A 55,643-nucleotide genomic window follows, 5' to 3' on the forward strand; every position below is an offset into this window, starting at 1 on the left:
ACTTCGAATGGCACGGAAAGTACCAGCACATTGCGCTCGACCCCGACGAGCCCTTCCGCGTCTGGCGCCTGACCAAGCCGGGAGAGGCCGCATGAACAAGCACACAGCCCCAAGCACCATGGCCGCCACCGTCACCGGGTCCGAAGATCCCTACTGGTACAAGGACGCGGTGATCTACCAGCTCCACGTGAAGAGCTTCTTCGATTCCAACAATGACGGGATCGGAGATTTTGCGGGGCTGATGGAGAAGCTTGATTACGTCGCCGATCTCGGCGTCACGGCGATCTGGCTCCTGCCCTTCTATCCCAGCCCGCGCCGCGACGACGGCTACGATATCGCCGAATATCGCGACGTTTCTCCCGACTACGGCACGATCGAGGAAGCAAGGGCATTCGTCGAGGCCGCCCATGAGCGCGGCATCCGGGTGATCACCGAACTGGTGATCAACCACACCAGCGATCAGCACCCGTGGTTCCAGGCGGCCCGCAAGGCCCCTCCCGGCAGCCCCGAGCGCGACTTCTACGTCTGGTCGGATGACGACAAGCTCTATTCGGGCACACGGATCATCTTCCTCGATACGGAGAAATCGAACTGGACCTGGGACGAGGAAGCGGGCGCCTATTTCTGGCACCGTTTCTATTCGCACCAGCCCGATCTGAATTTCGAGAATCCGAAGGTGCTCGAGGAAGTGCTCTCCGTCATGCATTTCTGGCTCGACGCCGGAATCGACGGGCTGCGCCTCGACGCCATTCCCTATCTGATCGAGCGCGACGGCACCTCGAACGAGAACCTGCCCGAAACGCACGACGTGCTGAAGAAAATCCGCCAGGACCTCGATGCGCACTACGAAGGCAAGATGCTGCTGGCAGAGGCCAACATGTGGCCCGAGGACACGCAGGCCTATTTCGGCGGCGAGCCCGATGGCATCAGCGAGGAATGCCACATGGCGTTCCACTTCCCGCTCATGCCGCGCATGTACATGGCCGTGGCGCAGGAAGACCGTTACCCGATCACCGACATCATGCGCCAGACGCCCGACATCCCGGAGGATGCGCAGTGGGCAATCTTCCTGCGCAACCATGACGAGCTGACGCTGGAAATGGTCACCGATGCCGAGCGCGATTACCTGTGGAACACCTATGCCGCGGATCGCCGCGCACGCATCAATCTCGGCATCCGACGCCGCCTTGCTCCGCTGATGGAGCGCGACCGGCGACGGATCGAACTGATGAACGCGCTGCTGCTGACCATGCCGGGCACGCCGGTGCTGTATTACGGCGACGAGATCGGCATGGGCGACAACATCTTCCTGGGCGACCGGGACGGCGTGCGCACGCCGATGCAGTGGTCGCCCGACCGCAACGGCGGCTTTTCCAAGGCCGATCCAGCGGCGCTCAGCCTGCCGGTCATCCAGGATCCGCTCTACGGTTACGAGGCGGTGAATGTGGAGGCTCAGGAGCGCGACCGGCATTCGCTGCTCAACTGGATCAAGCGGATGCTGGCGGTGCGCAAGGAACACCAGGCTTTCGGGCGCGGCACGCAGACCTTCCTGCGCCCGCGCAACCGCCGTATCCTGGCCTATCTGCGCCGGCACGATGACGAAACCATCCTGTGCGTCGCCAATCTCAGTCGCACGGCGCAGGCAGTGGAACTGGATCTGCACGAGATGGAAGGCCGCACGCCGGTGGAGCTTTCGGGCGGCACGGCCTTCCCCAAGGTCGGCCAGCTGCCCTACATGCTCACCCTTCCCCCATATGGCTTCCTGTGGTTCGAACTCACCGAAGAGACGGATGCGCCCGATTGGTCATCCGCCGCGCCGGGTGCCGAGGTCGAGAGGCACACCTTCGTATTGCGGCCTGACCTGGCCGATGTGACCAAAGGCGCCAACGGCAAGGTCCTGCGGCGCGACATCCTGCCCGATTACCTGCCCCATCGCCGCTGGTTCGGCGCCAAGGACGAGGCAATCAAGGCAGTCGAATTTCTCGCGGTGACGCCCATGCCCGGCAACGACGATCTGCTGCTTAGCGAGATCGCCGTCACCACTTCCGGCGGCACGGCGCGCTATTCCCTTCCGCTGGGTATTGCCTGGGAAGGCGAGCAGCACGGTCCCTTTGCCTCCAACCTCGCGATTGCCCGGGTCCGGCGCGAGCGAAGCGTCGGCCTTCTGACCGACGGTTTCTCGCTTGGCGAATTCGCGCAATCGGTGCTGACCGGCATGCGCGACGGGTCCGTCGTGCCGACTGAAGATGGCGAGTTGCGATTCGAGGCGACCGACCGGTTCGATATCGATCCGAAGGCCGAGCCCGAATGGATCGCGGCCGAACAATCCAACAGCACCATGATCGTGGGCAGCAAGGCGGTGCTCAAGCTGCTGCGCAAGCTCGCGCCGGGGATCCACCCCGATGCCGAAATGGTGCGCTATCTGGCCGATCACGGCTTCGAGGCCGTGCCGCCGATCCTGGGCACGGTGAAGCGTGTCGAGAATGGCGAAGAGACATTGGTGATGATGGCCCAGGCCTTCGTCTACAATCAGGGCGACGGCTGGCAGTGGACGCTGGGATCGCTCGAACGCCTCGCCACCGACACCGACTGGAGCTTTTCCAACTACCGCAACTTCGCCACCAATCTCGGTCGGCGCCTGGCGCAGATGCACGAGACGCTGGCGCGCAAGACGGACGATCCTGCCTTTGCGCCGGAGCCGCTCGACAAGTCCGGCGTGCAAGCCCTGGCCGAACGGATCGGCAGCGAACTCGATCGCGCAATCGCGCGGCTGGGCGATGGGCACGATCTGGCCGACAAGGCCTCGGCCCTAAAGTCGCGCATAGCGGAGGTGGCGAATTCCGCGATCGGCACGCCGCGCACGCGCATCCACGGCGATCTGCACCTGGGGCAGGTATTGGTCACCGGCAGCGACGTGATGATCATCGATTTCGAGGGGGAGCCGACCCGTCCGCTGGCCGATCGTCGTGGCAAGGATATCCCGCTGCGCGACGTGGCCGGGCTGGTCCGGTCCTTCGATTACGCCGCGGCCGTTGCCGAGCGCACTCGCCCAGCCGCAGCCGACACCTGGGAGGCCCGCGCCGAAGAAGGCAACGCGATGTTCCGCTCGCGCGCCATCGACGCCTTTCTCGAAGGGTATGGCTTTACCACCGAAGGCGCGCGCGATCCGCTGCTAGACCTCTTCATTCTCGAAAAGGCGGCGTACGAAGTATCGTATGAAGCCGCCAACCGGCCCGACTGGATCGAGGTGCCCGCCGCGGGCCTCACCCGGGCTGCTGACAGACTGCTTTCCGGAGATGCCAATTGACCGTTCATGACGATATTCTGAGTTCGGCCGCGGCAGCCCTGTTCGAAGGGCGCCTCGACGACCCGTTCGCCCTGCTCGGCCCACATGCATCGGAAGGGGGCACGCTAGTGCGCACCTTCCAGCCGGGAGCCGAGAAAGTGGAGCTCGTGACTCGCAAGAAGGCCGCATCGCGCGGCACGCTAGACGAGGTCGGCCCCGGACTGTTCGTCGGCAAGCTCGCCAAGAAAGGCGACTATGCGCTGCGCATCACTTGGCCGGGCGGGGTGCAGCAGATCACCGAGGATCCCTATTCCTTCGGCACGGTGCTTTCCGACTACGACCTGCACCTGTTTTCCGAAGGGCGCCATCTCGAACTGGCGCGCGTTTTCGGGGCTCAACCGACCGAGATCGACGGCGTTTCGGGCGTGGCCTTTTCGGTCTGGGCGCCCAATGCACGCCGCGTTTCGGTGGTCGGCGAATTCAACACCTGGGATGGCCGACGCCACCCGATGCGCCTGCGGCATTCGGCAGGCGTGTGGGAGCTGTTCGTGCCGAGGCTCGGCACCGGCGAACTCTACAAGTTCGAGATTGTCGGAGCGGACGGCAGCATGATCCAGAAAGCCGATCCGCTGGCCCGCGCGACCGAGGTTCCGCCCGGCACCGCGTCCATCGTCGCGCCCAGGCCCGAATTCGACTGGTCGGATGACGACTGGATGGCAAGACGCGCCGCCCGTCAGGCTCCCGACGCGCCGATTTCCATCTACGAAGTCCATGCCGGATCGTGGATGGCGGACGAGGACGGCGCGCCGCTCGACTGGCGCGGGATGGCGGACAAGCTGGTTTCCTATGTCGCTTCGATGGGGTTCACCCACGTCGAGCTGCTGCCGATCATGGAACATCCGTTCGGCGGTTCGTGGGGTTATCAGCCGCTCTCGCAATTCGCGCCTTCGGCTCGTTTCGGCGATCCTGCCGACTTCGTCCATTTCGTCGACAGCTGCCACCAGGCTGGCATCGGCGTGATCCTGGACTGGGTGCCTGCCCATTTCCCGACCGACGCGCACGGTCTCGCCCACTTCGACGGCACGCATCTCTACGAACACGCCGATCCCAAGGAAGGGTTTCATCAGGACTGGAACACGCTGATCTACAATCTGGGGAGGCAGGAGGTCTCGGGTTTCCTGCTCTCATCCGCGATCTGGTGGCTGGAGGCGTTCCATATCGACGGACTGCGCGTGGATGCGGTCGCGTCCATGCTGTATCGCGACTATTCGCGCGAAGCCGGAGAGTGGGTGCCCAACGTCCACGGCGGGCGCGAGAACCTGGAGAGCGTCGCGTTCCTCAAGGCGATGAACGAGGCCGTGGCCGAGAGATGCCCCGGCGCGATCACCGTGGCCGAGGAATCGACCGCATGGCCCGGCGTGAGCGCGCCGGTGGCTGACGGCGGGCTGGGTTTCAACTACAAGTGGAACATGGGCTGGATGCACGACACGCTGCAATACATCGAACATGATCCGGTCCACCGCAAATGGCACCACGGGGAACTGACCTTCCCGATGGTCTATGCCTTTTCCGAGAAATACGTCCTGCCGATCAGCCATGACGAGGTGGTGCACGGCAAGGGATCGCTGTGGGCCAAGATGCCCGGCGATCGTTGGCGCAAGTTCGCCAATCTGCGCGCCTACCTCGCCTTCATGTGGATGCATCCCGGCAAGAAGCTGCTGTTCATGGGCTGCGAACTCGGCATGGAAAGCGAGTGGAACCACGACCAGCCGCTGCCCTGGCATCTGCTGGAGCAGGGCGAGCACGCCGCGGTCCAGCAACTGCTGCGCGATCTCAACCGGCTCTATACCGACGAGCCGCCCCTGCACGCGCGCGATTGCGATCCGGGCGGTTTCCAGTGGATCGTCGGCGACGATGCGGAAAACAGCGTTTTCTCCTTCGTTCGCTGGGGTGCAGGCGGGGAGCCGATCGTGGCCGCGTTCAACATGACGCCGAACCCGCTTCACGACTATCGCATGGGCCTGCCGCGCGCGGGCAAGTGGGGCGAGGTGCTGAATACCGACGCGCAGGATTACGGCGGCGGGAACATTGGCAACAGCGGCGTTGTCGAGGCGGATGAGGAAGGGCTGCACGGCCAGTCTGCCTCGGCCTCGCTTACCCTGCCACCGCTCGGCGCGATCGTCCTCAGCCCGGCAAGCAGCTAAGAGCCATGCAGATGCCCGACCGGCTGGAGGCCGGATCCCCCTATCCGCTGGGCGCCACCTTCGATGGGCTGGGCGTCAATTTCGCGGTCTTTTCCGCCAATGCCGACGCGATCGAACTCTGCGTGTTCGAGCCCGACGGACGGCGCCAGATCGCCTGCCTGCGGCTGCCCGAATGGACCGACGAGGTGTGGCACGGCTATCTGCCCGGTGCGCGGCCCGGCTTGATCTACGGCTTCCGCGCGCATGGCCGCTACGAGCCCGAGAACGGCCATCGGTTCAATCCCAACAAGCTGCTGCTCGATCCCTATGCGAGAAAGCTCGCGGGCAACCTGCGCTGGACGGATGCGCTGCATTCCTATCGCGTGCGCTCCCCCCGCAAGGACCTGAGCTTCGACCGGCGCGACAGCGCGGCGGCCATGCCCAAGGCCGTGGTTACCTCCGAAGCCTTCGACTGGTCCGGCGACAGGCGGCCCCACACCCCCTGGACCGACACGGTCATCTACGAAGCGCATGCCAAGGGGCTGACCAAGCTGCTGGAGGAAGTGCCGGCGCAGGAACGGGGCACCTTTGCCGCGCTCGCCCATCCCAAGGTGATCGAGCATCTGCAACGCATCGGCGCGACCGCGCTCGAACTGCTGCCGATCCATTCGATAGTGCAGGACCGGAGGCTGCAGGAGGCCGGGCTGGTGAATTACTGGGGCTACAACACCCTGTCCTTCTTCGCGCCCGAGCGGCGCTACATGGCGGGCGATGATTCCGACGAGCTGCGGATTGCCATCCGCCGCCTGCACGCCGCGGGAATCGAGGTCATCCTAGACGTGGTCTACAACCACACCGCCGAGGGCAGCGAGCTTGGCCCCACCTTCAACTTTCGCGGGCTGGACAACGCCACCTACTACCGTCTGAACGAGGAAGAGCCGCGCTACTGCGTGAACGACACCGGCACCGGCAACACCCTCGATCTCAGCCATCCGCGCGTATTGCAGATGGTGGCGGACAGCCTGCGTTACTGGGCAGAAAGCTACCGGATCGACGGGTTCCGCTTCGATCTCGGCGTCACGCTGGGGCGCGACGGCAACAATGGCTTCGATCCGCGCTCGGGCTTCTTCGACGTGCTGCGGCAGGATCCGGTACTGAACGGACTGAAGCTGATCTCGGAACCGTGGGATATCGGACCGGGCGGCTATCAGCTTGGCAACCACCCTCCAGGCTTCGCCGAGTGGAATGACAAGTTCCGCGATGCCACGCGCCGCTTCTGGCGCGGGGACTCCGACATGCGGCCCGAATTCGCCAATCGCATCGCCGGATCGGCCGACCTGTTCGACATGCGCGCGAGGCGCCCCTGGGCCAGCGTAAACTTCGTCACCGCGCACGACGGGCAGCCGCTGCGCGATGTGGTCTCCTACGAAGGCAAGCACAATCAGGCGAACAGGGAAGACAACGAGGACGGTCATTCGGAGAACTATTCCTGCAATTGGGGCGTGGAAGGGCCGAGCGACGATCCCGCGATCCGCGAGATCCGCCTGCGCGTCACCCGTTCCATGCTCACCACGCTGTTCGCTTCCCTCGGCACGCCGATGCTGCTGGGCGGGGACGAGTTCGGGCGCACCCAGAACGGCAACAACAACGCCTACTGCCAGGATAACGAGATCAGCTGGTTCGACTGGTCGCGCCTAGAAAGCGATGAGGGCAAGGCCCTTAGCGCCTATGTCGCTCGTCTCGCGGCGATCCGGCGCAACTACCTGCTGATGCGCACCAGTCGTTTTCTCCATGGCGAGGTGGAGGTGGCGCCCGGCATCCTGGACATCGAGTGGTTCGACGAGCGCGGCCTCCATCTCAGCCCGGAAGACTGGCACAATACCGAAGGGCGCGCGCTGGTGATGCGCCGGGCACGCAAGCGCAAGGACGGCAGCATCAAGGTGGTCAGCCTGATGATGAACGGCAGCGGCGAGGCCCTGACCTATCTCCTGCCGCCTCCCGGCGACCTGCGGTACAAGCTGTTGATCGACAGCGCCGATCCGGACGGACACGAACGCGAGCTGGACCATTCCCTCGTCATTCAGGATCGCGCCGCAGCAATCGTGGTGGGGACCCGTGCCGCACCCTGAAGCCGCGCCCTCAGCCGACAGCCGGCCCGGCATGAGGTGGGGTCCGAAGCTGCTGGACGATGGCCGCACGCGCTTCCGCCTGTGGGCACCTGACAGGAGCGAGATCACGCTCGAGCTGGAGGGAGCCTCGCCCGTCGCGATGGAGCCGGAGGATGATGGCTGGTTCTCCGCCGTCGCCGAGGCGGAACCGGGCGCACGGTACCGCTTCCGGGTGGAGAAAGACCTTGCCGTTGCCGACCCGGCATCCCGCGCGCAATCGGGCGGCGTCCATGGCTGGAGCGTCGTGACCGATTCCGCCGCCTATCGCTGGAGCAGCGCCAATTGGCGCGGACGGGCATGGGAAGAGACGGTGATAGAGGAAGTGCATGTCGGCGTACTGGGTGGCTTCTCCGGCCTTGCGGATCGGCTTCCCGAAATGGCCGAACGCGGTGTTACGGCAGTCGAGATCATGCCCGTCGCGGCTTTCGGCGGAAACCGCAACTGGGGCTACGATGGCGTTCTGCCTTACGCGGTAGCGGAGAGCTATGGCATGCCCGACGACTTCAAGGCGCTGATCGACCGCGCCCACGAACTGGGTCTGATGGTGTTCCTAGACGTGGTCTACAACCATTTCGGGCCGGACGGGAATTATCTGGGCGCCTATGCCAGCGATTTCTTCGATGCCCATGCGCATACGCCCTGGGGCGGCGCGGTCGCCGTCTCGCGCGATCCCGTGCGGCGCTTCTTCATCGACAACGCACTGATGTGGCTGGGCGAATACCGGATAGACGGGCTGCGCTTCGACGCCGTCCACGCCATTGCCGACAACACTTTCCTGGACGACATGGCGCAGGAAATCCGCGCGGCTTTTCCCGACAGGCACATTCACCTGGTGCTGGAAAACGAAGGCAACGATGCCGACAGGCTCGCTCCCGGCCTCTACGACGCACAGTGGAACGACGACTTCCACAATGTGCTGCACGTGCTGCTGACCGGCGAGAGCGAGGGCTATTACGCAGGCTTCGTGGAAGACCCCACGGCAAAGCTGGCGCGATGCCTGGCCGAAGGGTTCATCTATCAGGGAGAGACGCCGCCCGGGTCGCAAAATGCGCGCGGCACGCCGAGCGCCGCCCTGCCCGCCACCCGCTTCGTTGCCTTTCTCCAGAACCACGACCAGACGGGAAACCGCGCTCTGGGCGAACGGCTGACCGTGCTGGCGGATGCCGACAGGCTGCGCGCGGCCACGGCGCTGCTGCTGCTGATGCCGCAAATCCCGCTGCTGTTCATGGGCGACTACGAGGGCAGCCATTCGCCCTTCCTGTTCTTCACCGATTTCGAGGAGGACTTGGCCGACGCCGTGCGCGAAGGCCGACGGGGCGAATTCGCCAGCTTCGCGGCCTTTGCCGACCCGCAGGCGCGTGAGCGCATTCCCGACCCCAACGCCCATGCCACATTCGCGGCATCGAAGCCCGAGCCTGGCCCCGACGCGGAGGAATGGCGCCGCCTCTATCGCGAATTGATGGCGCTGCGCCATGCTCAGGTGGTGCCCCGCCTCGCTGGCGCGCAGGGGCTTGGTTCCGAAGTGCTGGGTCCGGGCGCCGTGGCGGCGCGCTGGCGCATGGCCGATAGCGCAGTTCTCTCCGTCGCGATCAATCTGGGCGATAGCGACGTGCGTTTCCCAGAGACCGGGGACGATGTCCTGTTCACGCTTGGGCAGGAGGGGGCGCCGGGCAGCTTTCGCGCCGCGCTGGCGACATGAGCCGGCTGCACGAACTTGCGCGTCTGGCCGGACTGCAGGTCGATTGGGAAGATGCGGCCGGCGAGGCCCAGCGCGTGAGCGACGACAACCTGCGCCGCATCCTTGCCGCTCTTGGCTATCCGGCGGAAAGCGATGCAGCCATTGCCGGGAGCATCGAGCGCTGCCGTGCCGACGCGGCGCGATGCGACTTCGTCTCCGCCCGGTGCGGAGAGATGCTGTCGCTGCCCGCGTCGCTGGGCAGTGCCGGTGCGGGCGAAATTCACCTGGAAAGCGGACAGCGAATTCCCCTGACCATCACGAAGACGCAGCAGGGATTGCGCGTCCCTCCCATCGCGGAGATCGGCTACCACCGCCTGCAAGGACCGGATTTCACCGTGCAGATCGCCATCGCGCCGGAGCGCTGCCTGGGTGTTGCGGACCTGGCCGGCAAACCCCGCGCCTGGGGAGCGGCGGTTCAGCTACCTTCCCTGCGCGATGGGCATGGGCGCGGGTTCGGCGATTTCGGCGCGCTGGCCGATGCGGCGCGCCACTTTGGCGAGGCGGGTGCAGAGGCGCTGGCGATCAGCCCGACCCATGCGCTGTTCCCGACCGATCCCGCGCGCTTCAGCCCCTATGCGCCTTCCAGCCGGTTGTTTTTGAACGTGCTGTTCGCCGATCCGACGCTGGTGGATATGGACCTGCCATCGGGAGACGATAGCGATCTGATCGACTGGCAAGCGGCGATCCCGCAGCGGATGGCGGCACTGCGCAATGCGTTCGCGGCGAGCTGGCCGGACGTCGAGCCACACGTGATGGCCTATCGCGACCGGATGGGGCAGGCGCTCGATAGCCATGCCATCTACGATGCCCTGCATGCGCATTTCTTCGCAGGTGGCGCGCGTGGATGGCAGGACTGGCCGGAGGAATTTCACAATCCTGGCAGCGCGGCGGTGACCCGCTTTGCCGAAGAGAACCGCGAGGAGGTGAACTTCTACCTGTTCGCGCAGTGGCTGGCGGCGAAAAGTCTCACCGCAGCGCAGAACGCCGCGCGCGAGGCAGGTATGGGTATCGGGTTGATCGCCGATCTCGCCGTTGGCATGGATGGCGGCGGCAGCCACGCCTGGAGCGCACCCGCCGATCTTCTGTCAGGCCTTTCCGTTGGCGCGCCGCCCGATCTGCTGGGGCCGGACGGCCAAGACTGGGGGCTCACGACCTTCTCCCCCGCCGCACTCAAGCGCAGCGGCTTCGCGCCATTCATCGCCACGCTGCGCGCCGCGCTCGACTACGCGGGCGGAATCCGGATCGACCACGTGCTCGGCCTCAACCGGCTGTGGGTCGTGCCGCATGGCGGAAGCGCGGCGGACGGCGCCTATCTCGCCTATCCGCTCGACAACATGCTGCGCATCCTTGCGATCGAATCCCACCGGGCAAACGCCGTGGTGATCGGCGAGGATCTGGGCACCGTGCCCGCAGGGCTGCGTCCGAAACTGGAGGCGAAGCACGTGCTGGGCATGCGGGTGCTGTGGTTCGAGCGGGATGAGGACGGCGCCTATATCCCGCCCGGCGAATGGCCCGAACAGGCGGTCGCCATGACAGGCACGCACGATGTCTTCACCATCGCCGGATGGTGGCAGGGACGCGACATCGACTGGACGTGGAAGCTGGGTCGCGCCTCCGGTCATGAAAGCGAAGCGGAAGCGCGCGCGGCGCGCGATGCGGATCGGTCGGAGTTCTGGGACGCACTGGTGGCAAGCGGGTCGGCCTCGGGTCAGATGCCTTCGCCGGGCGATCCGGGCCCGGTCGTCGACGCGGCTCTCGTCCATGTCGGGCGCAGTTCCTGTGAACTGGCGCTGGTGCCGCTGGAGGATATCTGCGGAGAGCTGGAACAACCAAACATTCCCGGCACCATCGACGAACACCCCAACTGGCGGCGGCGCATGCCCGCCCCGACAGCCGATCTGCTGGCGCGGCCCGATGTCGCGCGGCGGCTCAAGGCGCTGGACAAGAGCCGATGGTAACGCCACGCGCCACCTATCGGCTGCAGTTCCACAAGGACTTCCCTCTCGCGCAGGGAGAGAAGCTGGTGCCCTATCTAGACAGGCTCGGCATCAGCCATGTCTACGCTTCGCCGATCACCGTGGCGGTGCCCGGTTCCCGGCATGGCTACGATGTCGTCGATCCCACCCGGGTGAATCCGGAGCTGGGCGGGGAGGAGGCCCTGCGCAGCCTCGTGACCGCTCTGCGCGCCCGCGGGATGGGCCTGATCATCGACATCGTCCCCAATCACATGGGCGTGGCCGGCGGGCACAACGCGTGGTGGAACGACGTGCTGCGCCACGGCCAGGCCAGCGAGTTCGCGCGGTTCTTCGATATCGACTGGCGCCGCCCGGTCATGCTGCCGATCCTCGGCGCGCCATTGCCCGAAGTGCTCGCCGAGGGCCACGTGGCAATCGACAGATCGGGCGATGAGGCGGTGCTGACCGTCTATGGCGAACACCACATTCCCTTGCGGCCCGACGAAGGCGACCTGCCCGATCCGGCTGACCATGAGGCCATGCAGCGTCTGCTCGACAGGCAGCATTACCGCCTCGGCTGGTGGCGGCAGGCGAACGACGATCTGAACTGGCGGCGCTTCTTCACGATCAACGAACTCGCCGGGCTGAGGATCGAGGACGAGAGTGTGTTCGAGCGGACGCACGAACTCTACTTCCGCCTGTGGGAAGAAGGCCTGATCGACGGCGTGCGCATCGATCACGTGGACGGCCTGTCAGACCCTGCAGGCTATTGCCGCAAGCTGCGCGCGCGCTTCGATACCCTCTCGCGGGATCCCCAGGCCCCTCCCGGCCCCGCCTATATCGTGGTCGAGAAGATCCTAGGACCCGGCGAGAGCCTTCCCGAAGACTGGGGCGTGGACGGAACCAGCGGCTACGACTTCATGGAGGACGTCTCCGCCCTGCTGCACGATCCGGCGGGCGCGCAGCCGCTGGAAGAGCTTTGTCACCGCTTCAGCGGGCGCGAACTGTCGTTCCACGAGGAAGAGTTGCAGGCGCGGCAAGACATGCTGTCCTGGTCCTTCGAGGGTCAGCTGCAGGCCTGCGTGGAATCCTTTTCCGCCCTCGCCCGTTCGGCGCGGGAAACCACAGGGCTGACCGACGGCATGATCCGCCGGGCGATCGAGCGACTTCTATGGGTGTTTCCGGTCTATCGCACCTATGGCACCGGCTCACAGGCCCCCGCCAGCGACGCGCAGGTTCGCGAGCGGGCACGCCGCGATGCAGCGGCTTTTACCCCGCCGGGTGAGGCTGAAGTCGCCGACCGCGTTCTCGGCTGGCTGGCAGGAAATGGGCCGGGCGATGCGCGGCTTGCGCAAGAGGCGGTCCGCCGGTTCCAGCAACTCTCCGCTCCGATCGCCGCCAAGGCTGTCGAGGACACGGCTTTCTACCGCTACGCCACATTGCTCTCGCGGCTCGATGTCGGCTTCGACGCATCGCGCATGGCCTGCTCCATCGACGATTTTCACGCGGTATGCGAAGGTCGTGCGCGGTCCTTCCCGCATTCGATGCTGGCAACCGCAACCCACGATCACAAGCGCGGAGAGGACGTGCGGGCTCGACTGGCCGTGCTCTCGGCCGTGCCGGACGTCTGGGCGGAGCGGGTAGCGGCCTGGGACGGGATCGCCCGCGGCCCCGACAGCGGGCTTCATGCCGGCGACCGCTACGCGCTCTACCAGATGCTGTTCGGCGCCTGGCCGGAGCATTTGTCTCCCGACGATGCCACCGGCCTGACGAACTTCGCGCAGCGGCTATCGGCCTGGCAGGTCAAGGCCTTGCGCGAGGGGAAGCTGCGTTCTTCTTGGGAGCAGCCGGACACTGACTACGAACAGCGTGCGGACGAGTTCGTCAGCCAGCTGCTCGGTCGGGGGCAGCGGGGATGCGTAGCGCGCGAGATCGCCGCCTTCGTTCAGGAAACTTCGGGCGCTGCACTGGCGAACACGCTCGTGCAGGCTGCCTTGCGCAACGCCGTGCCGGGCGTACCCGATTGCTATCAGGGCTGTGAGCTACCCGATTACAGCATGGTCGATCCCGACAACCGCCGGCCGGTGAACTTCGCAGAGCGGGAGGCGATGCTCGACGTCGCTGGCACTGCACATCCGAAATTCGCGCTCTTGGCGGGCATGCTGGATATCCGGCGGCATCAAGCGACACTTCTTGCCAAGGGGGATTATCGCGCGGCGCAAGTCTCGGGTTCCCGCTCGGACCATGTAGTCGCCTTCACGCGCACGATGGAAGGCGCAGAACTGCAGTGCGCTTTCGCCGTCAAGTGCGCGCGGCCCTTGCTGAACGAATCCCGACCGGCCCCTCCGGCCGCGTGGTGGGGGGAGACGCAGGTCCGTTTTCCCGGAAGCGAAGGGCAGATGGCCAGCGACCTGTTCGCCAGCCTCCCGGTCGCGATCCGGCTCGTCGAGCGCGGGTCTGAGGGTAAGCGTCTGTTATAGAAGGTTCGGCGCGCTCTCGGATGCCATGAGGGCTTCCCGATAGGAGGCCGCCGACCTTCGTACCTGTTGGCTTGATCGCCCAAGTCCTGTAGACATTGTCAATCTGCGCAAGTCTGTGCACCACTCGGATGAACAAGCGGGAGCTTCTCTTCATGGCCTATCGTGTCACCATCAATGGCGAAACGCGCGAGATCGATGCGCCGGGAGACATGCCTCTGCTGTGGGCGCTGCGCAACGAGCTCGGCATGGTCGGCACGAAGTTCGGCTGCGGTATCGGAATGTGCGGTGCCTGCACCGTCCATGTCGACGGCCAGGCCACCCGTTCGTGCGCGCTGCCGCTTTCGGCGATTGGCGACAAGAAGGTTTCGACTATCGAGGCACTGGGCGAGACGCCCGTTGGCCAAGCGCTGCAGCAGGCGTGGCTGGACGACGACGTGATGCAGTGCGGCTATTGCCAGGCGGGGCAGCTGATGAACGCCACCGCGCTGCTCAACAACAATCCCAATCCCAGCGATGGCGAAATCGACGCGGCGATGCAGGGCAATATCTGCCGCTGTGCATGTTACAAGCGGATCCACGCCGCCATTGCCAAGGTCGCCCGTGACGAGGAGACGGCCAATGCCTGAGCAGATGCAACTTTCGCGTCGCCTGTTCCTGAAGTCCTCGGCGGTTGCCGGGGGCGGCTTTGCCCTCGCGGCGACTTTCCCGATGGCCGGGCGCGCCACGGCGGTTTCGGGTCCGGCAGATCTCAACGCCTTCATCACCATCCATGGTGACAACACCATCACCATCATCGGCAAGAACCCGGAGATCGGCCAGGGCATCAAGACGATGCTGCCCATGCTGATCGCAGAGGAACTGGATGCCGACTGGGATTCGGTGTCGATCGAGCAGGCGGATACCAATGCCGCCAAATACGGTCCGCAGCTGGCCGGCGGCTCATTCGCCACGCCGATGAACTGGATTCCCATGCGCCAGGCCGGCGCGGCAGCTCGGGCGATGCTGATTGCCGCCGCTGCGCAGCGCTGGGGCGTCGATGCCGCATCGCTGGCGACGGAGCCGGGCCGCGTCGTGCAGCCGGGCACCAGCCGCTCCGCCACCTATGGCGAACTGGCCGCCGATGCCGCCATGATGGAAGTGCCCGAACCTGCCGGACTGACACTGAAGGACCAGGCAGATTTCCGCATCATCGGCCGGGCGATCGGCGGGGTCGACAGCCCCAAGATCGTGCGCGGAGAACCGATTTTCGGTGTCGATACGCAGCTGGACGGAATGGTCTATGCCGCGTTCGAACGCTCTCCGGTATTCGGCGCGAAGCTGGTTTCGGCGAACCTCGAAGCCGCGAAATCCCAACCCGGCGTGATCGATGCCTTCACTATCGAGGGCAACGGCAATGCCGCCGAACTGGTCGACGGCATTGCCGTGATCGCCGACAACTGGTGGCTCGCCAACAAGGCGCGCGCCTCGCTGGCACCCCAGTGGGACAACGGCGAATGGGAAACGCATTCCTCGGCCGGATATGCCCAGGCCGCGCAGGAAGCGTGGGCCGCAGGCACTTCCGACGAAGTGTTCGCCGAGAAGGGCGATGTCGATGCGGCATTCGCCGACGCGGACCAGGTACTGGAAGCCGAATACAGCTATCCGTTCCTGGCGCACGTAGCGATGGAGCCGATGAACTGCACCGCGCTGATGCACGAGGACGGCACCATGGAGATGTGGGCCCCCTCGCAGACGCCGCAGGGTGGGCAGCAGGCGGTGGCCAATTACCTGGGCCTCGAACAGAACCAGGTCGTCGTGCACATCACGCGTATGGGCGGCGGCTTCGGTCGCCGGCTTAACAACGATTACATGGTTCAGGTCGCCGCCATCGCCAAGGAAATGCCCGGCACGCCGGTGCAGATGATCTGGAGCCGCGAGGATGACGTGCGCTCCGACTTCTATCGCCCCGCCGGCTGGCACAAGCTGCGCGCGGCGGTGAACGCCGAGGGCAGGATCACCGGCTGGGCCGATCACTTCGTCACCTTCGACCTGGGCGGCGGACAGTTCAATCCGGCAGCCATGTCGCCCGACGAATTCCCGGCCAAGTACGTCGAGAACCTCAAGTTCGAACAGACCAAGATGGCTTCCGCCGTGCCGATGGGCGCGCTGCGGGCACCGACCTCGAACGCCATGGCCTTCGTGATGCAGAGCTTCCTCGACGAGGTGGCCCATGCAACCGGCAAGGATCTGCCCACGCTGATGCTGGAAATCACCGACGGCGTGGAGCCCGAACCTGAAACGCAGGGTTTCGTCGGGCCGCAGCCGGGCTTCTCCGCGCCGCGACTGCAGGCAGTCACGCGCAAGGTCATGCAGATGTCGAACTGGGGCCAGCCCGTCGCCAGCGGTCACGCGCTGGGCTTCGGATTCTATTACAGCCACATGGGCTATTTCGCCGAGGTGGTGGAAGCCAGCCTGGACGATCGCAACAACCCGGTGGTGCACAACGTCTGGGCGGCGGGTGACGTCGGCAGCCAGATCATCAACCCCTACGGCGCGCTGAACCAGGTGGAAGGCTCCATCATCGATGGCATCGGCCAGGCGATTCAGCTGGCCGTGGAGATCGAAGGCGGCGCGGCCAAGCAGTCGAACTTCCACGACTACCCCATACCGCGCATGCCGATGACCCCGCAGCTGCACGTGGAGTGGGTCCTGTCGGACAACAATCCCACGGGTCTTGGCGAACCTGCCCTACCCCCGGTCATCCCCGCACTAACCAATGCGCTTTTCGCGCTGACCGGCAAGCGGGTGCGTTCGCTGCCGATCGACAAGTCGATCTTCGCCTAGGATCAGGCCGGGCCGGGACTGGTTCCCGGTCCGGTCATTTCGATCACCCGGCCCGCAAGCCGCTCCACCTCGGCGCCCGAATGGCTGACCAGCAGCATCGGCAGGTCGAGCTCGTCGCGCAGGCGTTCGATCAGCCTCAAGAGCGTTTCTGCTCGCCGTTCGTCCAGCGATGCCATCGGCTCGTCCAGCAGCAGGAATCGCGGCGCGGACAGCAGGGCACGCCCGATGGCGACCCGCCGCGCCTCGCCGCCCGAAAGCGTTGCAGGCAACCGGTCCAGCAAGTGGCCAATCTCGAGCAGGTCCACCACCTCATCCTGCGAAACGATACCCGCGTTCCCGGGGGCAAATCTCTTGCCGTAGGCGAGGTTTGCTTTCACCCGCTTGTGCGGAAACAGCCGCGCGTCCTGGAAAACATAGCCGGCGCGCCGCTTCTCCGGCGGCAGGTTCACGCCGGAAGCGGCGTCGAACAATGTCTCGCCCGAAACCGTGATATGCCCGGCCTTCGGGCGGATAAGCCCCGCAATGGCGTTCAGTGTGCTCGTCTTGCCCACGCCTGAGGGACCGACCAGCGCCGTCAGCTTGGCATCGGAAGCGAACGCCAGCGCGAAGGCGTGATCGTCGACCTCCATGTCGATGGCGATATCAAAGGACATGGGCACGCGCCCCCTGCGATCGCCGGACCAGCCATTCGGACACCAGCAACGCGCCCAGTGACAGGATTATGGCAATCACGGCCAGCCGCGCCACCGCGCTTTCCGAGCCCGGTATCTGCAGGCCCGTGTAGATCGCGAGCGGAAGGGTGCGGGTCTCGCCCGCGATGTTGGCTGCAAAGGTGATCGTGGCGCCGAATTCGCCCAGGGATCGGGCAAAGCCCAGCATCGCGCCAGCGGCAATGCCCGGCAGGCTGAGTGGCAAGGTAATGGTGAGGAAGGCCTGCAGGGGAGATGCACCCAAGGTGCGCGCCGCGCCGACCAGGCGACGGTCGACGGCCTCGATGGAAAGGCGCATGGCGCGCACCATCAGGGGCAGCGCCATGACGCCTGCCGCAACGGCAGCCCCGGTCCAGTTGAAGACCAGGGTGATGCCCAGCGTGTCGTACAGCCAGCTGCCGATCACTCCCCCACGCCCCAGCACGATCAGGAGCAGCCAGCCGGTGACCACAGGCGGCAGCACCAGCGGAAGATGTACCAGCGCATCCAGCAGCATCCGCCCGGGAAAGCGGCGGCGGGCTATGACCCAGGCCAGCCCGTAGGCGATGGGCATGGTGACGAGGACGGCGATCACGCTGACTTTCAGGGACAGCAGGACAATGGCCCATTCGGCTTGTGTCATGGTGCCGCTAAACCCTTCGTCACCAGCACCCGGCGTCCCTGCGGCGACGCCAGGTAGTCGAGGAACGCCGCGGTGTCCTCGTGACCGGCACCGGCGACCTGCGCGGCGTAGTAGACTATTGGCGGGTGCGCCTGGGTATCGATCCGCTCCACCACCCGAACGCGCCGGCTGGCTGCGGCATCGCTGGCATAGACGATGCCCAGCGCAGCTTCCCCCCGCTCGACCAGTGCCAGCGAGGCGCGCACGTTCTCGCCCGGCGCGATGCGAGGTGACAGTTCATCCCACAGGCCCATGCTCTGCAGCGCGTCCCGCGCGAATTCGCCTGCCGGCACGCTCTCGGGCTCTCCCATCGCAAGCCGGCCTCCATCCGGATCCGCCGCGAGTTCGGCAAGGCTTCCAGGCCCGTCCCCGTCAACCGGCGCGACCACGACCAGGGCGTTGCGAACGAGCGGCACCGGCGATCCGGACAGCGCATTTCGATCTTCGAGCCAGCGCATCCAGCGGTCGTCCGAGGTAACGACGAGGTCGGCAGGCGCGCCCTCGCTCACCTGTCTCGCCACGGCGGAGCTGGAGGCAAACGAAAGGACGGGTCGCGGATGTCCGTGCGCGGCCCAGTCGTCCGCAGCGGCGCCGAGTGCCTCCTGCATGCTGGAAGCCGCCAGAACCACCGGCCCCCTTTCCTCGGCAGGGGCGCAGGACTGAAGGACGGCACATGCCAGTGTCGCCAGCGCGAGAAGAAAGGACCTGCCCGTCATGCAGCGCACCCTAGGGCCGCCCGATTCCGCCGTCCACATCGGTTGCTGTGGTCAAGTCTCTTGCGGCTTCGGCTGGTTGCGATTGGCGCGGATCATGAATTCGCTGGGCCGGCGAACCGGTATCAGCAACACGCAGCGCACGCCCTCGGGATCGAAATCCAGTTCCACCGGGTGGCGCAGTTCGTGGGCCACGATGCGCTCGATCAGGTCGGTACCGAATCCGCGCGATCGCTCCTGCGCGACCGGCGGGCCACCCCGCTCAAGCCATTCCACCCTGACGAGTTCTTCCGACACCAGTCGCCAGTGCACGCTCACCTTGCCGCCGGGCTGGCTGAGCGCGCCGTACTTGGCGGCGTTGGTTGCCAGTTCGTGCACCGCCAGGCCCAGCGATAGGGCATCGTTGGGCGCCAGCTCCACTTCGGGGCCCAGCAGTTCGACCGCATGATCGTCGTTGTGGGCATAGGGCAGCAGTTCAGCGTCGATTACCGAGCGAACAGGCGTCGAGCCCCAGTCGGACTGGGTAAGCAGATCGTGCGTCGCCGAAAGCGCACGGATGCGGCCATCGAGCCCGGTGGCGAAATCCTGCACGTTATCGGCGCGGCGCCGCGTCAGCGCGATGATGGAAAGCACGTTCGCAAGCGTGTTCTTCACGCGGTGGTTCAGCTCGCGCGTCAGCGAATTGCGGATCGAAGCCTGCTCCTCGAACCAGGCAAGGGCGCTTTCATCCTCCTGCGCCTGCTGCGTCAGCATGCGCACGAGCAGCATCAGCAGGCTGGCCACCATCAGGCCGAAGATCAGCGTTGCCATGGACAGGCCCGACAGCCCCGGCTCCTCGACAATGCTTACCGCCAGCCGCCAGGGATTGTTGGCGATCGTCACCGCCCTGCTCGCCGTTTCACGGTTGGCAACGTCGCCATCGAACGTCGATGCCAGCAATTCGCCTTCGCCGCTTTCGTCATCGTAGAGGCGGACGCCGTAGGAACCGGCGTCTTCCAGTTCCAGGGCGCTTTGCAGGAAGTCCTCCGCATTGAAGGGCGAATAGATGAACCCTTTCAGGGTACGTCCGCCCGCGCCCGCCTCGAACACCGGCATGTAGATGAGGAATCCGGGTGCCTCTCCATCCCCCTCCTGGCGAAGAACGATGCTGTCGGTCGCCGTCGGGCGAGACGTGCGCTCGGCCTCCACCATCGCCGCGCGCCGAGCGGGGTCGGAATACATGTCGTAGCCCAGGGCCCGGCGATTACGCTCCGTGTCGGGCTGGAGATAGGTGACGGCCACGGCAAAGGGCTGCCCCCCGCCGAGGGGCGGATAGAGCTGCGCCTCTATCGGGCTGCCTTCTGCGAGCAGCTCCTCGAATTCCGCGACTTCCGACGGCCTGACGACCTGCGCCCAGCCGATGCCTTCGGCGCCGCGGTAGTCTGCATCGAGGCGCAGCTCGGAAACGAAGCGGCGGAAATCGTCCGCCGGAATGTCGTTCATCGTGGAAAGCAGCGCGGCACCGGCGCGCAGGTATGCGCTGCTGGCGTTGGCGCGCCGTTCGAGTGCGGACGCGATGGCCGTGGCGCGCGCATTGATCTGCGCGGCCCGGCGTTCGTTCTCGCCGCGCTCGATCGCGAAGATCGAAAGGATGGTGATGGCCGCGATCAGGACGAAAATGCCAAGCGGCATCGCCCGCGGAAAACGCATCAGCCAGCGCTTCGTCCTGCTCCTTCGGCCGCCCTGCTGCTGCAATTCCACTCCTCGAACCCAGAAAGGGATGATCGACCCGCCAGCCCGGCAGCGTCACCGCGGTCTATGCCGGGGATCGACTGAAAGGCAAAGGGTTCTACAGACTCATTTCCTATGCGGGGAACCGGAAGCGACCCGTTTCGTTCCGCAACCACACGTAACGTACACACACCGGGATCACCTGCTTCGGCAAATCAAGAGGATCGCAGGAGCGGAGATCTGCAATGGCGACGGGAAATTTTGAGTTTATGTCATCGTCCAAAGGCGAAAACGGGCCGCCCAAAGGTCTGAAAGACGGGGAAAAAGCCGATCCCAAGGGTCCGGAATGGGCCGGGGGGCTGAAAAAGCTGTATAACTCTGTTGTAGAAGAGCCACTGCCCGATTCTTTCAAGGATCTGCTCTCGAAGCTCGACCAAGACGAGGGCAAATGAGCAAGGACAAGAGCAAGCGAGAGCTGCCCGAGCGCAGCGCCGAAGACAAGCGTGCCTTCAAGCGTGAACTGACCGAGGTCGTTCCGCACCTGCGCGCGTTTGCGCGCGGCCTGTGCGGTCGCCCCGACATGGCCGACGACCTGGTGCAGGAAGCCCTGCTGAAGGCATGGGCGGCGCAGGAGCGCTTCGAACCCGGCACATCCATGCGGGCCTGGACCTTCGTGATCCTTCGCAACGCCTATCTCACCGACATGCGTCGCAACCGCTTCCGCGGCGAATACGACGAGACCGTTGCCGAACGCATCCTGACGGCACCCGCCGGACAGGAAGAGCCACTGCACCTTTCCGATCTCCACCGTGCGCTGCTGACGCTGCCGCCCGAACGGCGCGAGGCGCTGTTGCTGGTCGGTGCCGGCGGTTTCTCGTACGAGGAAGCGGCGAATATCTGCGGCTGTGCTGTGGGAACGATCAAGAGCCGTGTCGGCCGTGCCCGCGCCGCGCTTACCAGCATGATGGAGGACGGCGACATCCCGGATCGCGATCTGCACGATCCCTCCGCTCATCGCGCCATTCTGGAAGAGCTGGACGAAGTGGCCGCGGGTCGCGGCGAGGCCGCGGCGAGCAGCAAGTAGCGCGCCGCTTGATCGCATCCGCGCGAGGCGACATGCTGCGCGCTTTGCCATTGCAGAAAGACGCACCAAGCGATGAGCGGCGAGGGGGACAGGGAAAGGACACGCGACGGCCGGCGGCGGTCCATGACTTTCGCCGCGCAGGAACTGCGCCTGATTTCCTCGCTGGTCGTACTGCTGGCGATTGGCCTGTTCCTGGCCCTGCCCTTCGTGCTCTCCATCGGCTCGGTCGTATTCCTGCCGCTGGTGGCCGCCCTGATCCTGACGATCATCCTCTCCCCGCTGGCCGATAAGCTGGCCACCTGGCTGCCTAATTTCCTCGCGTCGATCCTGGCGCTGCTCGTCTTCTTTGCCGTCCTCGCCCTCGCCTTCTCGGCCGTGCTCGGCCCGGCCGTATCGCTATACGACCAGGTGCCGGCGATGGCCGAACAGGTCGGAAAACACTTCTCCGACATGCAAATGACCTTCGCCTGGATCGAGGATCTCAACAAGCAGATGGCGGCCCTGACGGGGGGCGACCAGAACCAGCAGGTCGTTCTGGCTGGGCCCACGGTGCTGGAACAGCTGGCCTTCGCCACGCCCACCGTGCTGCTGGAGGTGCTGCTGACGTTCCTGCTGGCCTTCTTCATGATCGAGGCGCGCATCCGCCTGCGTCGCCGACTGCTGCTGGAACGCCAGCAGGTGGGCGCCAGCCTGAAGGCCGCGCGCGCCATTCGCGAGGTGCAGGACCGGGTGGCGGCCTACATCCTCACTGTCGGCCTGATCAACACCGGCGTCGGCGTGGTAGTGGCCCTGGGCGCATGGGTGATGGGACTGGAAGCCCCGATCATGTGGGGTGGTCTCGCCGCGCTGCTCAACTTCATTCCCTATATCGGTCCGCTCATCATGGTGGTGGCCCTGGGCCTGTTCGGGATAGGATCTGCGGACACCTTGCTGGTGGGGCTGATCCCTGCCGCGGCATATCTCGCGCTGCACACTGTCGAGGCCAATGTCATCACCCCGACCGTGCTCGGAGCGCGGTTCACGATGAACCCCGTGCTCATCCTGCTGGCGCTTTCCTATTTCGGCTGGATCTGGGGCGTTACGGGGGCGCTGCTTTCGGTTCCCATCCTGCTCACCCTCACCGCCCTGGTGGATCACCTCGGCAGACCCAACTTTGTCGGCTTCCTCTTTGGCGAACCCCTGTTCGAGACAAGCGTGCTCGAATTGAGCCAAGAGGATTAGTCCGCGATTTGCGCGCGTTGCGTGTTTGTCTTATCCTCCATGCGGATTTGTTCAGAATGGGAGGGGACAGATGCGAATTGGACTTGTGACGGCGACCGCAGTTGTTGCCGTTGCCGGGGCGGCACAGGCGCAGAGCGGTTCTGCGTGGGGGTATTTCGAAACCGACGGAGCGCCGCTGCAGGCGGGGCTCACCTCGCCGGAAGGCGGTCAGCTTATCCTCAAATGCGACGAGACCGGAGACAACAGCGTCTTCGCCGTGATTGTTTCGCCCCAGGAGCTTCGTCCATCCACTACCCGCCCTCAGGTGCGCTCGCTGTGGCTCGAGTTCGACGGCGGCAACCGCGAGGAAGTGCGCTGGCGGTACTACGAGAGCTCGGTGATGGCGCTGAACACGCGGCGCGACCGGAACCTGATGCCCTTCCTCGAACAGATGGTGGACGCGGAGAACCTGGAAATCCGCTTCGACCCCGAAGACACGCAACCATTCAACATCACGTTCAACGTGAGCGGTGCGCGAGAGGCGATCGAACGCGTTTTCGAAAGCTGCGAGGACACCAGCGGCCTGAGCTGACGCTGCGCGTGCAGGACAGCGAAAAGGGCGCCCTCCAGATGCGGAAGGCGCCCTTTTTCTTGCTTAGATCGGCGATCGATCAGCCGGGGTAGGACCAGGTGCTGCCGCGCGACAGGTTGTCTGCGGCGAAATCCCAGTTGAGGTGCCCGTCAACCACCGCGTCGAGATAGCTCGGGCGCGCGTTCTGGTGGTCGAGGTAGTAGGCGTGCTCCCACAGGTCGATCACCAGCAGCGGGTTGAAGTCGCTGTCGGCGAGCGTGTCGGCATCGTGGCTGTCCTCGACGGAGAGCTTTCCGCCCTTCTCGGCCAGCCATACCCAGCCGCTGGCGAAGTGGCCCGCGCCCTTGGACTTCAGTTCATCCTTCAGCTTGTCGAGCGAGCCGAAGGCTTCGTCGATCTTGCTGGCAAGATCGCCCGAGGGGCCGCTGGTCGAAGGGGTGAGCGAATGCCAGTAGAAACCGTGGTTCCACGTCTGGGCGGCGTTGTTGAACAGGCCCTGGTCGCTTCCGCGAGCGGCGGAGATCACCTCGATCAGCGACTTGCCGTCGTGAGCGGTGCCCTCGATGGCCTTGTTGGTCTTGTCGACATAGGCCTGGTGGTGCTTGCCGTGGTGATAGTCGAACGTCTCGGCGGTGATCGCCGGCGCAATCGCTTCCTTGTCAAAGGGCAGCGGAGTGAGGGAAAATGCCATTCTTTCGTTCTCCTGTTGATCGGCTTGTCGTGTCCCCAACGCGCGAGACGGGCGGTCGTTGCATGTCCCGCACGAGAAATCCGGGGCCTATCTGCCCATGCGCTCCCCCCGTGACAAGAGGGACGAATGACGGCATGGCGAAGTGAAAGACCTCCAAGTTCACGAAGGGCACCATGGGACGATCCTATTTCGGCACCGACGGCATTCGCGGCCGGGCCAACGGCAAGAAACTGAACGCCGCCACCGCCATGAAGGTGGGGCAGGCCGCCGGGCAGCACTTCCTGCGCGGCGATCACCGGCACCGCGTGGTGATCGGCAAGGACACGCGCCTGTCGGGCTACATGATGGAAAATGCCCTGGTGGCGGGCTTCACCAGCGTGGGGATGGACGTGATCATGACCGGCCCTCTCCCCACCCCCGCCGTAGCCCTGCTGACGCGCGAGATGCGCGCCGACATCGGCGTGATGATCTCCGCCAGCCACAATCCCTACGACGACAACGGCATCAAGCTGTTCGGCCCCGACGGCTTCAAGCTGTCCGACGAGGACGAGGAAGCGATCGAGGCGGGCATGGCCAGCGAGCAGACGCTTGCCGAGGGCGATGCCATCGGCCGCGCCCGGCGGATCGACGACGCACGCGGGCGCTACATCCACGCGGTGAAGCAGTCTTTCCCGGAAGACTGCCGCCTCGACGGCCTGAAGATCGTGATCGATTGCGCCCACGGTGCCGCCTACGACGTGACGCCAACGGCCATCTGGGAACTGGGCGCGGAAGTGGTGGCCATGGGCGTGCAGCCCAACGGCCTCAACATCAACGACGGCGTCGGCTCCACCCACCTCGACGCGATCCAGCGGCGCGTGGTGGAGGAAGGCGCGGACCTGGGCATCGCGCTGGATGGCGATGCCGACCGCCTGATCGTGATCGACGAGAAGGGCCACAAGGTCGACGGCGACCAGATCATGGCCCTGATCGGCAGCCGCTGGGCGAACGACGGTCGCCTGAAGGGCGGCGGCGTGGTGGCCACCGTCATGTCCAACCTCGGCCTCGAGCGTTTCCTTGCCGGCAAGGGGCTGGACCTGGTGCGCACGAAGGTGGGCGACCGCTACGTGCTGGGAGCGATGAAATCGGGGGGCTACAATGTCGGCGGAGAGCAGTCGGGCCACGTGATCCTGCTCGACCATGCCACCACCGGCGATGGCACCGTGGCCGCGCTGCAGGTGCTGGCCGAACTGGTCCGCTCCGGCAGGCCCGCCAGCGAGATGCTGCACCTGTTCGATCCCGTGCCGCAGCTGCTGAAGAACGTGCGCTACGACGGCGGGGATCCGCTGGAACAGCAGGGCGTGAAGGATGCCATCGAGGCGGCCAAGTCCGATCTCGACGGCAAGGGCCGTCTGGTTATCCGCAAGTCCGGCACCGAGCCGCTGATCCGCGTGATGGCGGAGGGCGACGACGAGGCCCATGTGGAACGCGTGGTCGATTCGGTGTGCGACGCGGTGCGCGAGGCGGTCTGACACCTTGACTGGCCGCCCGCCCCGCATCCTCGTCATCGCAGGGTCCGACAGCTCGGGCGGCGCGGGGATACAGGCGGACATCAAGACCGTCACCATGCTGGGCGGCTATGCCATGACCGCGATCACCGCCATCACGGCACAGAACACCCGCGGGGTGCGCGCGGTGGAGGCGCTTTCGCCCGACATGGTGGCCGCGCAGATCGACGCCTGCCTGGAGGATATCGGTGCCGACGCGGTGAAGATCGGCATGCTGGGCAGCCCCGACATCGCCGAGGTGGTGGCGGACCGGCTGGAAGACCTGGGAAAGCCCATCGTCTTCGATCCCGTGATGGTCGCCACCAGCGGCAGCGTGCTGGCGGACGAGGCGACGGTGGAAGTGTTCGAGTGGCTGATGGAGATCGCCACGCTGACGACGCCCAACGTCCCCGAACTCGAAGCGCTCGGCGGTGCTTCCGGCATGGCGGATCGCGGCGTGGCATACCTCGCCAAGGGCGGCGACGCAGACGGGCCGATGGTGGAGGATCGCCTGGTGCGCCCCGGCATGGAGGACACCGTGTGGAGCGACGCGCGCATCGTCACCAAGCACACCCACGGCACGGGCTGCACCCTGTCCAGCGCGATTGCCACCAACCTCGGCCACGGACTCGACCTTCAGCAGGCGATCGCCGATGCCCGCCTGTTCGTGCGCGAGGCGCTGAAAAGCGCACCCGGCTTCGGCTTCGGCAACGGACCGCTGGGGCACCAGGCGGTGCGGTGAGCGCGAGGTCTCGGCATGTGCCGAGGGTGAGGGGCTAGCGAGGTTTAATAAACGCAGCTTCTACTTGTGGCTGGAAGCCGATGTGACGCGGACCGACAGTCATTCGACGGTCAACCTGTACGCGGCCCCCTGACCGGCGCGTGGGCCCACAGCGCCAAGTTTTCCATTGTAGAAAGTCGTGCCGTAAAATGCGCCATCTGAGCCCTGGACGACTCCACCTGCCGGGTATGACGGCTCCTCGCTCAGCAAGCCAAACCTGTACAACACAGTCAGATCCCCGCCGGTGGTCATCCTGAAAATCACCCCGGTCCGCTCAGTTGCAAGGAGGCCCCCGGACTCGGTGGTTCCGTATAGATTGCCATCGGAACCAACCGTCAGATATGGCATGGGGTGGTAGCCTTCGTCTTGCGTCCCGGTGCCATCTTCACCAGGAACTGCAAAAGCATGAATTATTTCCAGATCGCCTTCCCCGTCCAATCTGAATACCGTCCCGCAACTGGCCCAAGCGAGGCAAACGCCCCCTCCACCGAAGTAGGTGGTGCCATACATTGCTCCATCCGGCCCGATCGAAACCGGTCCGTATGGAACAGCGCCATCGTCCGGTTCACCGGAGAACGTATGGAGTGTCGAAATCTGTCCTGACTTGGTCAGCCTGAAAAGTGTTCCGCAGCCGGCAATTTGCTCGAAAGCGCTGCAAGCGTCGTTTCCTGCAACCCTCGTTGTACCATACAGGCTGCCATCGCTTCCTTCCGTCAGGGAACCGTTGGGTACTACTCCGTTTGCCGGATCAACCCCGAATTCATAAATCACAGAATGCTGACCTGCTGGGGTCAGCTTGAATATCGTTCCGCAATCCTCCCCATACTGCCCGCAATCGCTGGTTCCGCCCCCGATAGTCGCGCCATAGAAATTGCCGTCGCTGGCTTCGAGCAAACGCCCGTGGGGGCGATTGCCTTGTGAACCTGGTTCGCCAAACGAGTGCAGCACGGTGAATGTACCTGACAGCGTGACCCGATAAATCGTCCCGCGATTATAGGTGCCTCCGCTGATGGTCGCTCCGTACAGGGCGCCGTCGCTGGCCTGGATCAGAGCACCATGGGGCCACCAGCCATCATGGGGTGCCTGCGAAAAGTGATGAAGGATGGTTACGTCGCCGCCGGGCGTCATTCGGTAAAGAGTGCCGCAGGATTGCTTCCCATCATTGCAACGGTTGGCGCCGCCCGAAGGCGTCACACCGTAGAAGTTACCGTCCGACGCCTGAACAAGAGGATCGGACGGCTCGGCACCGTCGGTTTCCTCAATCCCGAAGACATGCAGGAACGTGATCTCGGCGCTGGGCGGCGAAGGTGTGGGGGAAGGAGTTGGTGTCGGTGATGGTGTTGGCGCCGGAGCCGGAGAACCGACAACAGGTGGAGGCGACGAATTCCCTTCACCCCCGCAACCTGCAAGGGCCGCAGTTAGTGCGGTTGCCAAGATCGCCCGCGACAACTTCATCGATATACCCCCCGAGACCGGCCTGCCCATCGCTTCTAAGCAGAATTATGCGTCTGTAAAGAAAGCATAAGGTATCAAAGGGGCATAAGAGATCTTGTGCTTGAGGGGGCGGCACTGGTTGACCTACGCCAAGCGTGCGCGGAGCAAGGCGTGGGGTTTCCAGGGCAAAGAACGGTTTCTGCGGCTGGTCTCTAACGCAAGCCCGCTTGCAGGCGACGTCAGGCAACTTCCATATGGCACACCGTAAGAAAATTGCAGGAAGGGAGGATGCGACGGAACGTCCACATCGGGTCGCAAGCCGGTCTTCGCTCCCGCCCTCTCAATCCTCGCAGTTCATCCCCGCCGCGCCATTGTCCTTTAGGCAGTAGAATCTGCGGATCGCGTCCCAGCCTTCCTCGGCGGTTTCGCACCAGGTGATGAGGTCGAGATCCTTTTTCGAGATCGTGCCTTCCTCGGCAATCGCCTCGAAATTCACCACGCGGTTCCAGAACTCCTTGCCGAACAGCAGCACCGGAACCGGCTTCATCTTGCCGGTCTGGATCAGGGTGAGCAGCTCGAACATCTCGTCCATCGTGCCGAAGCCGCCGGGAAATACCGCCACGGCCCGTGCGCGGATCAGGAAGTGCATCTTGCGCAGCGCGAAGTAGTGGAAGTTCAGCGACAGGTAGGGAGTGACGTAGGGATTGGGCGCCTGTTCATGGGGCAGCACGATGTTGAGGCCGATGCTCTCCGCGCCCGCATCGCTCGCCCCGCGATTGGCGGCCTCCATGATCGAGGGGCCACCGCCCGAGCACACGACGAACTGCCGCTTGCCGTCCTCGACGATCGCCTTCTCGCTCACCATGCGCGCCAGGCGATAGGCCTCGGCGTAATATTTCGCCTTTTTCGCCAGGTTGCGTACGATCAGCGCCTCGTCCTCGGGCAGGTTGTTTGCCTCTTCCAGCGCCAGCTCCGTCGATTCCGGCGGAGGTATGCGGGCCGAGCCGTACATCACCAGCGTGGAGCCGACGCGCGCCTCGTCTAGCACCATGGTGGGCTTGAGCAATTCCAGCTGGAAGCGCACCGGGCGCAGTTCCTCGCGCAGCAGGAAATCCTCGTCGCGGAAGGCCAGGCGATAGGCCGGGTGGCGGGTCTGCGGGGTCTCGTTGTCGATGGAGTCGGCGAAGCCTGCCTCCATGTCGGCGTGGTAGAACTTGTGGTCCTTCAGGTCGTGATCCGGATTGTCGGGCTGGTCGGCCACGCTGCTCTCCCTCTTGCGCAGGACTGGGCCACCGCACCTAGTGCGTCACCATGACGATTGAAAGGCGCGAAATGTCAGGGCGCGATCCACAGCCGCAGCACCCAGGCGACCGCGCCCAGCACGGCCACGCTGGCCACCCAGATCGCCGCCATCCAAGCCAGTCGCTTCCACAGGGGGCCGGGTTCTTCGGACATGTATCCTCTTCTCGCGCTGCCGCTTCGCCGGCTGAGCGCCCTAGTGGTATCCTTCATCGTCCACCTTCCCGCGGAACACCCAGTAGGCCCAGGCGGTGTAGGCGATGATCAGCGGCATGGTTATCGCCACGCCCACCAGCATGAACACCTGGCTGCGCTCGGGCGCGGCCGCATCCCAGATGGTGACATCGGGCGGAACGACATTGGGCCAGATGGTGAAGCCCAGCCCTGCCATGCCGAAGAAGAACAGCAGCAGCGCCAGCCAGAACGGCTTCGAATTGCGTTCCTTCGCCACGGCCCGCAGCATGGAGACGGCGACGATCGCCGTGACGATGGGCACCGGCGCGGCAAGGTAGATTTCCGGCGCGCTCAGCCAGCGCTCGGCATATTCGGGCCGCAGCGCGAGGTTGTAGAGGCTGACGGCGCCCATCAGCGCCAGCGTCGCCAGCGCGGCGCGCTTGGCCAGCCTGCGGGCATGGGCCTGCCCCTCGCCGTCCAGCTTCCAGATCAGCCAGGTGCTCCCCAGCAGGGCGTAGCCGGCCACCGTGCCGAGGCCCGTCAGCAGCGTGTACGGCGTCAGCCAGTCCCACCAGCTGCCGGCATAGGCGCGGCCGTCCACCTCTATCCCCTGCAGCAGGGCGCCCAGGATCATGCCCTGCGCCATGGCCGAGACCAGCGAACCGCCGGTGAAGGCGCCGTCCCAGAACGCGCGGTGCGAGGGATCGCGCCAGCGGTATTCGAAGGCCACGCCGCGAAACACCAGGCCCAGCAGCATGGCGATGATCAGCGGATAGGTGGCGGGCAAGATCACCGCGTAGGCCAGCGGGAAAGCGGCGAACAGGCCGCCGCCGCCCAGCACCAGCCAGGTCTCGTTGCCGTCCCACACCGGCGCGATGGAATTCATCGCCCGGTCCCGCTCGCGCCCCGGCGCGAAAGTGGGAAAGAGGATGCCGATGCCGAGATCGAACCCGTCCATCACCACGTAGGCGAACACGGCGAAGGCGATGATGAAGGCCCAGATGGTGGTGAGGTCCACGTTGATATCCGGTGTCATGGCGCTTCCTCCGGTTCATGCTTGGTGCCGGAGAGATCGCGGGTCGTGGCGTCGGTGGGATCCTGCGTCGGACCCGGCGTGATGCCGGCCGTGCGGATCGGCCCCTTGTCGCCGCGCTTCGCGCCCAGCTCGCCGGTATGCGGGGCCTTTCGCATCAGGTGCAGGATGTACCACACGCCCGCCCCGAAGACGGCGAAGTAGACCACCACGAAGGCCAGCAGCGATGCCCCCACGGCGGGCGCGTCGAGCGGGCTGGCGGCATCGGCGGTGCGCAGCAGGCCGTAGATGACATAGGGCTGGCGGCCGACTTCGGTGGTGATCCAGCCGCACAGCACGGCGAGGAAACCCGACGGCCCCATCACCAGCGCGGCGCGGTGCAGCCATGTCCAGTCGTACAGCTTGCCGCGCCAGCGCGCGAACAGGCTCCAGACCCCCACGGCCATCATGCCAAGGCCGATCGCGATCATGATGCGGAAGGCCCAGAAGACGAGGAAGACCGGCGGCTGATCTTCATCGGGCACGGTATCCAGCCCTTCGATGGGGGCATCCCATTCGTGCTTCAGGATCATGCTGGAAAGCTTGGGGATGCCCACGGCGTAGTCCAGCCGCTGCTCCTCGTCATTGGGAATGCCGAAGACGTAGAGCGGCGCGCCGTCGGGATAGCTCTGGTAATGCCCTTCCATGGCCATCACCTTCTGCGGCTGGTGCTCCATGGTGTTGAGGCCGTGCATGTCGCCCGCCACGATCTGGATCGGCGCGACGATGGCGGCCATCCACATGGCCATGGAGAACATCTTGCGCGCGTGCACGTTCGCGCGGTCTTTCAGCAGGTGCCAGGCGCCGACACCGCCCACCACGAACGCGGTGGTGAGATAGGCCGCCAGCACCGTGTGGACCAGCCGGTAGGGAAAGCTGGGATTGAAGACGATCGCCATCCAGCTCTCGCCCGGAAGGTATTGTCCGTTCGCGCCCATCTCGAAACCGACGGGGGTCTGCATCCAGCTGTTCACCGAGAGAATCCAGAAGGCCGAGACGAAGGTGCCCAGGGCCACCATCAGCGTGGCGGCGAAGTGCAGCTTCTTGCCCACCTTGTTCATGCCGAACAGCATCACGCCGAGGAAGCCAGCCTCGAGGAAGAAGGCCGTCAGCACCTCGTAGGCCATCAGCGGCCCGATCACCGGACCTGCCAGGTCGGAAAAGACCGACCAGTTGGTGCCGAACTGGTAGCTCATCACGATGCCCGAGACGACGCCCATGGCAAAGGTGATGGCAAAGATCTTTATCCAGTACTTGAACAGGTCGAGATAGACGTGGTTCTCGGTCTTCAGCCACAGGCCTTCCAGCACGGCCAGATAGCTTGCCAGTCCGATGCTGAAGGCGGGAAAGAAGAAGTGAAAGCTTACCGTGAAGGCAAACTGGATCCGGGCGAGAAGCAGTGCGTCTAGGCCGTCGAACATGTAGATCCCTTACCCGGTTGCGCGTTGTGCAACCATTGGAAGTTACGCATCACGTGGTGCGATAGTTTCAACTCAGATCATGCCGCGCGCCCAATCGTCGGGCCGGCCATCGTCGGAACCGTCGTCGCGCAGCGCCTCGTCGAAGGCGCGCGACTGCGACAGGTAGACCTCGCCGGTCAGCTCCTCGAGGAAGTGCGTGCGCTGCAACTTGTCCATCACCGGGCCCTTCACTTCGGAAAGGTGCAGCTTGATCCCGGCATCGGACAGGCGGTGGTTGATCGCCTCCAGGCTTTCGAGGCCCGATGCGTCGATCTCGTTCACCGCGCTCGCCATCAGGATCACGTGGCGCACCCTTGGGCGGTCGGCGACCTGCTCCAGCACGTATTCCTCCAGCCAGCGGGCGTTGAGGAAGGTCAGCGCCTCGTCGATGCGGATGGACAGCACGTGGTCGGCGGTGAAGACCCGGTGGCGTTCGATGTTGCGGAAATGCTCGGTATTCGGAACGCGGCCGACGATGGCGGCGTGCGGGCGGCTGGCGCGCCACAGGTAGAGCAGCAGGCCGACGGACACGCCCGCGATCACGCCCATCTCCACCCCTGCAAGCAGGGTGATGGCGATGGTGGCCACGTGCGCGGCGAAATCGGCGCGGGAATAGGTCCACAGTTGCTGCGGGGTCTTCAGGTCCACCAGGCTCAGCACGGCGACGATGATGGTGGCCGCCAGCACGGCGATCGGCAGGGCGAACAGCAGCGGCGTGAGGAACAGCGAAGCGAGCGCGATGCCGACGGCGGTAAATGCCCCGGCGGCAGGCGTCTGCGCACCGGCATCGAAGTTCACCACCGAACGTGCGAAGCCGCCGGTGACGGGATAGCCGCCGGAAAACGCGCTGGCGACGTTGGACGCACCAAGGCCGATCAGTTCCTGGTCGGGCGAGATGCGCTGGCGACGCTTGGCGGCCAGCGTCTGCGCGACAGAGACGCTCTCGACGAAGCCGATGATGGAAATGAGCAGGGCGGGCACGATAAGTTGCTGGATCAGCGACAGGTCGGTGCTGGGCACGGCGAATGGCGGCAGGCCGGAGGGGATCTCGCCGGTGATGTTCACGCCCTTGCCTGCAAGGTCGAACGCGATCACCGCCAGGATGCTGACCGCGACAGCCGCCACGGGGCCGGCCTTGGCGGCGATATCCGCCGCGCGGGGCTTGAGCCCAAGTCGCACGAGCAGAGGCTTCAGCCCCTTGCGCACCCAGAACAGGAAAACGATGGCGGGCACGCCAACCGCCAGCGTCCAGGGGTTCGTCCCCGGCAGTCCTTGTGCCAGCGACCCCAGCATGTGCGGCCAGGTATCGCCGCCCGCCTGGACACCCAGGATATGCCGCAGCTGGCTGGTGGCGATCAGGATGCCGCTTGCGGTGATGAACCCGCTGATGACCGGGTGGGACAGCAGGTTTGCAAGGAAGCCCATGCGCAGCACGCCGAGCACGAACAGCATCACGCCCGACAGCGCCGCCAGCGTGATCGCCGCTTCGAGATACTCGGTCGTTCCCTGCGCCGCCACGGCGCCCGCAGCGCTGGCCGTCATCAGGCTGACCACGGCCACCGGCCCCACGGCCAGCGTGCGGCTGGTGCCGAACACGGCATAGGCCACCAGCGGCAGGATCGAGGCATAGAGGCCCACTACCGGCGGCAGACCCGCCAGCAGGGCATAGGCCAGGCTCTGCGGGATCAGCATGATGGTGACGATCACCGCCGCCACCAGGTCGCTGCTCAAGGCATGGCCGTCATAGGCCCTTCCCCATTCGAGGATCGGGAAATAGCGGGCTAGCATGTCGCGGTGTCAGGCTCCGCCGATCGGCCGGGCCATCCATTCGCGCCCCTTCAGCATGGCGTTCCAGTAGATGCCGGGCAGGATGTCGACCTTCAGCGTCCAGGCCGCGCGGCTGGGCCGGGTTCCGTCGATCATCCACAGGGGGAACGTGGGCAGCAATTTTCCGCCATAGCCGAATTCGGCGAGCACGATCTTGCCTCGCTCCACCGTGAGCGGACAGCTGCCGTATCCGTCGTACTGGCCCGGCAGCGGCTTGCCTTCCAGATGTGCCAGCAGGTTCACCGCGGCCACCGGCGCCTGCTTGCGGGCGGCGGCCATCGTCTTGGCGTTGGGCATGTTGCCGCAATCGCCCGCGGCGAAGACGTTGTCGTGGCGGACGTGCTGCAGGGTATACTGGTCCACCTCGGCATAGCCCGCCTCGTCGGCGAGCGGACTGGCGGCGACAACGGCATTGCACTTCTGCGGCGGGCAGACGTGGAGCATGTCGAACTCGCGCTCCACCTCGCCGTCTTCGGTTGCGAAATACGCCTTCCCTGCCGGGCCATCGACGCGGGTCAGGGTGGAGCCGAGCTTCAGATCGATACCGTAACGCTCGACGTATTCCATCAGCGCTGGGACATAGTCCGATACGCCGAACAGCACGCCGCCGTTGTTGTGGAACTCGACCTCGATATCGTCCAGCACACCGCGCTTCTCCCACTCGGAGCAGGAGAGATACATCGCCTTTTGCGGCGCGCCCGCGCACTTGATCGGCATGGCGGGCTGGGTGAAGAGCGCCCGGCCTTTGCGGGTCTGCTGCACGAGTTCCCAGGTATAGGGGGCGAGGTCGAAACGGTAGTTGGAGGTCACGCCGTTCCTGCCCAGCGTTTCGGGAAGCCCTTCGATCTCCTCGAACGCCAGGCGATTGCCCATGGCCACGACCAGCGCATCGTAGGTGACGCGCCCGCCTTCGCCGTATTCCACCGCGTTGGCGGCCGGATCGAAGCCGGTCACCGCCGCTTTCAGCCAGGTCACGCCCTTGGGCATGACGGAGGCTTCGGACCGCACCGTCTCGTCCTTTTCGAACACGCCGCCGCCCACCATGGTCCAGCCGGGCTGGTAATAGTGCTCATCAGCGGGCTCGATCACCGCGATGTCGAGGCCGGGGTGGCGGTGCAGCAGCGATGCGGCAGTGGCAATGCCTGCCGATCCGCCGCCCGCGATCACCACGGTATGATGGGTTGATTGGGCGCTCATGGGAAATTCCTCTCTCGCTATGTCTATCCGCTCACCGCTTCATGCAGCTTGGTGCAGCGATTGCCGGTGCGGCAGTAGGCCAGCACCGGCTTCGGAAGCTCGTCCAGGGCGCGGGCGAACGCGGCGCTCTGCATCTCCACCGTGTGTTCGGCATCGACCGGGATGTGCCGCGCTTCCATGCCCTGCTCCCGCGCCGCGGCGGCGATCTGCGCGAAGTCGGGCTGGCCCGGCTCCTCGTCGTCCGGCCTGTTGCAGATGACGGACCTGAACCCGGCCCTGGCCAGTTGCGCCACCTCGTCGGGGCGGACCTGACCGGTCACAGACAGGGTGTCGGACAGCTTCGTCGTCTCCATCAGGCCTTTCCTTGTGTCATGCGGTGAACGGCCATGCCCGCCAGCATGGCGACTACGAAAATAGCTGCCCCTGCGGGTTTGATGGCAAGCGCGGCGACACCCGGGCCCGGGCACAGGCCGGCGATGCCCCATCCCACGCCGAACAGCACGGCCCCTCCGATCAATTGCGGAGTAAGTTCGCTCTTGGTGGGAACGTGGAAGTCGTCATCCAGGATCGGGCGAGCCATGCCGGGCACGATCCGCCAGGCGATGAACATCACGACCAGCGCGGCGCCCATCACGAAGGCGAGAGTCGGATCCCAGTCGCCGAACAGGTCCAGGAACCCGCGCACGCGGGCGGGATCGGTCATGCCGCCGATGGTTAGGCCTGCGCCGAACACTCCTCCGGCGATCAGTGAAGCGATGGCCCTCACGTGCCGCGCTTTCCGCAGGTGTTGATGCCCAGCGGCAGATAGGCCGGGCAGAACCTGACCAAGCTGGTCAGCACGAACACCGCGGCCACGACATAGGCGATGATGGCGAGCGTGCCGGAAATCGTGCCGGTTGCCGCCAGCGCCACGAGAACGATCGCGGCGATGATGCGCAAGGTACGGTCGAGAGAACCCATGTTCGTCTTCATTTCAACACCTCCATTCCAAGGGAATTCATCACTGCGACCGTGGCGATGCCCGCGGCCATGAAAGTCAGCGTGGCGACGATCGAGCGGCCCGACAGGCGACTCATGCCGCAGACGCCGTGGCCGCTGGTACAGCCGCTGCCCATTCGCGTACCGAACCCCACCAGCAGGCCGGCAGCGACCAGCGGCAATGGCCCTGCGAAACTCGGATCGAGCCCGCCGCGCGCCAGCATCACGACCAGCGCGCCCAGGGGCAGGCCGACCACGAAGGCCCAGGCAGAGAGGCGGTCCATGCCGCTGCCGCCGAGGCCCGCCGCCTTGGCGGCGATGCCGGACACGCCGGCGATGCGGCCCAGGGCCAGCAGCATGATCGCCGCCGCCACGCCGATCAGCGCGCCGCCGATCAGGCCGTCGACGGGGGCTGCATCGGGAAAGCCGGGCAGCGTCATACCGCGTTCACCGGTATCTTGATGTAGGCGACGCCGTTATCCTCCGGCTCGGGCAGGCGCCCGCCGCGGATGTTCACCTGCACGCTGGGCATGATGAGGGTGGGCATGTCGAGGGTCTTGTCGCGGCTCGTGCGCATCTCGACGAACTCTTCCTCGGTCACCGAGTCCTTCACGTGCACGTTTTCCTCGCGCTGCTGCTTCACCGTGGTTTCCCAGGCGTATTCGTCGCGGCCCGGAGCCTTGTAGTCGTGGCACATGAACAGCCGGGTTTCCTCCGGCAGCGCCAGCAGACGGCGGATCGAGTGATACAGCTGCTTCGCGTCGCCGCCGGGGAAATCCGCGCGCGCCGTGCCGAAGTCGGGCATGAAGATGGTGTCGCCCACGAAGGCCGCATCGCCGATGATGAAGGCCATGTCGGCGGGGGTATGGCCGGGCACGTGCAGGGCAATGCCCTCCAGCTCGCCCACCTTGAAGGTCTCACCGTCGGCGAACAGGTGATCGAACTGCGAGCCGTCGCGCTGGAAATCGGTGCCGGCATTGAACAGCTTGCCGAACACGTCCTGCACCCGGATGATTTCCTTGCCGATGGCCAGCTTGCCGCCCAGCTTTTCCTGCAGGTAGGGCGCAGCGGAGATGTGATCGGCATGCGCGTGCGTCTCGATCAGCCAGGTGACCTTCAGGTCGTTCTTCTCGACGTATTCGATCACGAGGTCGGCAGACCCGTAGGACGTGCGGCCGGAATTGGGCGCGTAGTCGAGGACGGAATCGATGATCGCCGCCTCGTTCGTGGCGGGATCGTGCACGACATAGGTAATTGTGTAAGTGGCTTCGTCGAAAAAACCCGCGATCGTGGGGCGCTTGCTCTCGTCGGCACGAGCGCGTTCGACCTGGGCGGATGCGACGGCAAGGGCTTCATCGGTGCTCATTATCAAACGTCCTATAATCAATTTCGTAAATTGAAGATATGTATTGCGTCGATTCGCGTCAAGAGCTATGTCACTTGCATGTATTCTGAAAACGAGAACTCCGGTAATTCCCCAAGGCCCTCGCCGCCCCGCATCGGGGACAGGGCGCCCGTGTTCACGGCGCGAGCGACGACAGGGCCTGTAAACCTCGCCGATTTTCGCGGGCGCTGGCTCGTGCTGTTCTCGCACCCGGCGGACTTCACGCCTGTCTGCACGTCCGAATTCGTCGCCCTCGCCAGAGAGGCCGAGCAATTCGAAAAGCGCGATTGCGCGCTGATGGCGCTATCCATCGATACGCTGTTCTCGCACTTCGCCTGGCTGCGGCTGATCCGCGACCACTTCGGCGTCGAGGTCCGCTTTCCGGTCATCGAGGATCCGACGATGGTCATCGCCGGGGCCTATGGCATGGCCGCTCCGGGCGACCCCGACAGCTGGGGCGTGCGCAGCACCTATTTCATCGATCCGTCCGGCGTGATCCGCGCCATGACCTGCTACCCGCCCAACATCGGACGCTCAGTTCCCGAGATGCTGCGCGTGCTCGATGCGTTGCAGGCGGCAGACGATACCGCCGCGCTGGCGCCTGCGAACTGGACGAAGGGCGATCCGTTGCTCAGCCCGCCCGGAGATGCGCTGGACGATGTCTTTGCCGCAGAAAAGCCCGGCGACTGGTTCTGGCAGGAGCGCAAGCGATGACAGACGAAACGCTGCTCGACTCGCTCAAGGCCATAGCCCACGCCTCGCGCCTGCTTATCCTGCAGACGCTGGCGAAGGGGGAGCGGAATGTCGGCGAGATCGAGGAGGAGACGGGCATCGGCCAGCCCACGCTCTCGCAGCAGCTTGCCATCCTGCGCAAGGCCGACCTGGTGCAGACGCGGCGGCAGGCGAAGCTGGTCTACTATTCGCTTGATGAGGATGCGTTTGCCCGCGTTGGTGCGGCCCTCGGGAATCTGGTGCCCGCCACCACCCGCAGGCCGGCCGACCCGATCACGCGCGGGCCTGCGCCGGGCGTGGCGAATTTCGCCCGCCTGCAGATCTAGTTCGCAACGCTTCACCTCGCCGTCCTTTTTTGCCAAAGGGGAGCGCAAGCAGCGCACCTTTCGCGCCCGAACAGGACACAACACCCGATGATCCGCACCGACTGGACCCGCGAAGAGATTGCCGCGCTCTTCGACCTGCCATTCACCGAACTGCTGTTCCGCGCCGCGTCGGTCCACCGCGAACACCACAGCGCGGACGAGGTGCAGCTGTGCACCCTGCTTTCCATCAAGACTGGCGGCTGTCCCGAGGATTGCGGCTACTGCTCGCAGAGCGCCCATGCCGACAGCGGCGTGGAAGCGACCAAGCTGATGGACGTGCGCCAGGTGCTGCAATCGGCGGCGCAGGCCAAGGATGCGGGAAGTCAGCGCTTCTGCATGGGCGCCGCGTGGCGCAACCCGAAGGACCGCGACATGCCCAGGATCGTGGAGATCGTGAAGGGCGTGCGCGAAATGGGCATGGAAACCTGCATGACGCTGGGCATGCTGACGCCGAAGCAGGCGGAGCAGCTCGCCGAGGCGGGCCTCGACTACTACAACCACAACGTCGACACCGGCCCCGAATATTACGAGCGCGTGATCACCACCCGCAAGTACGAGGACCGGCTCACCACGCTGGAAAACGTGCGGCAGGCGGGCATCAACGTATGCAGCGGCGGCATCGTGGGCATGGGCGAGACGCGCGAGGATCGCGTCGGCTTCGTCCACACACTGGCGACGCTCGAACGCCACCCGGAAAGCGTGCCGGTGAACGCTCTGGTGCCGGTCAAGGGCACCCCGCTGGGCGACATGCTGGCCGATACGCCCCTGGCGAAGATCGACGATATCGAGTTCGTGCGCACCGTGGCGGTGGCGCGCATTGCCATGCCGATGAGCATGGTGCGCCTTTCCGCCGGTCGCGAGAGCATGAGCGACGCCACGCAGGCGCTGTGCTTCCTGGCGGGGGCAAATTCGATCTTCACCGGCGACAGGCTGCTGACCGCGCCCAATGCCGGCGACGACAGCGATGCCGCCCTGTTCGAACGCCTGGGCCTGAAGGCGATGGAAAGCGAAGAGCCGATGCGCGCCGGGTGCCGGAAGGCCGAAGCCGAACTGACCTGAAGGCCACCAGCTTCAATGCTAGACCATATCCGCCATTCGCTCGAGACGATCGCGGCGAAGGATCGCACGCGCGTGCTGCGCGCGGTCGAGATGCGCGGTGACGGGCGACTGGTGCGTGACGGGCGCGAACTGCTCGACTTTTCCAGCAACGACTATCTCGGCCTTTCGCGGCATCCGTTGCTGATCGAGCGGTCGGGCGAATACCTGCGCCGGTCAGGCGCTGGTGCGGGCGCCTCGCGGCTGATCACCGGCACGACCGCCGATCACCTCGCGGTCGAAGGCAAGGTCGCCGCGTTCAAGGGCAGCGAGGCGGCGCTGCTGTTCGCCACCGGCTGGCAGGCCAACGCCGCCGCAATCCCGGCGCTGGCCAAGGCCACGAAGGGCACGGTGATCTTCGCCGACCGGCTGGTGCACAACTCGATCCACGCCGGCTGCCGCGCCGCGCAGGCGGAGGTGCATTTCTACGACCACGACGATTGCGACCACCTGCACGCCCTCTTGCAGGAGCATCGCGAGGCCCCGGCGCGCATGATCGTGACAGAGAGCGTCTTCAGCATGGACGGCGACCGCGCCGACCTGCCGCGCCTGAATGACCTCGCGCGCAATCACGATGCCCTGCTCTACGTGGACGAGGCGCACGCCACCGGGCTGTTCGGCCCGCGCGGCGCGGGCCTCACCGCGCAGCATCCCGGCGCGCAGGTGGTGATGGGCACTTTCAGCAAGGCGCTGGGCGGCTTCGGCGCCTACATCGCCTGCTCGCCGATGGTGCGCGACTACCTCGTCAACATGTGCGCCGGACTGATCTTCACCACCGCCCCGCCGCCCGCCGTTCTGGGCGCGATGGACGCCGCGCTGGAGCTGGTGCCCGGCATGGACGCCGAGCGGGAACATCTCTCCCGGCTGGGAGAGCAGCTGCGCACGGGGCTGCATGACATGGGCCATCACACGCAGGGCTCCACCACGCAGATCGTGCCGCTCGTCGTCGGCAGCGAGGCCGACGCGCTGTCCCTTGGCCAACACCTGCTGGACGCCGGGATAGCCGCCCTGCCCATCCGTCCGCCCACCGTGCCGCGCGGGACCAGCCGCATCCGCTTTGCCCTGCGTTCCACGCTGAACGCGCAGGACGTGGACCGCGTACTGTCGGCCATTTCGGACTGGAAGCGCCCATGACCGGCTTCATCGTCACCGGCACCGATACCGACGTCGGCAAGACCGTGTTCGCCGCCGGTCTGGCGCAGGCGCTGAGGGCGTCCTACTGGAAACCCGCGCAGGCGGGGCTGGAGGGCGAGACGGACAGCCAGGCCGTGGCGCGGCTCGCTCCCGATGCGCTGGTCCTGCCAGAGGCCTATCGCCTTGCCACGCCCTGTTCCCCGCACGAAGCGGCGCGGGTGGACGGCGTCACGATCTCCGACGCGGCTCTGGAACTGCCCGAAACCGACCGCCCGCTCGTGGTGGAAGGCGCGGGCGGCGTGCTGGTGCCCTATCGCGAGGACCTGCTGGCGGCAGACCTGTTCGCCCGCTGGAACCTGCCCGCCATCCTGGTCGCGCGCACGCAGCTTGGCACGATCAGCCACTCGCTGCTCTCGATAGAGGCGCTGCGCGCGCGGGGCATCGCGGTGGCGGGCGTCGCTTTCATCGGCGCGGAGGAGCCCGTGGCGGAGGGCGCGATCACCCGCATCGGCAATGTGGCGCACCTCGGCCGCCTTCCCCGCCTCGACCCGCTGGACGCCGAAACGCTGGCGAAGGCTTTCGCCGCCAATATCCGCACGGACCTGCTGGCATGAGCCGCTCGCCCGTGTGGCATCCCTTCCACCAGCACGGGCTGGGCGAGGACATTGCGCTGGTGACGCGGGGCGAAGGTGCCGTGCTGCATACCGCCGACGGGCGGCGGGTGATCGACGCCATATCCAGCTGGTGGGTGACCACCCACGGCCACAACCACCCGCGCATCATGGCGGCGATCCGCGAGCAGACGGAAAAGCTGGACCAGGTCATCTTCGCGGGCTGGACCCACGAACCTGCCGAAACGCTCGCGCGCGGGCTGGTGGAGATGATGCCCGCCGGGCTGGATCACGTGTTCTATTCCGACAGCGGCTCCACCGCCGTGGAAGTCGCGCTGAAGATGGCGCTGGGATACTGGCACAACAGCGGCGAGCCGCGGCACCGGATCATGGTGCTCGAACACTCCTATCACGGCGATACCATCGGGGCGATGAGCGTGGGCGCGCGCGGCGTGTTCAACCGCCCCTATGCCCCCCTACTGTTCGACGTGGGCACCGTGCCCTTCCCCGGCGAGGACCCGCAGCCGAGCCTCGACGCGCTGGACGCCTCCTGCGCCGCGGGAGACGTCGCCGCCTTCATCGTCGAACCGCTGCTGCTGGGGGCGGGCGGCATGCTCACCTACCCGCCGCAGGTGCTGGCCGAGATGCGCGCGACCTGTGCCCGGCACGGCGTGCTATTCATCGCCGACGAGGTTATGACAGGCTGGGGCCGCACCGGCACGCTGCTCGCCTGCGAACAGGCCGGGGTCGCGCCCGACATCCTGTGCCTTGCCAAGGGGCTGACGGGCGGCGCGATGCCGCTGGCCGTCACCATGGCCACCGCGCCGATTTACGACGCGCATTATTCCACCGATCGTTCCAAGCTGTTCTACCACTCGTCCAGCTTCACCGCGAACCCGGTGGCCTGCGCCGCGGCAGTCGCCAACCTTGCCATATGGCGGGAGGAGCCGGTGCTCGATCGCGTCGCGACCTTGTCGCAGCGCCTGGGCGAGAAGCTGCAAGACCTGTCGCGGCGTGGCGACGTGGTCAGCCCGCGCCAGTGCGGCACGATGATCGCCTTCGATGTCGATGCAGGGGAGGACGCCGGATACCTCGCCGAGATAGGCCCGCGCCTGCGCGCCCATTTCTTCGCGAACGACGTGCTGATCCGCCCGCTGGGCAACACGGTCTACACCATGCCGCCCTATTGCATCACGCAGGACGATATCGACCGCGTGGCCGATGCCATGGCAGGCGCGCTGGACGCGTGCGTGCGCTAGGCTAGGCCATGCGCCCGTTCAGCTAGCGTCGTATTCGGACTGGAGCTGCGCCCGCGCCCTTTCCAGTGCATCGCGGTCGGCACTCTGTTCGATCGCTGCCTCCTGCAACTTCTCGAACATCACGCGATAGCGCTCCTCGTTCCTGCGCAGAGCCAGTTCGGCATGCCGCCTCTCGGTAATGTCGATGAAGCTCAACACCACGCCCTCTATGCGATCCAGGGACGGATTGCCGGGGTGCACGGGACAATGCGGAGAAATATGGGTCATCAGAGTAATATAGGTTAGTGAGAATTCTCAACTTTCGGGGACATGGTTCAGCAACGGATCAGCGCCGAATGCTAGATGGGTTGCCATGGCATTGTACTTTTTTCATTTCTTCGACGGCGAGAGCCTGGAGCTCGACGAGATCGGTCTGGACCTTTCCAGCGCCGAAGCCGCCTACGTGGAGGCGACAAAGGGCGCCCGTGCCATGTGGGCGGAACTGCTTGCCCAGCGGCGTGATCCGCTGCTCTGCCGGTTCTCGATCGAGGACGAGTGCGGGATCGAGTTGTTTGAGCTGCCGTTTTCCGAACTCCTCGATGATTGCAGGCGGACCGACAAGCGGCCGTTGCGCTCGCACGAAGAACTATCTCGTGAACTCGGCGACTCGCACCGCAGGACAAATGTGGAGAGGCAGGGGATCAAACAGAGGGTTTACGAGGCTCGCCAGTCGCTGGACGAATCCTCTAGACTTCTCGCGGAATTGAGCGAAATGCCCCCCTTCCCCGTTCGGAAATAGCTGCGGGAGGTATCCGGCCCGGTCTGGCCGGCACAGGGTAGAGGACTGGTCCGGCTAACCATGGAGATAGGCCGGATCGAACATCGCAATCTCCCACAATTTCTCCCGATCACGCACCGTTACATGCTTGTGGCGCAATTCGATGGTGCCGGCTTTGCGCAAGTTCTGCAGCGTGCGATTCACGTGCACCGCCGTGAGACCCGTCGCCTCGCCCAGGTCGGCCTGGGTAAGGGGAAAGTCGAAGCTGTCGTCGTCCGCAAGCCCGATGCCCTGCAGGCGGGTGTGCATCTCGCAAAAGAGATGGGCTATGCGTGCATTCGCCTGCCGCTGCCCGATATTGGCGGTCCATTCGCGCTGGATCGAAGCGGTCACCATCTCGCTCCACCACAAGGCCTTCAGCAGCTTCGGGTCCTCGTCGACGAGCGTCTCGAAATCGCCCCGCGCAATCTCCGCGTATCGAACGTGCGTCAGCGCGCCGAGCGAATGATCCATCTGTTCGAGCACGAATGCATTCGCATCGCAAATGTCGCCGGGAATCATCAGGGAGAGGATTTGCCGGTGGCCGTCCGGCAATTGCTTGTATCGCGCCACCCATCCCTCGAGGACGACCTTGATCGACTTCGGGCTCTCTCCTTCGCGCACCAAATCCTTGCGCGGGCCGATCGAACGAATCGATTTCGTGGCGGCTATCGTCAGCACCTGCCGCCGCGCCGCGCACAGCGCGTCGCACCTCAAGAGGTTTCTAGCCAGCGGGGAGTCTGCGCGTTCCATTAGTCTGTCGCCCATCATTTCTCGATGGACAGTCGCACCACCTCTCGGTGTTTGGCAAGCGAGTGGACGATAACAAAAGTTTGTTTTGAGGAGAATGCGGCGACGGCGGAGGGCGGGCATTTCCATGGGGCCGGACGCACATGGCGGCCGCAGCAAGGCCCCTTGCCTCTCCGAGGCCGGGTTCGAGATTTCAGCTTGAGCAAGCCTTCTGGTGCTGTTTGTCGAACAGTGTCCGCAGGATGCGCTTATCTACGAAAACCGCGACAGCGAGCGCAGCAAGCAACGACGCCAAGACGGCGGCGACCTGATTACCTCCGCCCAATTCCACGAGGCGGATTACCGGCAAGTGGATGGCGTAGAGCGGGAACGACAGCGCGCCCATAATCACAGCAGTCCTGGTGAACACCGATAGCTGCGCCGCCCCGACGATGAACAATGGGCACAACAGCGGGAAAACAAGGTCGAGTGTCATGGGAACACCCAGCCCGTAAACGAGGATCGCTATAGGCAGGGCGATGATCGCAGCTGATGGACTGATGCGCCATGCGGGAAAGTGGCGGGCTAGGATAATACCCAGCGTGTAGCAGGCGAAGATGCGGCACAACGCTTTCGGAAACATGGTTTCGACTTTTAGATCGAGACCGGGGCCGAAATATTGTGATCCGACAAGGGATGCAGCCGCGATCGCAACCAGCGCCTTCGTGGGCAATCTCCACAAGAGCGCCGCATGGGCGAAGTTGGCAATCAGTTCGACAAAGATGGACCATGCGGGATTGTTGACGGGGAACGGGCCGAAGGTCGTTTCATGGGTGGCCGGGTTAGGCAGAAGGAACAGCAGGGGCGCGAGCAATACTACGACCTCGAAGGCCGCGACGCCCGAAGCCACGAAGAAGATTGCGGCAACACCCGCCGCCGCGGCCATTGGTGGCCAGAGACGGACGTATCGTAGCTTGAAGAACCTGCCAGCAGACATGCGGAAGTCACGCTCGCCATAGGTTCGAGCGAGAATGAAACCGGAGAGGACGAAGAAGAAGTCGACCGCCAGATAGGCGCGGGAGAATATGCCAACGTCCGTTCCGTAGACGATGCGAACGTGAAGCAGCACGACGAGGATGGCGGCAATTCCCCGCTGCGCATCCAGTCCCGAAAGCCTCGCACTTCGATCCATACCATCCCCGTGAGGACAAACAGGCTTGGTCGATTCAGCCGGTTCACCCGCCCCCTATGAGCAAGAGTGCACCCGGCGTCTCAATGAAGCAAGATTCAGGACAAGACGGCCATGAGAGTCCGTTCGCAGCCCGGAAATGCATGGCTTGAGGGTCACACCGACAAAATTGGATCTTCGCGGCGGCGAACTCGATTTGGCGTCAAGATGATGGCCAGCATTTGTCTCGCGTCCATCTCAGAACGGAGCGGATCGTGACGCTTCTGAACGAAGCGCCAACTCCTGGCGCGTTGCTGAATAGCAAAGGTATGGATGCCCCGTGAGGATTCGAACCTCAATTGACGGAGTCAGAGTCCGTAGTCTTACCATTAGACGACGGGGCAGTGAGGAGCGCGCCACTAGCGCTGCTCCGGGATTCGGTCAACCCTTGCGAAGCGGCGGTATCAGTTTGCCGACGGCCAGATGCGCGTGCGGCAGAACAGCGTGACGCAGCCCTTCACTTCCAGCGCGCCGCCTGCTGCGGGACGAACTTCGGTGCGGTAGGTGTTCCCGTCTTCCGGATTGTAGACATCCCCCCGCCAGGCGCCGTCGTCCCAGGTCAAGTTCTTGAGGATGCGGATGCCCAGGATCGGGCGGTCGCGCAGGTCGGGATTGTCATTGTGCACGTCGCGGTTCGGTTCGCCGGGCTTGCGCTTGATGATGCGGGTGATTTCCCCGCAGCGCGCGTTGCCGCACGGCCCCACCGTAATCTCCGTATAGCCGCCGGAATCGACATAGGTGCCGTCGATGCTGCTCTGCGCGGCGGCGGGCGCGGCGATGGCCAAGGTGCCGGCAGCGGCCAGAATGGTCAGGGTTTTCAGGTTCATGCCTCTTCTACGCACGAAGGGGCTGAATGGCGCCTGAGGCAACGCGATCATGCCGAGCAACTGGCCCCGCCCAGCACGCAGAAGCGCGCGCAATGCGGGTGGTTCAGCGGCACCTCGCGGTCTGCCTGGGCCACGGTATCGCCAAGGTCGAAGCCCGGATCGAAGGGCAGCAGCGTGCAGGCGACGACGCGCGGGCGCGGCTCTCCCTTGCGGTGCACCACCATGCGCTGGCTGGCGCACATGACATCGCCGGGAGACTTGCCGAGGATGCTCCAGCAATCGGTGGTGATCTCCGCGATGTCGGCACGGGCGTCCATTTCGGGGAACAGCACCAGCCGGGCGGGGTCTGCCGTGTCGATGGCAATTCCTTCGCCCTCGAACAGCAGGCGGTAGGCGTTGCGCGCCTGCAGCTGCGTTTCGCCCGCCATGCTGCGACCGGCCGCGGCCAGTGAAAAGCCGTTGGACGACAGCCACCGCATTCCGTCCAGCATGGGCGTCCAGCTGCCCGGCCCGCGCTCGTCCTCGTGCACGGATTGCGTGTGATGATCGATGGAGACGCGGATCGTCAGCCGTTCCCCGTAAGTCTCGCGCAGGCGCAGCAAGGCGGCCTCGTGGCGGCGCATCGGCTTCATCGCGTTGGAGAGCACCAGCACCTCGTATCCGCGGGACAGGGCGTCCTCGATCATCGTCATGATCTCGGGATTCATGAAGGGCTCGCCGCCGGTGAACCCGATCTCGCGCGCCGTCAGCCGCGCCGGGCCATCGGCCATCTCGTCCAGAAAGCGCGCCACGTCCGCTGCCGAGATATAGACCAGCGCGTCGTTGGTGGGGCTGCTTTCGATATAGCAATTGGCACAGGCAAGGTTGCACAGTGTGCCGGTGGCGAACCACAGGGTCTCCAGCTTGTGCAGGCCCACGGACGCGCGGCGTTCTCCTTTCGCGGTGACCGCTGGATTGCTGAACTTCTCCGCCGGCAGCCGCTCTCCTCCGACGACGAAGGGAGACTCGCCCTGCGTTGCAGTGCGGCTTTTGGCGCGGCTCGCCATCAGAAGGTGCGCCGGATGCGGGCGAGCAGGCTCGCCCATTTTTTCGGCCATTTGCCGAACACGGTCGGCTCCCACGCGCTGAAGGCGGCGGCTTTCACGATCTCCGCGCGGGTGGGATAGGACACGATCGCCCCGCCAAGGTCGAAGGTGCCGCTCTTGCCGGTGATCAGCTGGGTGAAAGGCAGCAGCAACTCGCCCGCGTTGATTCCGCAAATGCTGGCGCCGACGACCTTCTTTCCCTTCAGCATCACCTTGAGGTGGCCCCTGTCCCGTCCTTCCGCAATGGCCCGTTCGTTGTCGTCGAAACCCTCGGTCACCACCCGCAGCCTGTCGCCATAGGCCTTGCGCGCTTCGCCTTCGGTCATGCCGATCTGCGCCACTTCGGGCTCCGTATAGGTGCACCACGGCAGGGCTCGCCAATCGACCTTGGCCGGCAGGCCCAGCGCGATTTCCAGCACCACGTTCGACCCTTCGTAGCCCGAGACGTGGGTGAGGCGCGGCCCCTGGCGGCAATCGCCGATGGCGTAGATATGCCTGAGGCTGGTGCGGCGCCGCGCGTCCACCTCGATGCCGTTGAGGCCCATCGCGATGCCCAGTTCCTCAAGCCCGTAGCCCTCGGTTCGCGCCTTGCGTCCCACGGCCACCAGCAGGTGCGTGCCTCGGATCTCCTCGCCGTCCTCGGTCGTGACGGTGACCGCCCCCGCCTCGCCGGACACCTTGGCCGCCGTGCCGGTAACGAAGCGCACCCCCTCGTGCTTCATCACGTCCAGGACCACGGCCACGGAATCGCGGTCGTCCCGCGCCATCGGCTCGCCCGGCTCGATCACCGTCACGTCGCTGCCCAGGCGGCGGAAGCTCTGCGCCATTTCCATGCCGATCACCCCGCCACCGATTATGACGAGATGCCCCGGCTGTTCTTCCAGGTCGAACAGGTTCTCGTTGGTGAGATAGGGCACGTCGGAAAGCCCCTCCACCGGCGGCACGAACGGCACGCTGCCGGTGGCGATGACGATGCGCGGCGCCGTCAGCGTGCGTCCCGCGACCTCGACCGATTTCGGCCCGGCAAACCTCGCCCAGTCCTGGATGACCTCGCAGCCCATTTCCTCGAACCGCTCCACGGAATCGTGCGGCGCGATACCGGCGATGGCCCGGTGCACGTGCGCGTGGACGCCGCTCCATTCCACGCGCGGAGCGGCCAGGTGCACGCCGGCGCGCTTTTCCTCGCGCGCTTCGGCGGCGCGGCGGGCTGCAGCGATCAGCGCCTTGGACGGCACGCAGCCGTTGTTCAGGCATTCCCCGCCCATCCTGTGCCCTTCGATCAGGGCAGTCCTAAGGCCGAATAGCGCGCAGCCGCCCGCCGCGGTAAGACCGGCCGCGCCGCCGCCGATCACGATCACGTCATGGGTGTATTTCAACAAATGCTCCTGCCCGTGACCCGATCAGGCCCGTAACCAAATCAGGATGGCCTACGAAGGCCAACTCGTCCATGCATGCTTTCGGCACTCGAGGAAGAACGGTTTCATGAATCTCGAAAACTCCCGCAACTATTACGGCAAGATGCTGGAAGGCTCCGCCGACCTGCGCACCGATGCCTGCTGCACGTTCGACATGCCTTCCGCCTCGGTGCGCGAAGCGTTGCGAAACGTGCATGAGGAGGTGAAGGCGCGCTACTACGGCTGCGGCCTCGTCGTGCCGCAGTCGCTGCAGGGCTGCCGCGTGCTCGACCTGGGTTCGGGCAGCGGTCAGGATGCCTACCTGCTGGCGCAGATGGTCGGACCCGATGGCCATGTGACCGGCGTCGACGCCACGCCCGAACAGCTGGCCGTGGCGAATGCGCACAGGGACTGGCACGCGGAGCGCTTCGGCTTTGCCAATGTCGACTTCGTCGAAGGCGATATCGAGCAGCTGGACCGGCTGGGACTGGAGCCGGAGAGCTTCGACGTGATCGTGTCCAACTGCGTCATCAACCTCGTCGCCGACAAGGAAGCGGTGTTCCGCGCCGCGCACCGCCTGCTGAAGCCGGGCGGGGAATTGTACTTCTCCGACGTCTACGCCGACCGCCGCGTGCCGGGGCACCTGCTGGACGATCCTGTACTGCACGGGGAGTGCCTTTCTGGCGCGCTCTACTGGGGCGATTTCGAGCGCATCGCCAAGGCCGCAGGTTTTGGCGATCCGCGCCTCGTCACCGACCGTCCGCTGGCGATCAACGATGCCGAGGCGGCCGAGAAGCTGGCTGGCATCGCCTTCGTCTCCGCCACCTATCGCCTGTTCAAGCTGGCCGGGCTGGAACCGCAGTGCGAGGATTACGGGCAGGCGGTGATCTACAAGGGCACCGTGCCCGAACAGCAAACGGCATTCGAACTCGATGCGCACCACCGGATCGAGACTGGCAAGGTCTTCCCCGTGTGCGGCAATTCCTGGCTGATGCTGGCCGAGACGCGGTTTGCCCCGCATTTCGAATTCATCGGCGATTTCAGCCGCCATTTCGGCGTCTTCCCCGGATGCGGAACGGCCGTCCCCTTCGGCCAGTCCGACGCCAATCCCGCAGGGACGGACGCGCCCTGTTGCTGAACGTGCTCGTCACCGGAGCCGCCGGGCTGATCGGCGGCGAAGTCTGCGCGCGGCTTGCGGCACGCGGCCATGGAGTGACGGCCATGGTCCGCAAGGTGCGCGAGGTGCGCGGCAACGACGGTGCACAGGTGGCGGGGGCGACTGTCGTGGACGGTGATGTCACCCGCCCGCTGATGGGGCTGGACCCGGCCGCGTTCGACATCGACCTCGTCATCCACTGCGCCGCCAGCCTCGAGTTCGATGCACCTCGCGATGTCCTCGCCGCCGTGAACGTGGAAGGCACGCGCAACGCCGTTGAGTTTGCCGGGGCTGCCGGCGCGGGCTTCGTGCATGTCAGCACGGCCTATGTCTGCGGCACGCGCGAAGGGGTGATTGCGGAAGGGCCGGTGCTGGCGGGAACGCGCTTCACCAACAACTACGAAGCGAGCAAGGCGCAGGCCGAGGCCGCGGTGGCCGAGAGCGGTCTGCCGTTCGTGGTCGCGCGCCCGTCCATCGTCCTGGGCGATCATGCGACCGGCGAAATCCGCGACTTCCCCTCGCTGTGCAACGTCTTTCGCCTGATGGCGCGGGGCAAGGTGGGCACATTCCCGGCACGGAGCAATTCGACCCTGGACCTCGTACCGGTCTGCCATGTGGCCGAAGGCATCGTGCGGCTGGCCGAGCGGTTCGGGAATGCAAGCGGAGGCTACTACCACCTCGTCGCCGACACGCCGCTTCCCGCGGCCGAACTGGCGCGCGGCGTTGCGCGGGTGGCGCATTTCCCCGATCCGCAGGTGGTCGATCCCGACAGCTTCGACGCGGACAGCCTGCGCCCGGCGGAACGCATGTTGCTGGGGCGGATGATGGCCACCTTCGGGGCCTATTTCACGCGCAGCCCGCGTTTCGACGACAGCAGGTTCGGCAATGTGACCGGCCTTGCGTGTCCGCCGACCGATGCCGCCTGGCTCGACCGGCTGATCGCTTACGGCATTGAGCGTGGCTACCTGCCGCAGGCACCCGTCAGCGAACGTCGGGATAATGCCTGTCCAGCCGCTGCCGCGCGCCCATAGCCCACATCAGGCCCACCTTCAGATATATCCAGTTGGCCTTGAGAGGCCCCCATTCGGCGATCCGCCTGTCGGAGGTCTGGATGGTTCGCGGCACCAGCCGCACACGGCCCATGTTCCCCAGTCGGATGCACAGGTCCGCTTCCTCCATCACCTTCGCCTCCGGGTCGCACCCGCCCACCGCCAGGAACTGCGCCTTGCGGAAGAACATGGCGTGGTCGCCGAATAGCAGGCGGACGCCGCGGAAAAAGAGGTGCGGCCGGAAAAGCAGCGGCGCGTACCAGGTCTTCGCCCAGTTGTGGGCGGTCGTGCCCCAGCGCAGCTTCTCGCCGCGGATCACGGGGGTGAAACCCGCCAGGGCGATCCTGGGATCGGCCAGCGTCTGGCAGATCACCGCCACCATGTCGCGCGGGGGCACGCTGTCGGCGTGGAGGACAACAACGTAGTCGCCCTGTGCGACGGCCACGCCGGCATTAATCTGCCGTCCCCGCCCCCGCTCGGTGGACACGGCGCGCCAGCCCGCCTCTTGCGCGAGTGAAACAGATGCATCCCCGCTTCCTCCGTCCACCGCCACCACTTCCAATGGGGCAGGGTCGAGGGCCTCTATGTGCCGGGCAAGGTCCGCCAGCACGGCTTCCTCGTTCAGCATGGGGATGACGATCGAGACGGTGGTCACGGCATCAGTTCCGGCCAGCGCGCCAGGTCCTCGGGCCTGTCGCAGTCGTCGAGCTCGCCCAGCAGGCTGAAGGCAATGCCCTCGGCCCGAAGGCGGCGCTGCGTTTCCGCCAGCACCGTTTCCGTGCCCCAGGGCATGTCACGCCAGAGCATCGGCACAGGCGCCGAGAAACCCAGGAGGTAATAGCCGCCGTCGGTGGCAGGGCCGATGACGACGGGGTCGTGTCGAAGCGCCCGTGCAGCCTCGCGCAGGTGATCGGCGGTCAGGCCGGGAATGTCCGCCCCCAGCACGATGGCAGGGGCCTCCACCCGCGCCAGGCGTGCGCCCAGGTCGCCATCGCCCTGCTCCACAAGGGGCACGTCCGCTCCCAGCCAGTCGGCAAATTCGGCAAGGGGCGCGCCCGTCGCATGGACCGCGAACGGCAATCCGCTCTCCCGCACCGTTGCAAGGGTGCGCTCCACCATGCGCCGGTGGACTTCGGCTGCGCCCGCCTCTCCCAGCATCGGGGCGAGCCGGGTCTTCGCCTCGCCAGCGAGGGGGAATTTCGCGAACAGCGCAACCGTGGGTGCCAGTGTCATGACCCGACCTCTATCCGCTGGACGGCGCGGAAGCGAATGGTCAGTGTCCCGGGGTGAGTATTCGACTCGCCAAGATCGCCGGACTGGCCGTGGCCGGAGCTGCCGTGGGCGCCCTGCTGCTGGCAGAGCGCGCCCGCCCGCTGCGCCGCCGCACTCGCGAACAGTTGCCCCGAATGGTGCGCAACGGCGCGATGGGCGCGGCATGCCAGGCGGTGATCATGGCCAGCGAGGCTCCCATCACCGAGGCGATCGCGCGGGAAAACGGCAGGTCGAGGCGCGGATTGCAGCACATGATCGGCGGCTTTCCCGGCCGTATCGCGGCCTTCCTGCTGATGGATTACACCTACTACCTGTGGCACGTCGCCACGCACAAGGTTCCGTTCCTCTGGCGCTTCCACAGGGTCCACCACGTCGATCCCGATCTCGACATGTCCACCGCCGTCCGCTTTCACGCTGCGGACATGCTGATTTCGGTGCCCATGCGCATTCTGCAGGTGCGCCTTTCGGGCGCCGACCCGCAGACGCACGATGCATGGCGCGGGTTCTTCCTCGGCTCCATCCTGTTCCACCATTCGAACCTGCGCCTGCCCGAAGGCGTCGACGAGGCGCTCTCGCTGGTCGTCACGACACCGAGGATGCACGGGATTCATCACAGTCAGCGACTGGACGAGATGGATTCCAACTGGACCAGCGGCATCAGTTTCTGGGACCGGCTGCATGGCACGTTCCGCGCCGACGTGTCCCAGCGGCACATCGCCATCGGCGTGGACGATCCTTCCGCCGAACGCGACATCCGGCTGCTGCCCGCGCTCGAGGCGCCGTTCCGCACGACCGGCCAGCGCGACGAGCTTGCCGCGCCCTGAGGGGGCGCGACTTGTGCAACATAGCCGCTTGAGCTAGCTTGCATGCAGGTTCCGCCCCGCTGGGCGGGTGATAGAATAGTGAAAGAATACGAGTATGGCGGATATCAATCCGCCGGATCGACGCGAAAAGGCCAAGAACAAGGCGCCCGACGGGCAATCACGGCGCCACAACCCAAGAAGCGGCCAAAAGAGCAGTTCCGGCGACTACAATGGCAGCTCACAGCGGAACTCCCGCACATGGCGCCGTCCCCCTCACAAATCGTTCAAGCAGGCCTATGCCGCGATCGATCTCGGCACCAACAACTGCCGCCTGCTGATCGCCCGCCCGTCGGACGAGAATTTCGTCGTGATCGACGCCTTCTCCCGGGTCGTGCGCCTTGGTGAAGGCCTGGCGCAGGCGGGCCGCCTGTCGGATCAGGCGATGGACCGCGCTCTCGGCGCGCTCAAGGTGTGCTCGGACAAGCTGCGCCGCCGCAACGTTCACCTTGCCCGCTCGGTTGCCACCGAAGCCTGCCGCCGCGCGGTCAACGGCGAGGATTTCATCGAGCGCGTGCGCCAGGAAACGGGCATCGTGCTGGACATCATCAGCGCGCAGGAAGAAGCGCGGCTGGCCGTGCTGGGATGCCACATCCTGCTGGAAGACGGCATCGGCCCGGCGATCATCTTCGATATCGGCGGCGGATCCACCGAACTCGTGCTGATCGAACCGGGCGCCCCCGTGCCCCGCATTCTCGACTGGCAAAGCGTTCCCTGGGGCGTGGTCTCGCTTTCGGAAACGGTAGGCAACGAACCCGACGATGCCGAAGGTCGGCTTGCGCGCTATTCCCGCATGAAGCAGATCGTGCGCGACAGTTTCGCCGAGTTCGCCGAGCGGATCGCCAGGCACCAGGTTCCCGAACAGCGCCTGCTGGGCACCAGCGGCACCGTCACCACCCTTGCCAGCGTTCACCTTGGGCTTCCGCAGTATGACCGCAAGGCGGTGGACGGACTGATCGTGCCATCCGATTCCATGCGCGGTATCTCGCAGCAGCTTTCCAGCATGTCGCCGGCCGAGCGTAGCGAACTCGATTGCATCGGATCGGACAGAGCGGACCTGGTGGTGGCGGGATGCGCCATCCTCGAAGCCATTCTCGACATCTGGCCTGCCGAGCGGCTGGGCGTGGCGGATCGCGGCATTCGCGAGGGCATCCTGCGCAGCCTGATGGCCGCCGATGCCGAGGGGCACGAGGCCCAGGCCGCCCTGCGCCGGCTGAAGCAGACCGGGGCCGCAAACTGATGGCCCGTGCCGGAGGCGATTCGCAGCGCCGCCTGAAAAGCGCGAAGAAGCGCAAGGCGAGCTCGCAGCGCTGGCTGGAGCGTCAGTTGAACGACCCCTACGTCAAGCGGGCGAAGGAGGAGGACTTTCGCAGTCGCGCCGCCTTCAAGCTTATCGAACTGGACGAGCGTTTCGGCCTGGTGAAAGGCGCGCGGCGGGTGGTGGACCTGGGCATTGCGCCGGGCGGCTGGGCACAGGTGGTGCGCCGCCGCGCTCCGAAAGCGGCCATCGTGGGCATCGACATCCTGGAAACGGAGCCGATCGAGGGCGTCGAAATCCTGCTGATGGACTTCATGGACGATGCCGCGCCCGAGGCGCTGACCGCCGCGCTGGACGGTCCGCCTGATCTCGTGATGTCGGACATGGCCGCCAACACGGTAGGCCACAAGCAGACCGATCACCTGCGGACGATGGCTCTGGTCGAGGCCGCCGCCTGGTTCGCGGTGGAAGTGCTGGAAAAGGGCGGCTCGTTCGTGGCGAAGGGATTTGCCGGGGGCACCGACAAGGACCTGCTCGACCTGCTCAAGAAGCATTTCAAGACGGTGAAGCATGCCAAGCCCCCCGCCAGCCGCAAGGGCTCCAGCGAGTGGTATGTCGTAGCGCAGGGATTCAAGGGACGCGGCGAATAGCCGCCGCGCCGCCCGCGGGCGGTTATTCGCCCGAGCTGACTTCCGGCAGGGATTCGGGCACCGGCTGCTCGTCGCCCATCGCGCCGGTGGCTTCCATCGGATCCACGGCGGCACCTTCGGTCTGGCCGGGGCCTTCGCCCGGACCGTCGATCTCGCCTTCACCCGGAACTTCTGCAGGAACTTCCGGCAGCGGCGGGCCACCGCCGTATTCACGCATGTAGAGCACCACGTTGGCGCGGTCTTCCGCGCTGGAAAGGCCGGCGAAGCTCATCTTGGTGCCGTTGGCGAAACCGCGCGGGCTGGCCAACCAGGCATCCATGTTCGCGTAATCCCATTCGCCACCCTTCTCGGCGAGCGCCGAGGAATAGGCGAAGCCCGGAGCGTGCTCGCCGATGCCGGTACCCAGGACACCGTAAAGGTTGGGTCCGATGCCGGCGGCCCCGCCCTGCTCGATCGTGTGGCAGGCCGTGCACTTGGCGAAAACGGCTTCACCGGCAGCAGCGGTGCCGCTCGCCAGCAGGGCCGCGAACGAAGGACCACTGTCGGCAACGGCGCCTTCCTCCGGCGCATCGATCACGTAACCGAAGGCACCCTCTTCGACTTCGGGGTTGTCGGCCTCGAAGACTTTTGAGCTGATCGAGCTCAGGCCCAGAGCGACGATGCCGCTGGCCAGAACCCAGCCGAAAATGGTGTTGGTGTTGCTCATGACGAAAATCTCTGCCGGTTGGAACTGTCTGCGTGGCGCGCTCTAATGTGCGCTGGCCCGGTTCGCAAGGGCGTATGCGTGCTTGTCGGGGGCGCGCGGCCTCGCTACCGGCCTTTACCCGATGGAATCCTATCCCGCCCCTGCCCTCGTCCTGGTCGAATCCATGCGCACTGCCGCCGCGCAGGAACCCGCGCGCGCCATCGCATTCCAGGGCGCACCGGGAGCCAATTCGCACCGCGCCGTATCCGAATGGGATCCGCATGCGCTGCCGCTGCCCTGCTTCAGCTTCGCCGGCGCGATCGACGCGGTGA

At 65.5% G+C, this 55,643-nt stretch carries 54 protein-coding genes and 1 tRNA gene (2 of these 55 cut by a window edge); 28 read left to right on the forward strand and 27 right to left on the reverse strand.

Features of this window, described 5'->3' with window-relative positions; translation table 11 throughout:
- The 9 genes from AAA989_RS04170 to AAA989_RS04210 all read left to right on the forward strand — a co-directional run.
- On the forward strand, positions 1–95 hold the 3' portion of the coding sequence (locus AAA989_RS04170; protein ID WP_338241338.1) for an alpha-1,4-glucan--maltose-1-phosphate maltosyltransferase. It extends 1,912 nt beyond the left edge of the window; the window shows 95 of its 2,007 coding nt (coding positions 1,913–2,007); its start codon lies off the left edge, out of view; the stop codon is at positions 93–95.
- Entirely contained in the window at positions 92–3,307 is a 3,216-nt protein-coding gene (gene treS, locus AAA989_RS04175) for a maltose alpha-D-glucosyltransferase (RefSeq protein WP_338241339.1), read from the forward strand. The genes AAA989_RS04170 and treS overlap by 4 nt, the downstream gene beginning before the upstream one ends.
- A complete protein-coding gene (gene glgB, locus AAA989_RS04180) occupies positions 3,304–5,490 on the forward strand; it encodes a 1,4-alpha-glucan branching protein GlgB (protein ID WP_338241340.1) in 2,187 nt (728 codons plus the stop codon). The genes treS and glgB overlap by 4 nt, the downstream gene beginning before the upstream one ends.
- Before the next feature lie 5 nt (positions 5,491–5,495).
- Positions 5,496–7,598 carry a glycogen debranching protein GlgX gene (gene glgX, locus AAA989_RS04185; protein WP_338241341.1) on the forward strand — a complete coding sequence of 701 codons (2,103 nt, stop codon included), beginning with the start codon at positions 5,496–5,498 and terminating at the stop codon, positions 7,596–7,598.
- A gap of 31 nt (positions 7,599–7,629) precedes the next feature.
- Complete coding sequence (treZ, locus tag AAA989_RS04190; protein ID WP_338241342.1) at positions 7,630–9,336, forward strand: malto-oligosyltrehalose trehalohydrolase; 1,707 nt, start codon at positions 7,630–7,632, stop codon at positions 9,334–9,336.
- A complete protein-coding gene (gene malQ, locus AAA989_RS04195; protein ID WP_338241343.1) occupies positions 9,333–11,333 on the forward strand; it encodes a 4-alpha-glucanotransferase in 2,001 nt (666 codons plus the stop codon). Before treZ ends, malQ begins: the two co-directional genes overlap by 4 nt.
- Entirely contained in the window at positions 11,327–13,810 is a 2,484-nt protein-coding gene (treY, locus tag AAA989_RS04200; protein ID WP_338241344.1) for a malto-oligosyltrehalose synthase, read from the forward strand. Before malQ ends, treY begins: the two co-directional genes overlap by 7 nt.
- Positions 13,811–13,962: 152 nt before the next feature.
- Positions 13,963–14,436, forward strand: coding sequence for a (2Fe-2S)-binding protein (locus AAA989_RS04205; RefSeq protein WP_338241345.1), 474 nt, complete (start codon positions 13,963–13,965; stop codon positions 14,434–14,436).
- Positions 14,429–16,633 (forward strand): xanthine dehydrogenase family protein molybdopterin-binding subunit, encoded by a 2,205-nt coding sequence (locus AAA989_RS04210; RefSeq protein ID WP_338241346.1) that lies wholly within the window; start codon positions 14,429–14,431, stop codon positions 16,631–16,633. Before AAA989_RS04205 ends, AAA989_RS04210 begins: the two co-directional genes overlap by 8 nt.
- A gap of 2 nt (positions 16,634–16,635) precedes the next feature.
- Here the strand turns inward: AAA989_RS04210 and AAA989_RS04215 are convergent, their stop codons facing one another.
- Genes AAA989_RS04215 through AAA989_RS04230 form a run of 4 tightly spaced genes read right to left on the reverse strand, consistent with a single transcriptional unit; the run spans position 16,636 to position 20,406 of the window.
- Complete coding sequence (locus tag AAA989_RS04215; protein WP_338241347.1) at positions 16,636–17,286, reverse strand: ATP-binding cassette domain-containing protein; 651 nt, start codon at positions 17,284–17,286, stop codon at positions 16,636–16,638.
- Positions 17,276–17,965, reverse strand: coding sequence for a molybdate ABC transporter permease subunit (gene modB, locus AAA989_RS04220; RefSeq protein WP_338241348.1), 690 nt, complete (start codon positions 17,963–17,965; stop codon positions 17,276–17,278). Before modB ends, AAA989_RS04215 begins: the two co-directional genes overlap by 11 nt.
- Positions 17,962–18,720 carry a molybdate ABC transporter substrate-binding protein gene (modA, locus tag AAA989_RS04225; RefSeq protein WP_338241349.1) on the reverse strand — a complete coding sequence of 253 codons (759 nt, stop codon included), beginning with the start codon at positions 18,718–18,720 and terminating at the stop codon, positions 17,962–17,964. The genes modB and modA overlap by 4 nt, the downstream gene beginning before the upstream one ends.
- Before the next feature lie 51 nt (positions 18,721–18,771).
- Positions 18,772–20,406, reverse strand: a complete 1,635-nt coding sequence (locus AAA989_RS04230; protein WP_338241350.1) for a CHASE domain-containing protein — start codon at positions 20,404–20,406, stop codon at positions 18,772–18,774.
- A gap of 266 nt (positions 20,407–20,672) precedes the next feature.
- Between AAA989_RS04230 and AAA989_RS04235 the strand changes: the two genes are divergently transcribed.
- From AAA989_RS04235 to AAA989_RS04250, 4 genes are all read left to right on the forward strand, one after another.
- The gene (locus tag AAA989_RS04235) at positions 20,673–20,879 is read left to right on the forward strand and encodes a NepR family anti-sigma factor (protein WP_338241351.1); all 207 of its coding nucleotides are present in this window, start codon (positions 20,673–20,675) and stop codon (positions 20,877–20,879) included.
- Entirely contained in the window at positions 20,876–21,511 is a 636-nt protein-coding gene (locus tag AAA989_RS04240; RefSeq protein ID WP_338241352.1) for a sigma-70 family RNA polymerase sigma factor, read from the forward strand. Before AAA989_RS04235 ends, AAA989_RS04240 begins: the two co-directional genes overlap by 4 nt.
- Positions 21,512–21,634: 123 nt before the next feature.
- Positions 21,635–22,732 carry an AI-2E family transporter gene (locus tag AAA989_RS04245; protein ID WP_338241354.1) on the forward strand — a complete coding sequence of 366 codons (1,098 nt, stop codon included), beginning with the start codon at positions 21,635–21,637 and terminating at the stop codon, positions 22,730–22,732.
- A gap of 70 nt (positions 22,733–22,802) precedes the next feature.
- The gene (locus tag AAA989_RS04250) at positions 22,803–23,303 is read left to right on the forward strand and encodes a hypothetical protein (RefSeq protein ID WP_338241355.1); all 501 of its coding nucleotides are present in this window, start codon (positions 22,803–22,805) and stop codon (positions 23,301–23,303) included.
- A 79-nt stretch (positions 23,304–23,382) separates the two neighbouring features.
- On the opposite strand, the gene AAA989_RS04255 is transcribed toward AAA989_RS04250, so the two are convergent.
- On the reverse strand, positions 23,383–23,994 hold the full coding sequence (locus AAA989_RS04255) for a superoxide dismutase (protein ID WP_338241356.1): 612 nt from the start codon (positions 23,992–23,994) through the stop codon (positions 23,383–23,385).
- Between the two features lie 173 nt (positions 23,995–24,167).
- Here AAA989_RS04255 and glmM point away from each other — a divergent pair, with 173 nt between their 5' ends.
- Together glmM and thiD are read left to right on the forward strand one after the other, a co-directional pair.
- Positions 24,168–25,505, forward strand: coding sequence for a phosphoglucosamine mutase (gene glmM / locus AAA989_RS04260; protein WP_338241357.1), 1,338 nt, complete (start codon positions 24,168–24,170; stop codon positions 25,503–25,505).
- A gap of 4 nt (positions 25,506–25,509) precedes the next feature.
- A complete protein-coding gene (gene thiD, locus AAA989_RS04265; protein ID WP_338241358.1) occupies positions 25,510–26,262 on the forward strand; it encodes a bifunctional hydroxymethylpyrimidine kinase/phosphomethylpyrimidine kinase in 753 nt (250 codons plus the stop codon).
- A gap of 99 nt (positions 26,263–26,361) precedes the next feature.
- Here the strand turns inward: thiD and AAA989_RS04270 are convergent, their stop codons facing one another.
- The 12 genes from AAA989_RS04270 to AAA989_RS04325 all read right to left on the reverse strand — a co-directional run bounded on the left by AAA989_RS04270 (position 26,362) and on the right by AAA989_RS04325 (position 37,108).
- The gene (locus AAA989_RS04270) at positions 26,362–27,756 is read right to left on the reverse strand and encodes a choice-of-anchor tandem repeat GloVer-containing protein (RefSeq protein WP_338241359.1); all 1,395 of its coding nucleotides are present in this window, start codon (positions 27,754–27,756) and stop codon (positions 26,362–26,364) included.
- Between the two features lie 319 nt (positions 27,757–28,075).
- The gene (locus AAA989_RS04275; RefSeq protein WP_338242177.1) at positions 28,076–28,933 is read right to left on the reverse strand and encodes an LOG family protein; all 858 of its coding nucleotides are present in this window, start codon (positions 28,931–28,933) and stop codon (positions 28,076–28,078) included.
- A gap of 137 nt (positions 28,934–29,070) precedes the next feature.
- Entirely contained in the window at positions 29,071–29,190 is a 120-nt protein-coding gene (locus AAA989_RS04280; protein WP_338241361.1) for a DUF2474 domain-containing protein, read from the reverse strand.
- Between the two features lie 40 nt (positions 29,191–29,230).
- Positions 29,231–30,244 (reverse strand): cytochrome d ubiquinol oxidase subunit II, encoded by a 1,014-nt coding sequence (cydB, locus tag AAA989_RS04285; RefSeq protein WP_338241362.1) that lies wholly within the window; start codon positions 30,242–30,244, stop codon positions 29,231–29,233.
- On the reverse strand, positions 30,241–31,701 hold the full coding sequence (locus AAA989_RS04290) for a cytochrome ubiquinol oxidase subunit I (protein ID WP_338241365.1): 1,461 nt from the start codon (positions 31,699–31,701) through the stop codon (positions 30,241–30,243). The genes cydB and AAA989_RS04290 overlap by 4 nt, the downstream gene beginning before the upstream one ends.
- A gap of 72 nt (positions 31,702–31,773) precedes the next feature.
- A complete protein-coding gene (locus AAA989_RS04295; RefSeq protein ID WP_338241366.1) occupies positions 31,774–33,528 on the reverse strand; it encodes a SulP family inorganic anion transporter in 1,755 nt (584 codons plus the stop codon).
- A gap of 9 nt (positions 33,529–33,537) precedes the next feature.
- Positions 33,538–34,764, reverse strand: a complete 1,227-nt coding sequence (locus tag AAA989_RS04300) for an NAD(P)/FAD-dependent oxidoreductase (RefSeq protein ID WP_338241367.1) — start codon at positions 34,762–34,764, stop codon at positions 33,538–33,540.
- Between the two features lie 23 nt (positions 34,765–34,787).
- Positions 34,788–35,117: a protein tyrosine phosphatase family protein gene (locus tag AAA989_RS04305; RefSeq protein WP_338241369.1), complete on the reverse strand. Its 330-nt coding sequence runs from the start codon at positions 35,115–35,117 to the stop codon at positions 34,788–34,790.
- Positions 35,117–35,530, reverse strand: coding sequence for a DUF6691 family protein (locus tag AAA989_RS04310; RefSeq protein ID WP_338241371.1), 414 nt, complete (start codon positions 35,528–35,530; stop codon positions 35,117–35,119). The genes AAA989_RS04305 and AAA989_RS04310 overlap by 1 nt, the downstream gene beginning before the upstream one ends.
- A complete protein-coding gene (locus AAA989_RS04315) occupies positions 35,527–35,736 on the reverse strand; it encodes a YgaP family membrane protein (RefSeq protein WP_338241372.1) in 210 nt (69 codons plus the stop codon). The genes AAA989_RS04310 and AAA989_RS04315 overlap by 4 nt, the downstream gene beginning before the upstream one ends.
- On the reverse strand, positions 35,733–36,182 hold the full coding sequence (locus AAA989_RS04320; RefSeq protein ID WP_338241373.1) for a YeeE/YedE family protein: 450 nt from the start codon (positions 36,180–36,182) through the stop codon (positions 35,733–35,735). The genes AAA989_RS04315 and AAA989_RS04320 overlap by 4 nt, the downstream gene beginning before the upstream one ends.
- Positions 36,179–37,108 (reverse strand): MBL fold metallo-hydrolase, encoded by a 930-nt coding sequence (locus AAA989_RS04325; RefSeq protein ID WP_338241374.1) that lies wholly within the window; start codon positions 37,106–37,108, stop codon positions 36,179–36,181. Before AAA989_RS04325 ends, AAA989_RS04320 begins: the two co-directional genes overlap by 4 nt.
- Positions 37,109–37,186: 78 nt before the next feature.
- On the opposite strand from AAA989_RS04325, the gene AAA989_RS04330 reads away from it, so the two are divergent.
- The 6 genes from AAA989_RS04330 to AAA989_RS04355 all read left to right on the forward strand — a co-directional run bounded on the left by AAA989_RS04330 (position 37,187) and on the right by AAA989_RS04355 (position 42,322).
- Positions 37,187–37,840 carry a peroxiredoxin gene (locus AAA989_RS04330; protein WP_338241375.1) on the forward strand — a complete coding sequence of 218 codons (654 nt, stop codon included), beginning with the start codon at positions 37,187–37,189 and terminating at the stop codon, positions 37,838–37,840.
- Positions 37,837–38,184: an ArsR/SmtB family transcription factor gene (locus AAA989_RS04335; RefSeq protein WP_338241376.1), complete on the forward strand. Its 348-nt coding sequence runs from the start codon at positions 37,837–37,839 to the stop codon at positions 38,182–38,184. The genes AAA989_RS04330 and AAA989_RS04335 overlap by 4 nt, the downstream gene beginning before the upstream one ends.
- Positions 38,185–38,271: 87 nt before the next feature.
- Positions 38,272–39,282, forward strand: a complete 1,011-nt coding sequence (gene bioB, locus AAA989_RS04340; RefSeq protein ID WP_338241377.1) for a biotin synthase BioB — start codon at positions 38,272–38,274, stop codon at positions 39,280–39,282.
- Positions 39,283–39,297: 15 nt separating this feature from the next.
- Positions 39,298–40,452 carry an aminotransferase class I/II-fold pyridoxal phosphate-dependent enzyme gene (locus AAA989_RS04345; RefSeq protein ID WP_338241378.1) on the forward strand — a complete coding sequence of 385 codons (1,155 nt, stop codon included), beginning with the start codon at positions 39,298–39,300 and terminating at the stop codon, positions 40,450–40,452.
- Positions 40,449–41,066 (forward strand): dethiobiotin synthase, encoded by a 618-nt coding sequence (bioD, locus tag AAA989_RS04350; RefSeq protein ID WP_338241380.1) that lies wholly within the window; start codon positions 40,449–40,451, stop codon positions 41,064–41,066. Before AAA989_RS04345 ends, bioD begins: the two co-directional genes overlap by 4 nt.
- Positions 41,063–42,322, forward strand: a complete 1,260-nt coding sequence (locus tag AAA989_RS04355; protein WP_338241381.1) for an adenosylmethionine--8-amino-7-oxononanoate transaminase — start codon at positions 41,063–41,065, stop codon at positions 42,320–42,322. The genes bioD and AAA989_RS04355 overlap by 4 nt, the downstream gene beginning before the upstream one ends.
- Positions 42,323–42,340: 18 nt before the next feature.
- Here the strand turns inward: AAA989_RS04355 and AAA989_RS04360 are convergent, their stop codons facing one another.
- A complete protein-coding gene (locus AAA989_RS04360; protein WP_338241382.1) occupies positions 42,341–42,589 on the reverse strand; it encodes a hypothetical protein in 249 nt (82 codons plus the stop codon).
- Between the two features lie 85 nt (positions 42,590–42,674).
- Here AAA989_RS04360 and AAA989_RS04365 point away from each other — a divergent pair, with 85 nt between their 5' ends.
- The gene (locus AAA989_RS04365) at positions 42,675–43,100 is read left to right on the forward strand and encodes a DUF6894 family protein (protein ID WP_338241383.1); all 426 of its coding nucleotides are present in this window, start codon (positions 42,675–42,677) and stop codon (positions 43,098–43,100) included.
- Between the two features lie 54 nt (positions 43,101–43,154).
- Here AAA989_RS04365 and AAA989_RS04370 read toward each other — a convergent pair whose 3' ends face one another.
- From AAA989_RS04370 to AAA989_RS04395, 6 genes are all read right to left on the reverse strand, one after another.
- The gene (locus AAA989_RS04370; protein ID WP_338241384.1) at positions 43,155–43,997 is read right to left on the reverse strand and encodes a Crp/Fnr family transcriptional regulator; all 843 of its coding nucleotides are present in this window, start codon (positions 43,995–43,997) and stop codon (positions 43,155–43,157) included.
- Positions 43,998–44,061: 64 nt separating this feature from the next.
- Positions 44,062–45,039 carry an acyltransferase family protein gene (locus AAA989_RS04375; protein WP_338241386.1) on the reverse strand — a complete coding sequence of 326 codons (978 nt, stop codon included), beginning with the start codon at positions 45,037–45,039 and terminating at the stop codon, positions 44,062–44,064.
- A gap of 306 nt (positions 45,040–45,345) precedes the next feature.
- Positions 45,346–45,419: transfer RNA gene (locus AAA989_RS04380), tRNA-Gln, on the reverse strand.
- Positions 45,420–45,479: 60 nt separating this feature from the next.
- Positions 45,480–45,953 (reverse strand): DUF2147 domain-containing protein, encoded by a 474-nt coding sequence (locus AAA989_RS04385; protein ID WP_338242178.1) that lies wholly within the window; start codon positions 45,951–45,953, stop codon positions 45,480–45,482.
- Entirely contained in the window at positions 45,950–46,948 is a 999-nt protein-coding gene (locus tag AAA989_RS04390) for a radical SAM protein (RefSeq protein ID WP_338241388.1), read from the reverse strand. Before AAA989_RS04390 ends, AAA989_RS04385 begins: the two co-directional genes overlap by 4 nt.
- Positions 46,948–48,363, reverse strand: a complete 1,416-nt coding sequence (locus AAA989_RS04395; RefSeq protein ID WP_338241389.1) for a dihydrolipoyl dehydrogenase family protein — start codon at positions 48,361–48,363, stop codon at positions 46,948–46,950. Before AAA989_RS04395 ends, AAA989_RS04390 begins: the two co-directional genes overlap by 1 nt.
- A gap of 106 nt (positions 48,364–48,469) precedes the next feature.
- Between AAA989_RS04395 and AAA989_RS04400 the strand changes: the two genes are divergently transcribed.
- Together AAA989_RS04400 and AAA989_RS04405 are read left to right on the forward strand one after the other, a co-directional pair.
- Positions 48,470–49,519: a methyltransferase domain-containing protein gene (locus tag AAA989_RS04400; protein WP_338241390.1), complete on the forward strand. Its 1,050-nt coding sequence runs from the start codon at positions 48,470–48,472 to the stop codon at positions 49,517–49,519.
- Between the two features lie 2 nt (positions 49,520–49,521).
- Positions 49,522–50,568, forward strand: coding sequence for an SDR family oxidoreductase (locus AAA989_RS04405; RefSeq protein ID WP_338242179.1), 1,047 nt, complete (start codon positions 49,522–49,524; stop codon positions 50,566–50,568).
- On the opposite strand, the gene AAA989_RS04410 is transcribed toward AAA989_RS04405, so the two are convergent.
- A complete protein-coding gene (locus AAA989_RS04410; protein WP_338241391.1) occupies positions 50,519–51,241 on the reverse strand; it encodes a glycosyltransferase in 723 nt (240 codons plus the stop codon). The two genes, AAA989_RS04405 and AAA989_RS04410, sit on opposite strands and share 50 nt — an antisense overlap.
- Entirely contained in the window at positions 51,238–51,819 is a 582-nt protein-coding gene (locus tag AAA989_RS04415) for a TIGR04282 family arsenosugar biosynthesis glycosyltransferase (protein ID WP_338241392.1), read from the reverse strand. The genes AAA989_RS04410 and AAA989_RS04415 overlap by 4 nt, the downstream gene beginning before the upstream one ends.
- A 53-nt stretch (positions 51,820–51,872) precedes the next feature.
- Here AAA989_RS04415 and AAA989_RS04420 point away from each other — a divergent pair, with 53 nt between their 5' ends.
- From AAA989_RS04420 to AAA989_RS04430, 3 genes are all read left to right on the forward strand, one after another.
- Positions 51,873–52,682, forward strand: coding sequence for a sterol desaturase family protein (locus AAA989_RS04420; protein ID WP_338241393.1), 810 nt, complete (start codon positions 51,873–51,875; stop codon positions 52,680–52,682).
- Positions 52,683–52,776: 94 nt separating this feature from the next.
- A complete protein-coding gene (locus tag AAA989_RS04425; RefSeq protein WP_338241394.1) occupies positions 52,777–53,958 on the forward strand; it encodes a Ppx/GppA phosphatase family protein in 1,182 nt (393 codons plus the stop codon).
- Positions 53,958–54,626, forward strand: coding sequence for an RlmE family RNA methyltransferase (locus AAA989_RS04430; RefSeq protein WP_338241397.1), 669 nt, complete (start codon positions 53,958–53,960; stop codon positions 54,624–54,626). The genes AAA989_RS04425 and AAA989_RS04430 overlap by 1 nt, the downstream gene beginning before the upstream one ends.
- A gap of 22 nt (positions 54,627–54,648) precedes the next feature.
- On the opposite strand, the gene AAA989_RS04435 is transcribed toward AAA989_RS04430, so the two are convergent.
- A complete protein-coding gene (locus tag AAA989_RS04435) occupies positions 54,649–55,332 on the reverse strand; it encodes a c-type cytochrome (protein WP_338241398.1) in 684 nt (227 codons plus the stop codon).
- Between the two features lie 121 nt (positions 55,333–55,453).
- On the opposite strand from AAA989_RS04435, the gene AAA989_RS04440 reads away from it, so the two are divergent.
- On the forward strand, positions 55,454–55,643 hold the beginning of the coding sequence (locus tag AAA989_RS04440) for a prephenate dehydratase (protein WP_338241399.1). Its footprint extends 707 nt past the window's final position; 190 of the gene's 897 nt are visible here — the first part of the coding sequence; the start codon lies at positions 55,454–55,456; its stop codon lies beyond the right edge, outside the window.

Origin of the sequence: Aurantiacibacter hainanensis, from assembly GCF_036321025.1 — a bacterium.
GTDB classification, from domain to species: domain Bacteria; phylum Pseudomonadota; class Alphaproteobacteria; order Sphingomonadales; family Sphingomonadaceae; genus Alteraurantiacibacter; species Alteraurantiacibacter hainanensis.

Excerpts from the sequence above, each read along its gene's own strand:
- cydB (WP_338241362.1), bottom strand. The coding sequence starts at position 30,244 with ATGACACCGGATATCAACGTGGACCTCACCACCATCTGGGCCTTCATC.
- malQ (WP_338241343.1), top strand. The coding sequence starts at position 9,333 with ATGAGCCGGCTGCACGAACTTGCGCGTCTGGCCGGACTGCAGGTCGAT.
- AAA989_RS04390 (WP_338241388.1), bottom strand. The coding sequence starts at position 46,948 with ATGGCGAGCCGCGCCAAAAGCCGCACTGCAACGCAGGGCGAGTCTCCC.
- AAA989_RS04435 (WP_338241398.1), bottom strand. The coding sequence starts at position 55,332 with ATGAGCAACACCAACACCATTTTCGGCTGGGTTCTGGCCAGCGGCATC.
- AAA989_RS04255 (WP_338241356.1), bottom strand. The coding sequence starts at position 23,994 with ATGGCATTTTCCCTCACTCCGCTGCCCTTTGACAAGGAAGCGATTGCG.
- AAA989_RS04315 (WP_338241372.1), bottom strand. The coding sequence starts at position 35,736 with ATGAAGACGAACATGGGTTCTCTCGACCGTACCTTGCGCATCATCGCC.
- AAA989_RS04335 (WP_338241376.1), top strand. The coding sequence starts at position 37,837 with ATGACAGACGAAACGCTGCTCGACTCGCTCAAGGCCATAGCCCACGCC.
- AAA989_RS04365 (WP_338241383.1), top strand. The coding sequence starts at position 42,675 with ATGGCATTGTACTTTTTTCATTTCTTCGACGGCGAGAGCCTGGAGCTC.
- AAA989_RS04320 (WP_338241373.1), bottom strand. The coding sequence starts at position 36,182 with ATGACGCTGCCCGGCTTTCCCGATGCAGCCCCCGTCGACGGCCTGATC.
- AAA989_RS04270 (WP_338241359.1), bottom strand. The coding sequence starts at position 27,756 with ATGAAGTTGTCGCGGGCGATCTTGGCAACCGCACTAACTGCGGCCCTT.
- AAA989_RS04210 (WP_338241346.1), top strand. The coding sequence starts at position 14,429 with ATGCCTGAGCAGATGCAACTTTCGCGTCGCCTGTTCCTGAAGTCCTCG.
- glgX (WP_338241341.1), top strand. The coding sequence starts at position 5,496 with ATGCAGATGCCCGACCGGCTGGAGGCCGGATCCCCCTATCCGCTGGGC.
- AAA989_RS04430 (WP_338241397.1), top strand. The coding sequence starts at position 53,958 with ATGGCCCGTGCCGGAGGCGATTCGCAGCGCCGCCTGAAAAGCGCGAAG.
- AAA989_RS04385 (WP_338242178.1), bottom strand. The coding sequence starts at position 45,953 with ATGATCGCGTTGCCTCAGGCGCCATTCAGCCCCTTCGTGCGTAGAAGA.
- AAA989_RS04355 (WP_338241381.1), top strand. The coding sequence starts at position 41,063 with ATGAGCCGCTCGCCCGTGTGGCATCCCTTCCACCAGCACGGGCTGGGC.
- AAA989_RS04305 (WP_338241369.1), bottom strand. The coding sequence starts at position 35,117 with ATGGAGACGACGAAGCTGTCCGACACCCTGTCTGTGACCGGTCAGGTC.
- bioD (WP_338241380.1), top strand. The coding sequence starts at position 40,449 with ATGACCGGCTTCATCGTCACCGGCACCGATACCGACGTCGGCAAGACC.
- AAA989_RS04415 (WP_338241392.1), bottom strand. The coding sequence starts at position 51,819 with ATGACACTGGCACCCACGGTTGCGCTGTTCGCGAAATTCCCCCTCGCT.
- AAA989_RS04205 (WP_338241345.1), top strand. The coding sequence starts at position 13,963 with ATGGCCTATCGTGTCACCATCAATGGCGAAACGCGCGAGATCGATGCG.
- AAA989_RS04370 (WP_338241384.1), bottom strand. The coding sequence starts at position 43,997 with ATGGAAATGCCCGCCCTCCGCCGTCGCCGCATTCTCCTCAAAACAAAC.
- bioB (WP_338241377.1), top strand. The coding sequence starts at position 38,272 with ATGATCCGCACCGACTGGACCCGCGAAGAGATTGCCGCGCTCTTCGAC.
- AAA989_RS04345 (WP_338241378.1), top strand. The coding sequence starts at position 39,298 with ATGCTAGACCATATCCGCCATTCGCTCGAGACGATCGCGGCGAAGGAT.
- AAA989_RS04330 (WP_338241375.1), top strand. The coding sequence starts at position 37,187 with ATGTATTCTGAAAACGAGAACTCCGGTAATTCCCCAAGGCCCTCGCCG.
- AAA989_RS04275 (WP_338242177.1), bottom strand. The coding sequence starts at position 28,933 with ATGGAGGCAGGCTTCGCCGACTCCATCGACAACGAGACCCCGCAGACC.
- AAA989_RS04215 (WP_338241347.1), bottom strand. The coding sequence starts at position 17,286 with ATGTCCTTTGATATCGCCATCGACATGGAGGTCGACGATCACGCCTTC.
- AAA989_RS04280 (WP_338241361.1), bottom strand. The coding sequence starts at position 29,190 with ATGTCCGAAGAACCCGGCCCCCTGTGGAAGCGACTGGCTTGGATGGCG.
- AAA989_RS04245 (WP_338241354.1), top strand. The coding sequence starts at position 21,635 with ATGACTTTCGCCGCGCAGGAACTGCGCCTGATTTCCTCGCTGGTCGTA.
- AAA989_RS04360 (WP_338241382.1), bottom strand. The coding sequence starts at position 42,589 with ATGACCCATATTTCTCCGCATTGTCCCGTGCACCCCGGCAATCCGTCC.
- AAA989_RS04425 (WP_338241394.1), top strand. The coding sequence starts at position 52,777 with ATGGCGGATATCAATCCGCCGGATCGACGCGAAAAGGCCAAGAACAAG.
- treZ (WP_338241342.1), top strand. The coding sequence starts at position 7,630 with ATGAGGTGGGGTCCGAAGCTGCTGGACGATGGCCGCACGCGCTTCCGC.
- AAA989_RS04250 (WP_338241355.1), top strand. The coding sequence starts at position 22,803 with ATGCGAATTGGACTTGTGACGGCGACCGCAGTTGTTGCCGTTGCCGGG.
- AAA989_RS04240 (WP_338241352.1), top strand. The coding sequence starts at position 20,876 with ATGAGCAAGGACAAGAGCAAGCGAGAGCTGCCCGAGCGCAGCGCCGAA.
- AAA989_RS04300 (WP_338241367.1), bottom strand. The coding sequence starts at position 34,764 with ATGAGCGCCCAATCAACCCATCATACCGTGGTGATCGCGGGCGGCGGA.
- AAA989_RS04235 (WP_338241351.1), top strand. The coding sequence starts at position 20,673 with ATGGCGACGGGAAATTTTGAGTTTATGTCATCGTCCAAAGGCGAAAAC.
- AAA989_RS04230 (WP_338241350.1), bottom strand. The coding sequence starts at position 20,406 with ATGCGTTTTCCGCGGGCGATGCCGCTTGGCATTTTCGTCCTGATCGCG.
- treY (WP_338241344.1), top strand. The coding sequence starts at position 11,327 with ATGGTAACGCCACGCGCCACCTATCGGCTGCAGTTCCACAAGGACTTC.
- modA (WP_338241349.1), bottom strand. The coding sequence starts at position 18,720 with ATGACGGGCAGGTCCTTTCTTCTCGCGCTGGCGACACTGGCATGTGCC.
- AAA989_RS04325 (WP_338241374.1), bottom strand. The coding sequence starts at position 37,108 with ATGAGCACCGATGAAGCCCTTGCCGTCGCATCCGCCCAGGTCGAACGC.
- glmM (WP_338241357.1), top strand. The coding sequence starts at position 24,168 with ATGGGACGATCCTATTTCGGCACCGACGGCATTCGCGGCCGGGCCAAC.
- treS (WP_338241339.1), top strand. The coding sequence starts at position 92 with ATGAACAAGCACACAGCCCCAAGCACCATGGCCGCCACCGTCACCGGG.
- AAA989_RS04375 (WP_338241386.1), bottom strand. The coding sequence starts at position 45,039 with ATGGATCGAAGTGCGAGGCTTTCGGGACTGGATGCGCAGCGGGGAATT.
- modB (WP_338241348.1), bottom strand. The coding sequence starts at position 17,965 with ATGACACAAGCCGAATGGGCCATTGTCCTGCTGTCCCTGAAAGTCAGC.
- AAA989_RS04295 (WP_338241366.1), bottom strand. The coding sequence starts at position 33,528 with ATGCTAGCCCGCTATTTCCCGATCCTCGAATGGGGAAGGGCCTATGAC.
- AAA989_RS04290 (WP_338241365.1), bottom strand. The coding sequence starts at position 31,701 with ATGTTCGACGGCCTAGACGCACTGCTTCTCGCCCGGATCCAGTTTGCC.
- AAA989_RS04400 (WP_338241390.1), top strand. The coding sequence starts at position 48,470 with ATGAATCTCGAAAACTCCCGCAACTATTACGGCAAGATGCTGGAAGGC.